Origin of the sequence: Corynebacterium sp., from assembly GCF_030152825.1 — a bacterium.
GTDB lineage: Bacteria > Actinomycetota > Actinomycetes > Mycobacteriales > Mycobacteriaceae > Corynebacterium.
This window is the reverse complement of the sequence record NZ_JASLIP010000004.1, coordinates 1-52,155: the sequence shown is the minus strand read 5'-3', so window position 1 is coordinate 52,155 and position 52,155 is coordinate 1. Positions and strand designations below refer to the sequence as shown.

General features: G+C 66.6%; 53 protein-coding genes. 42 read left to right on the top strand and 11 right to left on the bottom strand.

The genetic code is table 11. The annotated features are described in order from the left end of the window. The 12 genes from Q1V78_RS00415 to Q1V78_RS00360 all read left to right on the top strand — a co-directional run. Nucleotides 1-780 (top strand): cyanophycin synthetase (locus Q1V78_RS00415; RefSeq protein WP_300610377.1); only part of this gene is annotated, 780 nt, incomplete at its 5' end. A 5-nt stretch (nt 781-785) separates the two neighbouring features. Continuing rightward, nucleotides 786-1,550: an FtsQ-type POTRA domain-containing protein gene (locus Q1V78_RS00410; RefSeq protein WP_300610375.1), complete on the top strand. Its 765-nt coding sequence runs from the start codon at nt 786-788 to the stop codon at nt 1,548-1,550. 243 nt (nt 1,551-1,793) lie between these two features. Continuing rightward, a complete protein-coding gene (gene ftsZ / locus Q1V78_RS00405) occupies nt 1,794-3,059 on the top strand; it encodes a cell division protein FtsZ (protein WP_300610373.1) in 1,266 nt (421 codons plus the stop codon). A gap of 5 nt (nt 3,060-3,064) precedes the next feature. Then, a complete protein-coding gene (gene pgeF, locus Q1V78_RS00400) occupies nt 3,065-3,799 on the top strand; it encodes a peptidoglycan editing factor PgeF (RefSeq protein ID WP_300610371.1) in 735 nt (244 codons plus the stop codon). Then, nucleotides 3,796-4,506 carry an alanine racemase gene (locus Q1V78_RS00395; protein WP_300610369.1) on the top strand — a complete coding sequence of 237 codons (711 nt, stop codon included), beginning with the start codon at nt 3,796-3,798 and terminating at the stop codon, nt 4,504-4,506. The genes pgeF and Q1V78_RS00395 overlap by 4 nt, the downstream gene beginning before the upstream one ends. A gap of 56 nt (nt 4,507-4,562) precedes the next feature. Further along, nucleotides 4,563-5,123: a cell division protein SepF gene (locus Q1V78_RS00390; RefSeq protein WP_300610367.1), complete on the top strand. Its 561-nt coding sequence runs from the start codon at nt 4,563-4,565 to the stop codon at nt 5,121-5,123. 6 nt (nt 5,124-5,129) lie between these two features. Continuing rightward, nucleotides 5,130-5,417 (top strand): YggT family protein, encoded by a 288-nt coding sequence (locus Q1V78_RS00385; RefSeq protein ID WP_300610365.1) that lies wholly within the window; start codon nt 5,130-5,132, stop codon nt 5,415-5,417. 178 nt (nt 5,418-5,595) lie between these two features. Continuing rightward, complete coding sequence (locus Q1V78_RS00380) at nt 5,596-6,666, top strand: DivIVA domain-containing protein (protein ID WP_300610363.1); 1,071 nt, start codon at nt 5,596-5,598, stop codon at nt 6,664-6,666. 5 nt (nt 6,667-6,671) lie between these two features. Further along, nucleotides 6,672-6,836 carry a hypothetical protein gene (locus Q1V78_RS00375; protein WP_300610361.1) on the top strand — a complete coding sequence of 55 codons (165 nt, stop codon included), beginning with the start codon at nt 6,672-6,674 and terminating at the stop codon, nt 6,834-6,836. Between the two features lie 277 nt (nt 6,837-7,113). Beyond that, complete coding sequence (ileS, locus tag Q1V78_RS00370) at nt 7,114-10,308, top strand: isoleucine--tRNA ligase (protein WP_300610359.1); 3,195 nt, start codon at nt 7,114-7,116, stop codon at nt 10,306-10,308. Between the two features lie 6 nt (nt 10,309-10,314). Beyond that, the gene (locus Q1V78_RS00365; protein ID WP_300610357.1) at nt 10,315-11,748 is read left to right on the top strand and encodes a DNA polymerase IV; all 1,434 of its coding nucleotides are present in this window, start codon (nt 10,315-10,317) and stop codon (nt 11,746-11,748) included. A 98-nt stretch (nt 11,749-11,846) separates the two neighbouring features. Beyond that, nucleotides 11,847-12,362, top strand: a complete 516-nt coding sequence (locus Q1V78_RS00360; protein ID WP_148813037.1) for a hypothetical protein — start codon at nt 11,847-11,849, stop codon at nt 12,360-12,362. A gap of 46 nt (nt 12,363-12,408) precedes the next feature. On the opposite strand, the gene Q1V78_RS00355 is transcribed toward Q1V78_RS00360, so the two are convergent. Continuing rightward, a complete protein-coding gene (locus tag Q1V78_RS00355) occupies nt 12,409-13,329 on the bottom strand; it encodes a DUF6263 family protein (RefSeq protein WP_300610352.1) in 921 nt (306 codons plus the stop codon). Nucleotides 13,330-13,367: 38 nt separating this feature from the next. Here Q1V78_RS00355 and lspA point away from each other — a divergent pair, with 38 nt between their 5' ends. Genes lspA through rarD form a run of 4 tightly spaced genes read left to right on the top strand, consistent with a single transcriptional unit; the run spans nt 13,368 to nt 16,331 of the window. Then, on the top strand, nt 13,368-13,871 hold the full coding sequence (gene lspA, locus Q1V78_RS00350; protein WP_300610350.1) for a signal peptidase II: 504 nt from the start codon (nt 13,368-13,370) through the stop codon (nt 13,869-13,871). Further along, complete coding sequence (locus tag Q1V78_RS00345) at nt 13,868-14,812, top strand: RluA family pseudouridine synthase (protein ID WP_300610348.1); 945 nt, start codon at nt 13,868-13,870, stop codon at nt 14,810-14,812. Before lspA ends, Q1V78_RS00345 begins: the two co-directional genes overlap by 4 nt. Next, nucleotides 14,799-15,425 (top strand): hypothetical protein, encoded by a 627-nt coding sequence (locus Q1V78_RS00340; RefSeq protein WP_300610346.1) that lies wholly within the window; start codon nt 14,799-14,801, stop codon nt 15,423-15,425. Before Q1V78_RS00345 ends, Q1V78_RS00340 begins: the two co-directional genes overlap by 14 nt. A gap of 3 nt (nt 15,426-15,428) precedes the next feature. Further along, the gene (rarD, locus tag Q1V78_RS00335) at nt 15,429-16,331 is read left to right on the top strand and encodes an EamA family transporter RarD (RefSeq protein WP_300610344.1); all 903 of its coding nucleotides are present in this window, start codon (nt 15,429-15,431) and stop codon (nt 16,329-16,331) included. Here rarD and Q1V78_RS00330 read toward each other — a convergent pair. Next, nucleotides 16,328-17,512, bottom strand: coding sequence for an amino acid deaminase/aldolase (locus tag Q1V78_RS00330; protein WP_300610380.1), 1,185 nt, complete (start codon nt 17,510-17,512; stop codon nt 16,328-16,330). The genes rarD and Q1V78_RS00330 overlap by 4 nt on opposite strands. 68 nt (nt 17,513-17,580) lie before the next feature. Here Q1V78_RS00330 and dnaE point away from each other — a divergent pair, with 68 nt between their 5' ends. The 4 genes from dnaE to Q1V78_RS00310 all read left to right on the top strand — a co-directional run bounded on the left by dnaE (nt 17,581) and on the right by Q1V78_RS00310 (nt 22,570). Then, nucleotides 17,581-21,147 (top strand): DNA polymerase III subunit alpha, encoded by a 3,567-nt coding sequence (dnaE, locus tag Q1V78_RS00325; RefSeq protein WP_300610342.1) that lies wholly within the window; start codon nt 17,581-17,583, stop codon nt 21,145-21,147. Nucleotides 21,148-21,200: 53 nt separating this feature from the next. After that, nucleotides 21,201-21,887, top strand: a complete 687-nt coding sequence (locus tag Q1V78_RS00320; RefSeq protein ID WP_300610341.1) for a YigZ family protein — start codon at nt 21,201-21,203, stop codon at nt 21,885-21,887. A 77-nt stretch (nt 21,888-21,964) separates the two neighbouring features. Then, nucleotides 21,965-22,198: a hypothetical protein gene (locus tag Q1V78_RS00315; protein WP_300610339.1), complete on the top strand. Its 234-nt coding sequence runs from the start codon at nt 21,965-21,967 to the stop codon at nt 22,196-22,198. A 3-nt stretch (nt 22,199-22,201) separates the two neighbouring features. Next, complete coding sequence (locus tag Q1V78_RS00310; protein WP_300610337.1) at nt 22,202-22,570, top strand: RNA-binding S4 domain-containing protein; 369 nt, start codon at nt 22,202-22,204, stop codon at nt 22,568-22,570. A 97-nt stretch (nt 22,571-22,667) separates the two neighbouring features. Here the strand turns inward: Q1V78_RS00310 and Q1V78_RS00305 are convergent, their stop codons facing one another. The 3 genes from Q1V78_RS00305 to Q1V78_RS00295 form a co-directional block, all read right to left on the bottom strand. Continuing rightward, entirely contained in the window at nt 22,668-23,660 is a 993-nt protein-coding gene (locus Q1V78_RS00305; protein WP_300610336.1) for a hypothetical protein, read from the bottom strand. Nucleotides 23,661-23,706: 46 nt separating this feature from the next. Further along, nucleotides 23,707-24,261, bottom strand: a complete 555-nt coding sequence (locus Q1V78_RS00300) for a hypothetical protein (protein WP_300610334.1) — start codon at nt 24,259-24,261, stop codon at nt 23,707-23,709. Between the two features lie 105 nt (nt 24,262-24,366). After that, the gene (locus tag Q1V78_RS00295) at nt 24,367-25,152 is read right to left on the bottom strand and encodes a BRCT domain-containing protein (RefSeq protein ID WP_300610332.1); all 786 of its coding nucleotides are present in this window, start codon (nt 25,150-25,152) and stop codon (nt 24,367-24,369) included. 62 nt (nt 25,153-25,214) lie between these two features. Between Q1V78_RS00295 and Q1V78_RS00290 the strand changes: the two genes are divergently transcribed. Together Q1V78_RS00290 and Q1V78_RS00285 are read left to right on the top strand one after the other, a co-directional pair. After that, nucleotides 25,215-25,892: a hypothetical protein gene (locus tag Q1V78_RS00290; protein WP_300610330.1), complete on the top strand. Its 678-nt coding sequence runs from the start codon at nt 25,215-25,217 to the stop codon at nt 25,890-25,892. Then, nucleotides 25,883-26,407, top strand: a complete 525-nt coding sequence (locus tag Q1V78_RS00285) for a hypothetical protein (protein WP_300610328.1) — start codon at nt 25,883-25,885, stop codon at nt 26,405-26,407. The genes Q1V78_RS00290 and Q1V78_RS00285 overlap by 10 nt, the downstream gene beginning before the upstream one ends. On the opposite strand, the gene Q1V78_RS00280 is transcribed toward Q1V78_RS00285, so the two are convergent. Further along, a complete protein-coding gene (locus tag Q1V78_RS00280) occupies nt 26,404-27,951 on the bottom strand; it encodes a hypothetical protein (protein WP_300610325.1) in 1,548 nt (515 codons plus the stop codon). The genes Q1V78_RS00285 and Q1V78_RS00280 overlap by 4 nt on opposite strands. 93 nt (nt 27,952-28,044) lie before the next feature. Here Q1V78_RS00280 and hisD point away from each other — a divergent pair, with 93 nt between their 5' ends. From hisD to pyk, 16 genes are all read left to right on the top strand, one after another. After that, a complete protein-coding gene (gene hisD, locus Q1V78_RS00275) occupies nt 28,045-29,364 on the top strand; it encodes a histidinol dehydrogenase (RefSeq protein WP_300610323.1) in 1,320 nt (439 codons plus the stop codon). Beyond that, nucleotides 29,357-30,445 (top strand): histidinol-phosphate transaminase, encoded by a 1,089-nt coding sequence (locus Q1V78_RS00270; RefSeq protein WP_300610322.1) that lies wholly within the window; start codon nt 29,357-29,359, stop codon nt 30,443-30,445. The genes hisD and Q1V78_RS00270 overlap by 8 nt, the downstream gene beginning before the upstream one ends. A gap of 2 nt (nt 30,446-30,447) precedes the next feature. Beyond that, nucleotides 30,448-31,062: an imidazoleglycerol-phosphate dehydratase HisB gene (gene hisB / locus Q1V78_RS00265; protein WP_300610320.1), complete on the top strand. Its 615-nt coding sequence runs from the start codon at nt 30,448-30,450 to the stop codon at nt 31,060-31,062. Nucleotides 31,063-31,174: 112 nt separating this feature from the next. Beyond that, nucleotides 31,175-32,503 carry an MFS transporter gene (locus Q1V78_RS00260; protein ID WP_300610318.1) on the top strand — a complete coding sequence of 443 codons (1,329 nt, stop codon included), beginning with the start codon at nt 31,175-31,177 and terminating at the stop codon, nt 32,501-32,503. 23 nt (nt 32,504-32,526) lie between these two features. Beyond that, nucleotides 32,527-33,261: an imidazole glycerol phosphate synthase subunit HisH gene (hisH, locus tag Q1V78_RS00255; RefSeq protein ID WP_300610316.1), complete on the top strand. Its 735-nt coding sequence runs from the start codon at nt 32,527-32,529 to the stop codon at nt 33,259-33,261. 88 nt (nt 33,262-33,349) lie between these two features. Further along, nucleotides 33,350-34,111, top strand: coding sequence for a bifunctional 1-(5-phosphoribosyl)-5-((5-phosphoribosylamino)methylideneamino)imidazole-4-carboxamide isomerase/phosphoribosylanthranilate isomerase PriA (priA, locus tag Q1V78_RS00250; protein WP_070758067.1), 762 nt, complete (start codon nt 33,350-33,352; stop codon nt 34,109-34,111). Beyond that, nucleotides 34,111-35,061 carry an inositol monophosphatase gene (locus Q1V78_RS00245; RefSeq protein WP_300610312.1) on the top strand — a complete coding sequence of 317 codons (951 nt, stop codon included), beginning with the start codon at nt 34,111-34,113 and terminating at the stop codon, nt 35,059-35,061. The genes priA and Q1V78_RS00245 overlap by 1 nt, the downstream gene beginning before the upstream one ends. After that, nucleotides 35,058-35,819: an imidazole glycerol phosphate synthase subunit HisF gene (hisF, locus tag Q1V78_RS00240; RefSeq protein ID WP_300610310.1), complete on the top strand. Its 762-nt coding sequence runs from the start codon at nt 35,058-35,060 to the stop codon at nt 35,817-35,819. The genes Q1V78_RS00245 and hisF overlap by 4 nt, the downstream gene beginning before the upstream one ends. Further along, the gene (gene hisI / locus Q1V78_RS00235) at nt 35,816-36,160 is read left to right on the top strand and encodes a phosphoribosyl-AMP cyclohydrolase (RefSeq protein ID WP_070761913.1); all 345 of its coding nucleotides are present in this window, start codon (nt 35,816-35,818) and stop codon (nt 36,158-36,160) included. The genes hisF and hisI overlap by 4 nt, the downstream gene beginning before the upstream one ends. A gap of 3 nt (nt 36,161-36,163) precedes the next feature. Beyond that, nucleotides 36,164-37,699 (top strand): anthranilate synthase component I, encoded by a 1,536-nt coding sequence (locus Q1V78_RS00230; protein WP_300610306.1) that lies wholly within the window; start codon nt 36,164-36,166, stop codon nt 37,697-37,699. A 42-nt stretch (nt 37,700-37,741) separates the two neighbouring features. After that, entirely contained in the window at nt 37,742-38,392 is a 651-nt protein-coding gene (locus Q1V78_RS00225; protein ID WP_300610304.1) for a TIGR02234 family membrane protein, read from the top strand. A gap of 94 nt (nt 38,393-38,486) precedes the next feature. After that, a complete protein-coding gene (trpC, locus tag Q1V78_RS00220; RefSeq protein WP_300610303.1) occupies nt 38,487-39,308 on the top strand; it encodes an indole-3-glycerol phosphate synthase TrpC in 822 nt (273 codons plus the stop codon). A gap of 24 nt (nt 39,309-39,332) precedes the next feature. Further along, nucleotides 39,333-40,589 carry a tryptophan synthase subunit beta gene (gene trpB, locus Q1V78_RS00215; RefSeq protein WP_300610301.1) on the top strand — a complete coding sequence of 419 codons (1,257 nt, stop codon included), beginning with the start codon at nt 39,333-39,335 and terminating at the stop codon, nt 40,587-40,589. Continuing rightward, entirely contained in the window at nt 40,590-41,363 is a 774-nt protein-coding gene (gene trpA, locus Q1V78_RS00210; RefSeq protein WP_300610299.1) for a tryptophan synthase subunit alpha, read from the top strand. 14 nt (nt 41,364-41,377) lie between these two features. Further along, on the top strand, nt 41,378-42,280 hold the full coding sequence (gene lgt, locus Q1V78_RS00205; RefSeq protein WP_300610296.1) for a prolipoprotein diacylglyceryl transferase: 903 nt from the start codon (nt 41,378-41,380) through the stop codon (nt 42,278-42,280). A 63-nt stretch (nt 42,281-42,343) separates the two neighbouring features. Then, on the top strand, nt 42,344-43,762 hold the full coding sequence (pyk, locus tag Q1V78_RS00200) for a pyruvate kinase (RefSeq protein ID WP_300610293.1): 1,419 nt from the start codon (nt 42,344-42,346) through the stop codon (nt 43,760-43,762). Nucleotides 43,763-43,893: 131 nt separating this feature from the next. On the opposite strand, the gene Q1V78_RS00195 is transcribed toward pyk, so the two are convergent. Both Q1V78_RS00195 and Q1V78_RS00190 read right to left on the bottom strand, forming a co-directional pair. Further along, the gene (locus Q1V78_RS00195; RefSeq protein ID WP_300610290.1) at nt 43,894-45,147 is read right to left on the bottom strand and encodes an amidohydrolase; all 1,254 of its coding nucleotides are present in this window, start codon (nt 45,145-45,147) and stop codon (nt 43,894-43,896) included. Nucleotides 45,148-45,232: 85 nt separating this feature from the next. Further along, a complete protein-coding gene (locus tag Q1V78_RS00190; RefSeq protein ID WP_300610287.1) occupies nt 45,233-46,591 on the bottom strand; it encodes a DUF4921 family protein in 1,359 nt (452 codons plus the stop codon). A 49-nt stretch (nt 46,592-46,640) separates the two neighbouring features. On the opposite strand from Q1V78_RS00190, the gene Q1V78_RS00185 reads away from it, so the two are divergent. Then, the gene (locus Q1V78_RS00185) at nt 46,641-47,021 is read left to right on the top strand and encodes a hypothetical protein (RefSeq protein WP_300610285.1); all 381 of its coding nucleotides are present in this window, start codon (nt 46,641-46,643) and stop codon (nt 47,019-47,021) included. Between the two features lie 125 nt (nt 47,022-47,146). Here the strand turns inward: Q1V78_RS00185 and Q1V78_RS00180 are convergent, their stop codons facing one another. From Q1V78_RS00180 to Q1V78_RS00170, 3 genes are read right to left on the bottom strand one after another with little or no spacing between them, the layout of a single operon-like run. Next, nucleotides 47,147-47,911, bottom strand: a complete 765-nt coding sequence (locus tag Q1V78_RS00180) for an amino acid ABC transporter ATP-binding protein (RefSeq protein ID WP_300610282.1) — start codon at nt 47,909-47,911, stop codon at nt 47,147-47,149. After that, on the bottom strand, nt 47,908-48,852 hold the full coding sequence (locus Q1V78_RS00175; RefSeq protein ID WP_300610379.1) for an amino acid ABC transporter permease: 945 nt from the start codon (nt 48,850-48,852) through the stop codon (nt 47,908-47,910). The genes Q1V78_RS00180 and Q1V78_RS00175 overlap by 4 nt, the downstream gene beginning before the upstream one ends. A 19-nt stretch (nt 48,853-48,871) precedes the next feature. Next, nucleotides 48,872-49,879 carry an ABC transporter substrate-binding protein gene (locus Q1V78_RS00170; RefSeq protein WP_300610279.1) on the bottom strand — a complete coding sequence of 336 codons (1,008 nt, stop codon included), beginning with the start codon at nt 49,877-49,879 and terminating at the stop codon, nt 48,872-48,874. Between the two features lie 47 nt (nt 49,880-49,926). Here Q1V78_RS00170 and Q1V78_RS00165 point away from each other — a divergent pair, with 47 nt between their 5' ends. The 3 genes from Q1V78_RS00165 to Q1V78_RS00155 form a co-directional block, all read left to right on the top strand. Further along, complete coding sequence (locus Q1V78_RS00165) at nt 49,927-50,460, top strand: methylated-DNA--[protein]-cysteine S-methyltransferase (RefSeq protein ID WP_300610276.1); 534 nt, start codon at nt 49,927-49,929, stop codon at nt 50,458-50,460. After that, nucleotides 50,457-51,695 carry a glutaminase gene (locus Q1V78_RS00160; protein ID WP_300610274.1) on the top strand — a complete coding sequence of 413 codons (1,239 nt, stop codon included), beginning with the start codon at nt 50,457-50,459 and terminating at the stop codon, nt 51,693-51,695. The genes Q1V78_RS00165 and Q1V78_RS00160 overlap by 4 nt, the downstream gene beginning before the upstream one ends. Further along, nucleotides 51,692-52,155 (top strand): glycosyltransferase 87 family protein (locus Q1V78_RS00155; RefSeq protein WP_367279533.1); only part of this gene is annotated, 464 nt, incomplete at its 3' end. The genes Q1V78_RS00160 and Q1V78_RS00155, both read left to right, overlap by 4 nt.

Here is a 52,155-nt window from a genome sequence, read left to right as displayed (position 1 = left end):
CCGGGCGCTGCCGCGCTGGCAGCCCGGGTCCGCGCGGCGGGCGCGGAACCCGCCGTGGTCGGCTACGGCACCCGCGCTGCCGCTGATCAGCACCCGGATATCCCGGCCGCCGCGATCATCGAGGAGATGGTCCCCGATGCGCGTGGCACGGCCGCGAAGGTACGGTTCAACCTGCCCGGCCAGGAGGAACGCTGCGAGGACATCCGCGTGGCCATCCCGGGCGCTCACATGACGCTCAACGGGGTCGCCGCGATCACCGGCGGTGCACTGCTCGGCGCGGATCTGGAGAAGGTCATCGCCGGAGTCGCCGACTTCGACGGTGTGCGCCGCCGTTTTGAGTATCACGGTGAGGCCGGTGGCGTGCGGGTCTACGACGATTATGCGCACCACCCGACCGAGGTCACCGCAGTGCTCACCGCCGCTAAGGAGCTGGTCGGGGCGACCGACGCTGGGCGCATCATCGCGGTCTTCCAGCCCCACCTGTACAGCCGCACCATGAACTTCGCCGATGAATTCGCCCGTGCCCTCTCCCTGGCAGATGAGGTCGTTCTGCTGGATATTTTCGGCGCGCGTGAGCAGCCGGTGGAGGGAGTGGATTCCCGCATCATCGGGGAGAAGCTGATCTGCGACTGGCACTTCCAGCCGGACTTTTCCGCCGTCGCGGAGCAGGTCATCGGTATTGCGAAGCCCGGGGACGTGGTGCTCACCATCGGTGCTGGCACGGTCACCATGCTCGCCGATGAGATCCTGCGCTGCGGCCGGGAAGCACAGGGGGAGTAGGGGCCGTGGCGGAAGAAAAGACCACCCGCGATCGGCGCGGCCCCCGGAGCGCGGGAGCGGAGGCCCGGGAACGTCGCAGGCGGAGCAAGCACGCGCGGCGCCGGTGGGCGTTTGTGGCGGTGCTGGCCATCGTTGTCGCGTGGGCGGTGCTCTTCTTCTTCCCGGTGCTGACGGTCAAGAACGTCGACGTCCAGGGCGCCAAAAACGCTGATGTGCAGCAGGTCAGCGAGGCTAGTGGTGTGGGCGAGCGGAGCAACATGCTGCGCCTGGATACCGAGCAGGTCGCCCGGAACGTCGCCCCGACGCCGTGGGTCAAGAAGGTAACCGTCTCGCGCAGCTGGCCGAGCACCGTGATAATTCAAATCACCGAACACGAGGCCGTCGGCGTGCTTGACGAGGGTGGGGAGGCATCCCTGATCGATCGGGACGGCAAGGTCTTCCTCAAGGGGCCAGCCCCGGAGGGGGCGGTGCCGTTTACCAAGGTCAAGGACGGCGACACCCGAGCGCTTGCTGCCGGTGCTGCGGCGGTGAATGCGCTGCAGCCGGAGAACCGCAAGCAACTGGTGGAGGTCGCGGTGCCGAACGCTGAGGCGGTCGAGATGACCTTCGAGCTGCCCGCCCCGGAGGGGGAGGCCAAGCCGCGCAAGGTCGTGTACTTCGGGGCTGCCGAGCAGCTGACGGAGAAGGCCGAGGCGGTGCGCGTGGTTCTGCAGCGCGAGCAGCCCACGTGGAACGTGTCCAATCCCGTCATGCCGACAGCCCGGGATTAAGAGGGATTTTTCCGCCGCGTTGGGGTTGGCCCGGCGCTACTGAAGCGCGTGTGACTAGTGTGACTCATGTGCCGATATTCGCAGGTCGGAACCCTAAAGTAGAGCTTTAAAGATACGACACGCTTCCTAAATGTGCGCCAAATCCTTGGCACCACGGGTCAAGATGGAAGGCAACGAAAAGGCTCCACGAAATAGCGCGGACCTTTCCCCGAGGGTTCGCGCACAAGGAAGGCGGAAAACTTTATGACAACTCCTGGAAACCACCTCGCAGAAATCAAGGTGGTTGGTGTCGGCGGCGGCGGAGTCAACGCCGTCAACCGCATGATCGACGAGAAGCTGCAGGGCGTGGAGTTCATCGCGATCAACACCGACGCGCAGGCTCTCATGCTCACCGATGCCGACGTGAAGCTGGATATCGGCCGCGAGGAAACCCGTGGTCTTGGCGCCGGCGCCAACCCGGATGTCGGCCGCAAGTCCGCCGAGGACCACAAGGACCAGATCGAGGAGATCCTCGCTGGTGCGGACATGGTCTTCGTTACCGCAGGTGAGGGCGGTGGCACCGGCACCGGTGCTGCCCCGGTCGTCGCCAACATTGCGAAGAAGCAGAACGCCCTGACCGTCGGCGTCGTCACCCGCCCGTTCACCTTCGAGGGGCCGCGCCGCACCAAGCAGGCCCTGGCGGGTATCGAGGAGCTCCGCGACGTCTGTGACACCCTCATCGTCATCCCGAACGACTCGCTGCTGAAGCTCTCCGACGAGCAGCTGTCCATGATGGATGCTTTCCGCAAGGCAGACGAGGTGCTGCTCTCCGGTGTCGAGGGCATCACCAAGCTGATCACCACCCCCGGTGTGATCAACGTGGACTTCGCGGACGTCCGCTCCGTCATGACCGACGCCGGCTCCGCCCTGATGGGCATCGGCACCTCCCGCGGCGAGCAGCGCGCCGTCAAGGCCACCGAGGCTGCGATCAACTCCCCGCTGCTGGAGAACACCATGCAGGGTGCCAAGGGCGTGCTGCTCTCCTTCGCGGGTGGCTCCGACCTGGGCCTGATGGAGGTCTCCGAGGCCGCATCCCTGGTCCAGACCATGGCCGACGACGACGCCAACATCATCTTCGGAACCATCATCGACGACCAGCTCGGCGACGAGGTCCGCGTCACCGTCATCGCCACCGGCTTCGACGACTCCCCATCGGCATCCTCCAGCGCCCAGCGCGGCGGGGCTGCCCACGCTGCTGAGAACCGCAGCGCCAGCATCTTCGGCGACGCCGAGGCCCCGCGCGTCGAGGCGGAGCCGCTGCAGGAGGCCGCACCGGTCCAGCCAGCGACCCCGGCGCCCGAGCCGCGCCAGGAGCGCCAGAGCTCCTTCGCCGCTCGCGAGGGTCGCGCAGGCCAGAACCCCGCACGCGGCGGTGGCCTGTTCACCTCTGAGGAGCCGGCTCGCCCGCGCCACGAGCGCACCGACGGCCCGGACGAGGGCGACGACCTCGACCTCCCGTCCTTCCTCTAAAAGCGATGGCTACGGCACGCCCGACCGAACGTCCCGTCCGGATGGTGTTCACCACCCGCGACGGCGGCGTCTCCGAGGCCCCCTACGGCAGCTTTAACCTGGGAGATCACGTCGGGGACGACCCAGCGGCGGTCACCGCCAACCGCGGACGTCTCGCCGAGATCCTGGGGCTCGACGCGGAACGCTTCATGTTCATGGAGCAGCTGCACACCCCGACGGTCACAGAAGTCACCGCGGACATGCTGGGGGCGGGCCCCGTGCCGGCCTCCGACGCCCTCGTCACGACGCTGCGGGATGTCCCGCTGGTCGTCCTGACTGCTGACTGCGTCCCCCTCCTGCTCGCAGATCAGGACGCCCGCGTCATTGCGGCGGTCCACGCCGGGCGGATCGGGGCCCGCAACGGCATCGTTCGCCGGGCTGTGGAGCGCATGGTGGAGCTTGGCGCCAATCCCGCCGCGATCCACGCGGTGATGGGGGCCGCGGCCAGCGGCGAAAACTACGAGGTTCCGGCCGACATGGCGGCGGACGTGGAGTCCCGCCTGCCTGGGTCGAAAACCCGCACGAAGCAGGGAACCACTGGCCTCGACATCCGGGCGGGCATCGCCCGCCAGCTCGAAGGCCTCGGAGTGGGCGCGGTGGACATCGACCCACGTTGCACCATCGCCTCCGAGAACCTGTTCAGCTACCGCCGCGAGGGAACCACCGGGCGCCAAGCTGGCGTAATCTGGATGCCATCATGACAAGCCCAGATGGAGACAAGGCCCGCGCCCAGCGGGCAGAGCAGCTGGCGGAGAACCTCCGAGCCGTGCGGCAACGCATCGCCGTGGCCGGGGGAGCAGACCTCCTGCCGATCACGAAGTTTCACCCGGTGGAGGACATCGAGCTCCTGCGCGCCGGCGGTATCCACGCGGTCGGGGAAAACCGCGAACAGGAAGCCAAGCGTAAGACCGCTGACCTGGCGGGAAGCGTCGAGATACACATGGTGGGTCAGATCCAGACCAACAAGGCTAACTCCGTGGCCCGCTGGGCCGCCGCCGTCCACACCGCGGACTCGGAGCGACTCATTAACGCCCTCGAACGCGGCGCCGGTCTGGCGCTGGAGCGCGGCGACCGCGCGGAGAAGCTGCCGGTACTGGTGCAGTTCAGCGCAGACGGCGACCCCCAGCGCGGCGGTGCCCCGGAAGATCAGATCGACCAGCTCGCGGACCTGGTTGCGGGATCAGAACACCTCGAGCTGCGCGGCCTCATGACCGTTCCGCCCTTGGGCAGTGAGCCGGCCGAGGTCTTCGCCCGCGGTCGCGCGCTGCTGGACGGCATCAGCGACCGCGTTCTGGGAGCGCCAGTGTACTCCGCGGGCATGAGCCACGACCTGGAGATCGCTATCGGCGAGGGCTCCACGTTGGTGCGTGTCGGTACGGACATCATGGGCCCGCGACCAGTACGTTAACGAACAACGAATACCCCAATAAACAGTGATTGCAGTAAGCGAAAGGAAACCCAAGCATGGCTGAGGGCTTTGGCGATAAGTTCAAGGAGTTCTTCGGGCTCGGGGGCGTAGAAAGCTACGAGGACCCTTACTACCGGGATAACTTCGAAGAGCGCCCCGAGCGCACCGAGCGCCACGAGCGCGAGGATCGTTCGGCCGGACGCTACGACTCCGATCACTACGGCTCCTACCGCTCCAGCGAGCGACGCTCCGAGGCTGGCTCCTCCCATGGCTACGGCTCTGACCGGGAGCCCGCGGCCCCGGCCCGTTCCCGCTACGGCGCCGCCGAGCGCGAGACCGTCCCAGCACAGAAAAACCCGATGGTTATCCGCCTGGCGCTGAACGAGTACAACCAGGCGCGCGAGATCTCCGAGGCGCTGAAGACCGGCGACGTCGTCGTCTTCAACCTGGGCGGAATGGAGAAGTCCGCCGCAACCCGCGTGCTGGACTTTGCCGCAGGCCTGAGCCTGGGCCTGGATGCCGAGCTGAAGAAGCTGGGTGGGGTGCGTAACTTCGTGCTGATCCCGCACGGCATCGAGCTCGAGCAGTCCCAGCTGGATCAGCTGACGGAGGGCTGATCCCGAGTGGTCAACCTCATCGGAGCACTCATCCTGCTCGTCCGCCTTTTCACGCTGCTCCTCATCGTGCGGATCATCGTGGAGATGGTGCAGTCCTTCTCCCAGAATTGGCGCCCGCAGCGCTGGTTCATCATGCTTGCCGAGCCGATCTTCCAGATCACCGATCCGCCGGTTAAGGGGCTGCGTAAGCTCATCCCGCCGCTGAACATGGGCGGGGTTGCCCTCGACGTTTCCGTCTTGGTGCTGTTCTTTGGTCTGCAGATTCTGCAGATAATTCTGCACTCCCTCCTCTAACGGGGAGTTCTAGGAGCCCAGTCAGGGCGAAGGTTTTTCAGAACTGGTGAAGAAAACCAGCTCTTGATGGGAACAAAGCCTTTTCGCGCTGGTATGGTGGACTACAGTCTTTCTGAAGAATAAAACCATCCTGCAGACAGGCATTGCCGAAAATAACCGAGAGCGAAGGGAAGTATTGATGGCGCTCACACCAGCTGACGTTCACAATGTTGCGTTCAGTAAGCCCCCGATTGGTAAGCGTGGCTACAACGAGGACGAGGTCGATCAGTTCCTCGACCTCGTTGAGGACACCCTCGCCGAGCTCCAGGACGAGAACGCTGAACTTCGCAGCCAGGTGGGCGACGGCGGTCAGCCGGCCGCTGCCGCAGCGGACACCAAGGTCGACGAGGAGGCACTGCGCAAGCAGATCCGCTCCGAGGTTGAGGCCGAGGTCCGCGAGGAGGCTCGCCGCGAGGCGCAGAACACCCAGTCCAAGGGTGCTGCCGAGGTTTCTGGCCTGCAGTCCAAGCTGAAGGAGGCGGAGCAGCGCGCCGAGGCCGCTGAGCGCCGCGCCCAGGAGGCCGAGGAGAAGGCCAAGAAGGCTCAGCAGGATGCCGAGGCCGCGAAGTCCCAGGCCGGCAAGGCTGCCCCGCAGGCTTCCGGTGTCGCCGGTGGTGCAGCTGCCAAGGGCGCTGCCACCGAGGACACCCACATGCAGGCCGCCCGCGTGCTGTCCCTGGCTCAGGAGATGGCCGACCGCCTCACCAACGACGCGAAGACCGAGTCCAACGCCATGCTGGATGAGGCCCGCGCCGAGGCGAAGAAGACCCTGGATAACGCGGACTCCACCGCGAAGAACCAGCTGGCGGACTCCCAGAAGCGCTCCGAGGAGCAGCTCTCCGACGCGAAGACCCGCTCCGAGAAGATGCTGGCCGACGCGAAGCAGAAGTCCGAGACCCTGGTCTCCGACGCGAAGCAGAAGTCCGAGACCCTGGTCTCCGACGCCAACGCTCAGGCAGAGGCCACCGTGCGCCAGGCGCAGGAGAAGGCCAACGCCCTGCAGCAGGACGCCGAGCGCAAGCACACCGAGATCATGACCACGGTCAAGAAGCAGCAGACCGCTCTCGAGGCCCGCATCGAGGAGCTGCGCACCTACGAGCGCGAGTACCGCACCCGCCTGAAGACCTTCCTCGAGTCCCAGCTTGAGGACCTCAATAGCCGCGGCACCGCAGCGCCGAAGGCCGTCGAGGGCGAAGGCGAGCGCAACTAGCGATCATGCTCGTGGCCTCAGTGGGCCTCGCGGTCCTCGGATTCGCAGCGCTCCTGGTGGCGCTCTACCTAGGCTCAGTCACCTGGGCCTGGATCTGCGTGATCATCGCAGCCATCGGAGTCCTGCTCTCCATCGCGGAGGCCATCCAGCACCGTAAGAGCAAAAAATAACTACATAGCTTTACCCCTAGGGTTGGCAGCCACACCGAGCCAACCCAACGCTAGGACCCGGCCATCACCGGCGAGCGCCTCGGAAGAACAGCCCCCACCAGGGAAGCCCAGTAGAACCGAGCGGAGTCGCGTCCCGTACAATAACGCAAGATAAGAGGAAGCCTTTCCAACGGGCGGGTGGCGCCCACGGCAGGCTTCAAGCAGGGTGGTACCGCGAATCCTCGTCCCTGTGCTTCAAAGAAATTTCACTTTAAGCACCAGAGACGAGGATTTTCTTATGGCTACACCAGCTGGCGGCGTCTACCCCCGCGTCGACATGAGCTGCGGGGGCAGCAACTTCCCGGCCATGGAAGAAGAGGTACTGAAGTACTGGAAGAAGGACAATACCTTCCAGGCCAGCCTCGACAACCGCAAGGAGAACGAGGAGTACGTCTTCAACGACGGCCCGCCGTTCGCTAATGGCCTGCCGCACTACGGCCACCTGCTCACCGGCTACGTCAAGGACATCGTCCCGCGCTACCGCACCATGGCCGGCTACCACGTCCCGCGCGTCTTCGGCTGGGACTGCCACGGTCTGCCCGCCGAGCTGGAGGCGGAGAAGCAGCTGGGCATCAAGGACAAGGGCGAGATCGAGTCCATGGGGCTGGACCGCTTCAACGAGTACTGCGCCAAGTCCGTCATGCACTACGCCGATGAGTGGGAGAACTACGTCACCCGTCAGGCTCGCTGGGTGGACTTCGAAAACGGCTACAAGACCATGGACCAGGACTACATGGAGTCCGTCATGTGGGCCTTCAAGGAGCTCTACGACAAGGGCCTGATCTACCAGGGCTTCCGCGTGCTGCCGTACTCCTGGGCCGAGCACACACCGCTGTCCAACCAGGAGACCCGCCTTGACGACTCCTACCGCGACCGCCAGGACCCGACCGTCACCGTGACCATGCCGTTTACCGGCGCACGTGAGGGCTACCCGGCCACCAAGACCTGGGAAGCTCACCCCGAGCTGCACGACGCCGCGGCCATCGCCTGGACGACGACCCCGTGGACGCTGCCGTCCAACCTCGCCCTGGCCGTCGGCCCGGAGATCGAGTACTCCCTGGTGAAGGTCGGCGAGGACGGTGTGGAGGGCTTCGCCGGCGCCAAGCTGCTGCTAGCTAGTGCGCTGCTGGGCGCCTACGCCAAGGAGCTGGGCAAGGAGCCAGAGGTGCTGGCGACCTTCACCGGTGCTGAGCTCGAGGGCCTGGAGTACACCCCGGTCTTCGATCACTTCGCTGATCAGGAAAACGCCTTCATGGTGCTCGTCGCGGACTACGTCTCCACCGAGGACGGCACCGGTGTCGTCCACCAGGCCCCGGCTTTCGGTGAGGACGATATGGAGGTCTGTAAGGGCTACGGCATCGACCTGGTCATCCCGGTGGACGCCGACGGCAAGTTCACCTCCCTGGTGCCCGAGTACCAGGGAAAGCTCGTCTTCGACGCCAACCGCGACATCATCCGCGATCTGAAGGCCAAGCAGCGCGTCGTGCGCGACCAGACGATCGTCCACTCCTACCCGCACTCCTGGCGCTCCGGCGAGCCGCTGATCTACATGGCCCTGCCCGGCTGGTTCGTGAACGTGCTCGAGATCCGCGACCGCATGGTGGAGCTCAACCAGGAGATCGAGTGGATCCCGGAACACATCCGCGACGGCCAGTTCGGCAAGTGGCTGGAGGGCGCCCGCGACTGGAACATCTCCCGCACCCGTTACTGGGGCTCCCCGGTCCCAGCCTGGGTCTCTGATGACCCGCAGTACCCGCGCGTGGACGTCTACGGCTCCCTCGCTGAGCTGGAGGCCGACTTCGGTGTCCGTCCGAAGTCCCTGCACCGCCCAGACATCGACGAGCTGGTCCGCCCGAACCCGGACGACCCGACGGGCAAGTCCATGATGCGCCGCGTCCCGGACGTCCTAGACTGCTGGTTCGAGTCCGGCTCCATGCCTTTCGCCCAGTACCACTATCCGTTCGAGAACGTGGCGGCCTTCGAGGAGGAGCAGCCGGCGGACTTCATCGTCGAGTACTCCGGCCAGTCCCGCGGCTGGTTCTACGTCCAGCACGTGCTCTCCACCGCGCTGTTCGACCGCCCGGCGTTCAAGAAGGTCGTCGCCCATGGCATCGTCCTGGGCTCCGACGGGCTGAAGATGTCCAAGTCCAAGGGCAACTATCCGGACGTTAACGAGGTCTTCGACCGCGACGGCTCCGACGCGATGCGCTGGTTCCTGATGTCCAGCCCGATCCTGCGTGGCGGCAACCTAATCGTCACCGAGCAGGGCATCCGCGAGGGCGTGCGCCAGGCGCTGCTGCCGATCTGGAATGCGTACAGCTTCCTGCAGCTCTACGCCTCCGAGGAAGCACGCTGGTCCGTGGACTCCGATAACGTGCTGGACCGCTACATCCTCGCCAAGACCCACGACCTGGTGGCCAACGTGGACAAGGCCCTGGCCGATACCCGCATCGCGGACGCCTGCGACGAGGTACGCCAGTACGCCGATATCCTTACCAACTGGTACGTGCGCCGCTCCCGCGACCGCTTCTGGGCCGGCCAGGAGGCCCACCCGGAGGCCTTCGACACCCTGTACACGGTGCTCGAGGTGGCCACCCGCGTGACCGCGCCGCTGCTGCCGTACATCTCCGAGGTCATCTGGCGCGGGCTGACCGGCGAGCGTTCCGTCCACCTGGCTGACTACCCCAAGGCCGAGGACTTCCCGGCCGACGCGGAGCTCGTCGACGCGATGGACGCCACCCGTGCGGTCTGCTCCTCGGCCAGCTCGGTGCGCAAGTCCAATAAGCTGCGCAACCGTCTGCCGCTGCCGAAGCTCACGGTCGCGCTGCCGGAGTCTGCACGGCTCGCGGACTTCGCCGCCACCATCCGCGACGAGGTTAACGTCAAGGACGTGGAGTTGACGGATGATGTCGACTCCGCAGGTAGCTTCGAGGTCGTCGTCAACGCGAAGGTCGCCGGCCCGACACTCGGCCGCGACGTCCAGCGCGCGATCAAGAACGTCAAGGCCGGTAACTACGTCCGCGAAGGCGAGAACGTCGTCGTCGACGGCGACATCGTCCTGACCCCGGAGCTGTACACCGAGCGCCTGGTCGCGGAGAACCCGGACTCCACCGCGCGCGTCGCGGGCCCGGGTGGGGTCGACGGCCTGGTGGTCCTCGACACGACCGTTACCCCGGAGCTGGAGGCCGAAGGCTGGGCGGCGGACGTCATCCGCGGCCTGCAGGACGCCCGCAAGAACGAGGGCTTCGAGGTCTCCGATCGTATCCGCCTGCGCCTGTCGGTGCCGGCGGAGAAGAAGGACTGGGCAGACCAGCACATCGGCCACATCGCCGAAGAGGTCCTCGCGGTGGAGCACGAGGTGCTCACCGGCGAGAAGCTGGGCCACGAGATCGTGGACGGCGTGACCGCCGAGGTGGCAAAGGTGGCTCGCTAAACCGCCATGCGCTGGGTGGCCCACATCGACATGGACGCGTTCTATGCGTCCGTGGAGCAGCTCACCCGGCCGACCCTGCGCGACCGGCCCGTCCTCGTGGGCGGGATGTTCGGGCGCGGGGTCGTGGCCGGGGCGAGCTACGAGGCGCGCGTGTACGGCGCGCGCTCGGCCATGCCGATGCACCAGGCGATCCGGCTGTGCCGCAACCGGGCGATCGTGGTCCAGCCCCGGTCGGTGCTGTATAAAACCATTTCCCGGCGGATCTTCCAGGTCATCGCCGAGCGCGCGGGCGTGGTCGAGCAGCTCTCGGTGGACGAGGGCTTCGCCGAGCCCCAGGGATTAGCAGATGCCGCGGCCGCCCGGCGGTGGGCCGAGGACCTCCAGCGCGCGGTGGAGGAGGCCACGGAGCTTCCCTGCTCCATCGGCATGGCGAGCACCAAGCTGGACGCGAAGATGGCCAGTGACCTCGCCAAGCCCCACGGGATCTTCGTGGTGGAGGACCGGATGGCCACCTTCGGCCCACGCCCCGTGGGCGACCTGTGGGGGATTGGCCGGGTCGCCCAGGCCAAGCTCGCCGACGTTGGCGTTTACACGATCCAGCAGTTCGTGGACATGGACCCCACCGACGTGAAGTCGCTGCTCGGCAAGGTCGGCCTGGAGGTTCAGGTCATGGCCGGCGGCGACGACCCCCGGCCCGTGGCCCCACGCGCGGAGGCGAAGCAGATCAGCGCCGAACAGACCCTGCCGGTGGACGCGCGGACCTACCGGGACGTGCTGAACATCATGGAGCTCTCCGCCCGGCAGGCCTACCGGCGGCTGCGCAAGGACGGCCGAGCGGCGCGCACCATCACCGTGAAGATCCGCACCAGCGACTTCGCGCTGCACACCCGGTCGACCACGCTGCCCGCACCCACCGATGACTTCGAGCAGTTGCTGCGCGCCGCCCGCGCGGTGCTGCCCCGGCCGGAGGATTCCGGCGCAGTGCGGTTGGTGGGCGTGGGATTCTCCGGGCTCAGCCACGACCGGCAGGAGATGCTCTTCCCGGAGCTCAGCCACCCCGCGGTGCCGCACCAGAGCGTCACCCAGAGCGCCACGACCGTGGCCGGCCCGGGTGCGATCCCCGCGGGGGCCGAGGCTGCTGGCGAGTCACATCCCGGGGGAGCAGCGGAGCGGAAAGAAAGCCGCTGGCAACAGACCCAGGACGTCTGGCACCCGGATTATGGCCACGGCTGGGTGCAGGGAAGTGGGGTGGGCGTGGTGACCGTGCGCTTCGAGACCCGCGAAACCGGCCCGGGGCGCATCGCGACCTTCGACACCGACGACCCGCAGCTCCAGCCCGCGGACCCGCTGGACAGCTTGGCCTGGGACGAGGCCACGGAGGACGACGGCGAGCAGCTGGAGCTTGGTGGGGAAGAGCCGACTGACTCCACCGGGGAGTGAGATCCGGCGCACACCACTGTCCGCGGAGGCGGGCTTTGGGCGCCCGGGCGAGTAGGATCAGGGCTTTGACACCCCCGCGTCGAAGGAGAATGTTGACCGTGAAGATCTGGAAGTCCGTGGCCGTGGCAACCGCTGCCGTCGCCGGCCTCACGCTGACCGCCTGCGGTTCGGAGGATGCGGATAACGCCGCCACCACCGAGCAGACCACCGCCAGCAGCGCACCGTCCTCCACCGCTCCGGAGGAGAAGCTGCCGACCCCGCAGGAACTGCAAGAGGTCCTCCTCAAGGCCGTCGACCCGCGCGTTCCAGCCGAGGAGAAGGTCAACTCCGTCGTCGACGGCGACCAGGCACCGGAGATCTTCGAGGCACTCACCCGCAGCCAGAGCGAGGCCCAGGCCAAGCTCGAGGTCGTGGACCCGGTGCTGCCGGGCGTGCTGCCGGACATGGCCGAGGCCACCATCAAGCTGCAGGCTCCGGAGCGGGACCCGCAGGTCATCAGCGGTGTGGAGTTCGTCCACGAGGATGGCAAGTGGAAGCTGGATACCCGCTGGGCCTGCACCCTCGTCGAGACGGTCCTGCCGGAGCAGGTCCCGCCGATGTGTAAGGAGCTCTAAAGGGGACTCAAAGCCCCCGGGGCTTGCGCGCTAGGGCGCAAGCCGCCTACTTCCATTCGCTGCGCGACGTGATGGTCTGCAACACGCGCAGCGGGGCGTCGTCCTTGCCGTAGGTGACGGTCGTTTCCACGCTGACCTTGCCCTCAGCGGGCAGCGGGCGAGACAGATCAACGGTGATCCGCCCCTCGGAGGTTGAATCCGCCTCCAGCACCTTCAGGTCCGTATCCGCCAGGCTCGCGACCGCCGGTCGGCGCTTGGCCGCGACGTCGAGGATGACCTTGTCGCCGTCCCGCTCCACGAGCGTGTACGTCAGCTCCTGGCGCAGCGAGACCCCCTCGTCCACGCGCCCGCTGACCGTCCACTTCGCGCCCGGGCCCACTTCCTCCTCGGGGAAAACGATCGGCAGGTCCGTCATCTGCGTCAGCGCCTGCTCCACGCTGGCCCGGGCCCCGTCCGTGGCGCCCTCGGGAGCGCCGAAGGAGCGGGACTTCACCCGGCCGCTGGGCTCCATCGTCTGGTGCATCTCGAAACCCTCGGCGGAAGCCATGTCCTCGTTCAGCTCCGCGTTCGTCCCATCCGGGCGCCCCACCACGACGGTCGTGGCGATCTCCTCTCCCTTGGCGCTCGCCGTGGCGTTCAGCGGCAGGTCCATCGTGACATCGCCGTAGGGGACGTCCTCGCCCTCACCGTGGACGGTTTTCTGCTCCAACCCCTGGGTCGCCGAGTAGGTGAGCCCCTGGGAGGCCTCCTCCTCGCCGATGCGGTAGGCGAGGGTCGCGCGGGGGCTGTTGCCGGGCTCAAGTAGCTGCACCCGCACGCCCTCGACCGGCGCCTCGACGGCCTCTGGGCTCGACGAATCAGCAGAGCACGCGGCCGTGCCGAGGAGTCCGAGGGAGCACATCAGCGCGGCGATCGCGCGCCGGCCGGTGCGGTGGGAACGGGTGCGTGAGGGAGTAAACACGGTCATAACCGTAGCAGTTTGCAGCTCAAGCTAGACTTGCTGGAGTGAAGCAGCAGAGTAACCGAGGAACCGTGACCGCCGTGGCCCTGGCGACCCTGGCGGTCGTGGTGATCATCGACCAGCTGAGCAAATGGCTGGCCGTGGCCACCCTGCCGCCGCGCGAAGCCGTGCCGGTGCTGGGGGATTGGTTCCGTTTCTTGTTGGTCCGCAACCCGGGGGCGGCATTTTCGATGGGTACGGACGCCACCAGCGTGCTGGCATTCGTCCAGCTCATCGCGGTGGGTGTGGCGGTATTCCTCGCCTTCCGAGCCCGCACCGGGCTGAGTGCCCTGACCATCGGGCTGATCGGGGGAGGGGCGGCCGGCAACCTGATCGACCGCATTTTCCGGGAGCCGGGCGGCATGCACGGCCACGTCGTGGACTTCTTCAGCTTCTGGAACTTCGCGATCTTCAACGTGGCGGATATCGCCATCACCGTCGGGGTAGTCCTCTACCTCGCCATCGTTTTCATCGTCGAGCCCCGAGCAGAAAGGAAGGCGCAGGAATGACCGAACGTGAGCAGCGGATGATGCCCGTGCCGGACGGCCTGGCGGGGATGCGTGTCGACGCAGGTCTGTCTAAGCTGCTGGGCTTGTCCCGGACGGTGGTGGCCGACCTCGCGGTCGCGGGGGACATCACCTCCGAGGGCAAGGCGTTGAGCAAGTCCGACCGGCTTGTTGCCGGCCAGTGGCTGGACGTCACCCTTCCCGCCCCGGAACGCGACCTGGCCGCCGAGCCACCCCAGCTCGTCGAGGGCATGGACATTCTCTATTCCGACGACGACGTCATCGCCGTGAATAAGCCCGTCGGTGTCGCCGCACACCCGACCTTGGGCTGGGAGGGCCCCACCGTGACTGCGGGCCTGGCAGCCGCCGGTTTCCGTATCTCTACCTCCGGGCCCCCGGAGCGCAAGGGCATTGTCCAGCGGCTCGATGTGGGCACCTCCGGGGTGATGATCGTCGCCGCCAGCGAGCGGGCCTATACCCACTTGAAGCGCGCCTTCCGCAACCGCGAGGTGGAGAAGATCTACCACGCGCTGGTGCAGGGCCACCCCGATCCGACCTCCGGGACCATCGATGCCCCGATCGGGCGCCACCCCTCGGCGGGTTGGCGCTTCGCCGTGCGCGACGATGGCAAGCACGCGGTGACGCACTACGACACCCTGGAGGCCCACCGCCAGGCCAGCCTGCTGCGGGTGAACCTGGAGACCGGCCGGACCCACCAGATCCGCGTGCACTTCTCCTCCCTGCACCACCCGCTGTGCGGCGACCCGATGTATGGCTCCGACCCGGAGCTGGCCGAGAAGCTGGGGCTGATCCGCCAGTGGCTGCACGCAGTCTCCCTACGCTTCGAACACCCCACGGGCCGGATGATGCAGATCGATAGCCCGTACCCAGCGGACCTCCAGCAGGCCCTGGATAGGCTGCGGGAGGCCAATGATGGAATCTAGGTCTCCGCAGGTGGTCAAGCCCAACCGCGCCCGCCAGCGGGAGCTGGACTGGGAGGATACCCGCCGACCCGCGTGGGTGGCGTGGCTCGGCGGGATCTGCGCCGTTGCCCTGCTCGTGGGGATCATGGTCATGGCCCAGTCGGACCGCACCAGCAAGCCGATGCACATCAACGGCGACCAGCTGGGGCCGTTCTACATGTCCGACCAGGCGTACGAGGGGCACTCCCGCCAGCTCCTTGACGAGGCCGAGGGGAGCGAGCCCCGTTGGGCGCTGGTCTCGCCCACCACAGCGATGGCTCCAAAGGACTTCGCCAAGGTCTTCGACATCCCGCACGCGGACCGGGTGCGTGTGTCCACGCTGCTGATCGGCCCCATGGTGCAGCGCCCGATCCCGGAACCGGCCGCCGGGTTGCGCCGCGAGGACGTCTTCACCATCGCCACCGAAGGACTGGAGGGGGAGGACGTCGCGATCAACGGCGCCCTTGTCCACGCCGCCCCCGCCGAGCTCAAGGCGATCGCGGAGAACCCCAAAGTCATGGCCGTTGAGCCGGCCCCGGTGGACGCAGCCTATGGTCGTATAGGTATCCGCGCCGTGACGCACGAGGAGGAATAGCCCATGCTGTGGGGTTTTGCCGCATACATCATGTGGGGATTCTTCCCCGCGTTCTTCCCACTGCTGGAACCGGCCGCTCCGGTGGAGATCCTGGCGCACCGCTTCATCTGGACCCTGGTCTTCGTGCTGCTGCTCCTGCTGGCGCTGCGCCGCATCAAGCTGCTGCGCGAGATCACGCCCCGCGAATGGATCCGGGTCGCGGTGGCTTCGCTGCTGATTTCCGTGAACTGGGGACTCTACATCTACGCGGTCAACAGCGGACACGTGGCGGACGCCGCGCTGGGCTACTTCATCAACCCGCTGGTCTCCGTGGTGCTTGGCGTGCTCCTGCTGCGCGAAAGCCTGCGCCCGATGCAGAAGCTCTCGGTCGCGATCGCCGCCGTGGCGGTCGTGATTCTCACCATCGCGCTGGGCCAGCCGCCGATCATTTCCCTGGGCCTGGCCCTGAGCTTCGGTTTCTACGGTCTGGCGAAGAAGCGCATGCGGCTGGAGCCGCTGCAGTCGCTGGCCGCCGAGACGATGGTGCTCGCCCCCATCGCCGTGATCTATCTGCTGTGGCTGGGGCCGGAATCGACCTTCACCACCGAGGGTGGCGGGCACACGGCCCTGCTGATGGTCGCGGGCGTGGTCACCGCCCTGCCGCTGCTGGCCTTCGCCCGCGCCGCCCAGGAAATGTCCCTGACCTCGCTGGGCATGATCCAGTACCTCACCCCGGTCATGCAGATGCTCTGGGCGGTGTTCGTCACCAAGGAGCACATCGAGCCGATGCGATGGGTGGGTTTCTCCATCATCTGGGTGGCCGTGGTGATCTTCATCATCGACATGCTCATCCAGACCCGCGCTACCCGACGCAGCGCCTCCCTGGAGAAGATCGGCACGGACACCACGGCCACGGAGGAAGGCTAAACGAAGGCCTGGCCCTCGCCCCGGTAGGTCGGCCACCGGTCCACTATTTCTCCTCCTGATACGACGATGACCTCGTCGAACCACTCCGCCTGCTCGCCGGCCTTCGCGTGGCGGAACCATACGTGATCGCCCAGCTGCAGGCTCTTGGCCGCAGGCCCCTTCAGCGGGGTCTGCACCTCGCCCGGGCCCTCCAGCGGCGCCATGCGCAGGCCCGCGGGGTAGTCCACGGTCGGCAGCCGGTCCGCCCCCGGCGGCCCAGAGGCCACCCGGCCACCACCGGCCACCGTCACCACATCCGGGGCGGGGCGGCGCACCACCGGCACCACGAACCACTGCGCGGGCTCCGGCTGGAAGCTCTTATAGCGGTCGAACAGACCCGGGGCCAGCACTCCCGAGCCCGCGCCGATCTCCGTGATCACCGTTTCCGCCGAGGTGGTCTCGATCGACCCGGTGCCCCCGCCGTTGACGAGCTCCAGCGGCGGCTGCCCCGCGCTCGCCAACAGCTGCTCCACCGCCCGCACGATCTTCCCGCGCCGGGTGGCCAGCTCGCGGGTGGAGATGCCCTTCATCACCGAGACCGCCGGAGAGCTATCCGTGGTTCCAGCGATCTGCCCCTCGTAGGCCATGAGACCCACCAGGCGGAATCCCGGCCGGGCAACAATGGACTCCGCGAGCCGCCGGACCTGCTCCACGGAGTGGACCGGGGAGCGCAATGCTCCTAGGTGAACCGGACCCATGGCCAGGCTGGCGTCCACGTCGATGCACACCCGAATCTCCCCGCGCTGGGCGTCGGAAGCCTCCTGCTCAGCAACCGCGTCGTCGATGAAATCCAGGTGGGCAGGGGAGTCCACCATCACGGTGATGGCCTCCCGGAGCATCGGGGACGCGGCGAGCGTGCGCAGCGCCTCGCGGTGGGTGGTTGGGTAGGCCACCAGGACGTCGTCGGTGACCCCGGTCTCGACCAACCAGATGGCCTCGGAAAGGTGGAAACCCAACACCCCGGCGTAGCCCGGCAGCTCCAGCACGCGGCGCAGCATCTCGCGGATACGCACCGACTTGCTGGCGAGCCGGATCGGGGTGCCGTTCGCACGCCGAACCATATCGCGGGCGTTGGCAAGCGCGGCGTCGAGATCCATGACGGCAAACGGGGCATCCAAATGGGCAACGGCGGACCTCGTCAAATACTTCACGGAGCAAAAGCTTAGTGCCCGAGTTTCGCAGTGTCCGGAAAACGATAGGATAGCCAGTTATGAGCCGCTCGTCTTTCGTCCACCTGCATAATCACACGGAATACTCCATGCTCGACGGCATGGCGAAGGTAGACATGCTCGCCGAGGAGGTCGCCCGGCAGGGAATGCCCGCGGTGGGCATGACCGACCACGGCAACATGTTTGGCGCGGATGCCTTCTACCGCACCATGACGGCGGCCGGGATCAAGCCGATCATCGGCATCGAGGCCTACATGGCCCCCGACTCCCGCTTCAACATGAACCGCGTGCGCTGGGGTAACCCGGAGCAGAAGAAGGACGACGTCTCCGCCTCCGGCGCGTACCTGCACCAGACCATGCTCGCCGAGAACGCCACCGGCCTGCGCAACCTCTTCTATCTTTCCTCGATGGCCTCCTACGAGGGCCAGCTGGGCAAGTGGCCGCGCATGGACGCCGAGCTCATCGCCGAGCACGCCGAGGGCGTCATCGCGACCACCGGCTGCCCCTCCGGCGACGTGCAGACCCGCCTCCGCCTCGGCCAGTTCAACGAGGCCCTCGAGGCAGCGGCCATGTGGCAGGACATCTACGGCAAGGACAACTTCTTCCTCGAGCTCATGGACCACGGGCTGGAGATCGAGAAGCGCGTCCGCGACGAGCTCATGGAGATCGGCCGCAAGCTCGACCTGCCGCCGCTGGTGACCAACGACTGCCACTACGTGCTGGAGAACCAGGCCGCCGCCCACGAGGTCATGCTGTGCGTGCAGACCGGCTCCACCATGGACGAGCCCACCATCGACGAGGGCGGTAAGCGCTTCGCCTTCAGCGGTTCCTCCTACTACATCCGTACCGCGGAGGACATCCGCAACCAGTGGGACCATGTCGTCCCGGATGGCTGCGATAACACCCTGTGGATCGCCGAGCGCGTTCAGGACTACGGCGAGATCTGGGAAGAGCACCCCTACGACCGCATGCCGGTCGCCGAGGTGCCAGAGGGGCACACGCCGACGTCCTGGCTGACCCACGAGGTCATGCGCGGCCTGGAGGAGCGATTCAACGGCGGCCCGGTGCCACAGGAGTACATTGACCGCGCTGAGTACGAGATCAGCGTCATCGACATGAAGGGCTACCCCTCCTACTTCCTCATCGTCGCCGAGCTGATCAAGTACGCCCGCTCTGTGGGCATCCGCGTCGGCCCCGGCCGTGGCTCCGCCGCCGGCGCTCTGGTGGCCTACGCGCTGACGATCACGAACATCGACCCCATCGAGCACGGCCTGCTCTTCGAGCGTTTCCTCAACCCGGAGCGTCCGTCCGCCCCCGATATCGATATCGACTTCGACGACCGCCGCCGCGGCGAGATGATCCGCTACGCCTCCGACCGCTGGGGCGAGGACAAGATCGCCCAGGTCATCACCTTCGGAACGGTGAAGACCAAGCAGGCGATTAAGGACTCCGCCCGCGCCTGGTACGGCCAGGCCGGTTTCCAGATGGCCGACCGGATCACCAAGGCCCTGCCGCCGGCAATCATGGCCAAGGACATCGAGCTCAAGGGCATCAAGGATCCGGAGCACCCGCGCTACGCAGAGGCCGCCGAGGTCCGCCAGCTCATCGACACCGACCCGCAGGTCAACAAGATCTACGAGGACGCCCTCGGCCTGGAGGGAGTGGTGCGCCAGGCGGGCGTGCACGCCTGTGCCGTGATTATGTCCAGCGTGCCGCTGCTGGACTGCATCCCGATGTGGAAGCGCAAGCAGGACGGCGCGCTGATCACCGGCTGGCCGTACCCGGCCTGTGAGGCCATCGGCCTGCTGAAGATGGACTTCCTGGGGCTGCGCAACCTCACCGTCATCGGCGATGCGATCGACAACATCAAGAAGAACCGGGGCGAGGACTTCGACCTCGAAGGCCTGGCCACTGAGGACAAGTCCACCTACGAGCTGCTCGCCCGCGGCGACACCCTGGGTGTGTTCCAGCTGGACTCCGGCGGCATGCAGGAGCTGCTGAAGCGCATGCAGCCCACCGGCTTCAACGACATCGTCGCCGCACTCGCGCTCTACCGCCCGGGCCCGATGGGCGTGAAGGCGCACTGGGAGTACGCGGACCGCAAGAACGGGCGCAAGCCGATCACCCCGATCCACCCGGAGCTGGAGGAACCACTCCAGGAGATCCTGGAGGAGACCTACGGCCTCATCGTGTACCAGGAGCAGATCATGAGGATCTCGCAGAAGGTCGCGAACTACACTGCTGGCCAGGCAGATGGTTTCCGCAAGGCCATGGGTAAGAAGAAGCGTGAGGTGCTGGACCAGGAGTACGAGACCTTCTCCGGCGGCATGATCGACAATGGCTACTCCAAGGACGCCATCGACACGCTGTGGAACACGATCCTGCCGTTCGCGGACTACGCGTTCAATAAGTCCCACGCCGCGGGCTACGGGCTAGTCTCCTTCTGGACGGCCTACCTCAAGGCCAACTACACCGCCGAGTACATGGCCGCCCTGCTGACCTCGGTGTCCAACCAGAAGGACAAGTCCGCGATCTACCTCGCCGACTGCCGCCACCTGGGCATCAAGGTGCTCTCCCCGGACGTCAACGAATCCGCCTTCACCTTCCAGTCCGTGGGTGAGGACATCCGCTTCGGCCTGGGCGCGGTCCGTAACGTCGGTGAGGACGTCGTGGAGTCCATCATCGCCAGCCGCGAGGAGAAGGGCGACTTCAAGGACTTCTCCGACTACCTGGACAAAATCGACGCCGTCGCCGCTTCCAAGCGTGTGACCGAGTCGTTGATCAAGGCGGGCGCCTTCGACTCCCTCGGACACCCGCGCAAGGGCCTCGTCCTCGTCCATGAGGACGCCGTCGACGCCGTCGTGGCGACGAAGAAGGCCGCCGCCAAGGGGCAGTTCGACCTCTTCGCCGGCCTGGGCGCCGAGGAGGCCGGGGATGTCTTCAAGGTCGAGGTCCCGGACCAGGAGTGGGAGCGCAAGCACGAGCTCGCCCTGGAGCGCGACATGCTGGGCCTGTACGTGTCCGGCCACCCCCTGGACGGCTTCGAGGACGCCCTCGACGCCCAGATCGACACCCCGCTGCCCACCGTGCTCTCCGGCGAGCTGCCGAATAACAAGGACGTCAAGATCGGCGGCATCATCTCCAGCGTTGAGCGGCGTGTGGACCGCAACGGTGCGCCCTGGGTCATCGCCACCCTCGAGGACCAGCACGGCGCGCAGGTGGAACTGCTCGTCTTCGCGAAGACTTACCAGATGGTCGCCCCGCAGATTGTGGAGGACAACATCGTCCTTGCGAAGGCGAAGATCCGCTACCGCGACGACCGCATGAGCATCTTCTGCGAGGACCTGAAGTCCGCCGAGCTCTCCATCGGTGCTGGCACCGGCGTTCCGCTGCGGCTGAACATCCGCGTCGACCAGGCCACCCCGGAGAACATGCAGCGACTCAAGCAGGTGCTGAGCAACAACAAGGGAGACTCGGACGTCTACCTCACCCTCATCGACGGCGAGCAGGAGGTGCAGTTCCTCCTCGGCCCAGAGATGCGGGTGACCAAGTCCCCGGCGCTGATGGGCGACCTGAAGGCCAGCACCTGGGAGGGCATCTTCGCCTAACAGCCCAGGTAGGCCCGGCCCAGAAAACACCACGAGCAGGAAAACAACACCCAGTGAGCAAGAAGAAGCAGGCCCCCGAGGCGGAGGGCGCAGAAGATTTCACCCGCCTCGAGCCCTACCGCCGCCCGACGGAAAACGAGTGGCAGGCGGAGCTCGAGATCAAGCGCTCCACCTTCATCGGACTGGTGCGGCAAACCTCCACGGAGGCTTCAGCCCGCGCCTTCATCGACGAGGTCCGGGACCGCTACCCGGACGCCCGCCACCATTGCAGCGCATACCTCGTCCATCAGGACGGCGCGCAGCCCATCGAGCGTTCCAGCGACGACGGCGAGCCCGCCGGCACCGCCGGACAGCCCATGCTCGAGGTGCTGCGCGGCAGCGGGGCACTGGACATCACCGCCGTGGTCGTCCGTTACTTCGGCGGCGTGCTGCTCGGCACCGGTGGTCTGGTCCGCGCCTACCACGACGCCACCAAGGCCGCGCTCGATGAGGTCACCTGGGTCACGCGCACCCAACTGGAGCTCTACCGCGTGGAGCTCAACCACGACGAGGCCGGGCGCGTGGAGTCCGAGATCCGCAACGCGGGCTACCAGATCCTGAAGACCGACTACGCCGCCAAGGTGGGCTTCCTCATCGCCGGGGACGATGCGCTAGCCACGCACCTGGCCAGCTGGACCCAAGGCCGCGTGGAACCCACCCGCGCGGGCCAACGTTGGGTAGATTTACCCACCGGAAGCTAAAACTTTTCCCAGGCACCCCGGCGACCCGATGAGGACCCGGGCCACAACACCAAGAACGCGATAGAGGAAGAAGCACCATGCCCCTCAGCCCCTACGGAGACAACCCGATCACCCAGCGCAAGGCCGCCGTGCGCAAGCACTCCAAGGCCATCCAGATCACCGGTGGTGTCGGCGGCGGACTCATCCTCCTGGGCGCCCTCACCGGCGCCGGCATGGGCTTCATCATCACCGTCCTGGTGATCTCCCTGATCCTCGCCGGCTACAACGGCTGGCAGATCAACAAGATCATCAACCAGAAGGACAACTGGTAAACCATGGTCCGAGTCGACGCCTGGGTCTGGGCCGTCCGGCTCACCAAGACCCGCGCGCAGGCCGCGGCCGCATGCCGCGCCGGGCATGTGAAAATCAACGGCGAATCGGTCAAACCCGCCCAGCACGTGGCCGTGGGAGACCAGGTGCGGGTGTGGGTCAACCACCGAGAACGCATCGTCGAGGTCACGGAGCTGCTGCACAAGCGGGTGGGGGCGCCGGTGGCGCAGAAGGCCTATATCGACCACTCGCCGCCACCGCCGCCCAAGGAGATCATCGCTTCCATGCCGCGGCGTGACCCCGGGGCCGGGCGCCCAACTAAGAAGGAGCGCCGCGAGCTGGATAAGTTCATGCGCAACCAGCGGCGCCGCTGAATGTAGCTGCGCTGAGGCGAGCCGCGGCGCTCAAGCTAGCGGGGATCACCGCTGGGCGTAGACGCCCAGTGGCAACAACTGGGCGGAATCAGCGCGCTCAGTCGCGCGCAGCGGGGGAGTAGACCTGCTGGCCGAGCTGCTGCCAACGGTTGCCGAGGCGCCCCGGCCGGGTCTCGATATTCTCCCCGATGTGCACGGTCCGGCGGATATGGTCACGGCCGTAGGTGAACAACAGCAGGTCGTCGATGAGGCGCACCTGCCCGGGCTCGAAGGGATAAGCCATCGCCTCGTTGAGCGCGGCGATGCGATCCGAGTCCAGCAGCTCCTTGAGCTCCGCGACGGTGGTGATGCCGTGGGCGGCCAGCATCGCGATCGCCCAGCCGTAATAATCCGCCCGCGAGGTGGGGTAAGAGCTACCCAGCAGGCGGGTGAGCAGGCCCGGCAGCGAGCGGGTATCGAGCTCGGTGGCGTCCTGCTCCTGCGTGCGGGCGTCGACGATGCGGGCGATCTTGTCGAACTGCTCGTCGGCGAGCTCGATGAGCCCGGCGGCGAGCGTGAAAGCCCGGTCCACCTCCGGGTTGCCGGACATCTCCGGGTTCTTATAGCGCATATCGTGCTCGAACTCGGCCCACGCGTGCTGCAGCACGGTGCGCAGCTGCACCTCCACGCGCCGGCCGAGTTGCTCTGAGTAGCCGATTACGTGGTGGGAGGCGTAACCGAAGCGCCCGCTCTTAGCGGTTTCGGCGGCCTTATCGACCACGGTGTCGATGGCGAAGATGGTGCTCACCGCCGCGAGCAGCTGCTCGATCTCGCCGGAGTGGAAGGTGGTCACCCGGATGCCGACGATGTCGTGGGCGCTCGCGAAGTCCTGATATTCCGGGTAGTTGGGGTTCTTCAGCTTCGCGACGAAGCTGGAGCGGTCCTTCAACCTCACCGAGACCTGGTCGAAGCTGATGCCCGCGTCGTCGAGCGCGGCGGCGACGAGCTCTTTCGTTTCGCGCTCGGCGGCTGGGTGCTGGTCGAGCCAGGCGTCGTAGTCCTTCAGCGCCTGGGTGATGGTGCTGGCGGTTGGCGAGGTGGAGCTTCCCATGACCCAGAGTCTAAGCCACCGCGTGCAGGTCCCGGGAGAGCGGTTTCTAGAGGAAGTCGAAAGTCACGCAGAAGCCAGTGCGCAGGTCGAAAGGGCCGTGCCAGTCTTGGCGCTCGATAGCCAACGGCAGCGGGCAGACCTGCACCCGCTCGCCGGAAACGTAGAACGCCGCCACCCCGTCCAAGACCCTTTCCATCCGCTCCGCAAGCCCCTGAGCCAGCCTCGGGTGGGTCAGCATCGCGGTAGGCGGCGGGGCGCCCGCGGAACCGGTGAGCTCCACCCAGCCATAATCCCGGGAATCGAGGCGGTGGACACGGTAGGCCTCGCCGGCTTCGCCCACCACCTCGCTGATGCTGTCTGCGGTCTCACCCCACAGCTGCAGGAGCGTGTGATAATCCTTCTCCGAGAACTCCGGGAGCTCCGCGGTGAAGCCGGACCCCACGGGCACCCGCACCGGGCGGCTATAGCAGGCCTCCGGCAGGCGGGTTAGCCGAGCCACCCCGGGCAGGCTGTTGCTCGCAGGGCCCGTCGACCCCGCCGTGCACTGCGTGGCCACCTCCGTGGCAGCCGCGATCGTGGTCCTGGTTCCGTGCGTTGTCACTGTGCTCGTCATGACAGTGTTAGACAACGCGGGAGCCCATTTGGTTCCCGGAAACGGCGGAAAACCCAAAAAATTCTTTCGGGAGCCACCCACCGCGCCGGGGAGCTAGCCCTCCACACCCAGCTTCTGAAGCAGCTCCTCGAAGGTCCAGATCGCCAGCTCCTGGCCCTGTTCCTGCAGCTCCCGCGCGCGCTTCTCCTTGCTGGTCACCGTCGCCCACTCGCCGACGATCAGCAGCGTGGTCTTCTTCGTCACGTTCTTCGCGACGATGGCGCCGGCATCGGCCAGCATGTCCCAGACCTCACCCTTGGAGTAGGGCTCCACGTCCCCGGTGATAACGACCGTCTCGCCGAACACGGGGCCGTCCACGTCCGCCTCCGTGTTCTGCTCCGGCACCTTGTCTGGCGTGGCCACCCGGTCCCAGGGTGCTCGCCGGTTGCCGCCCTTCCCACCGCTCTTCTTCTCTGTCTTCTTTGTCGACGACGACGCCGGCGCGGCCGCTGGTGCTGCGGAGTTCTCCGCCGCTGGGGCGTCCGACTCGAAAGAGGCCGTCCAGTCTGTTGCCTCGATGGTCGCGACGTCGACGTCGCGACCGGCCTGCAGGCGGGAAAGTTGCTCGTCGATCTCGGTCAGCATCTCTGCCTCGCCGGGGAAGAATTGCACGGTGGCGGGGTTCAGGCGTGCCTCGTCGAAGCTCCGGATGAAGCCGTTGGTGCTGGCCTCAGCAAGCAAAAAGTGCAACCACCCCGGCGAGCTGGCCGTCGGCGCCGAGATGCGCCAACCCAGCAGTTGCTCCGGTGCGATGGCGAGATCGGGGGAGAGGGAGCGGGCGAGCAGCGAACGGTGGACCTGAATGCCGTCGCTGGTGATGGTGATCGAGGAGTCCGTCATGGCTTCGACGCTACCCGATGGAGCTAGGCACAGGACACGCGAGCGACTAGGCTTCTAAAGCTATGAAGATCTCAGCAGTTTCCAGCTCTGGACGGCGCGCCCTCGCGGTGTGCCTGGCCGCAGGGCTCGTCCTGTCCGCTTGCTCGAAGGAAGAGGAAGCGTCGAAGGATGAGAAGTCCACCTCGACCACCACCTCGCAGGCCGACGCGAAGAAGTCCGAGGACAAGGACAAGGACAAGAAGAAGGCCGAAGAAAAGAAGGCTGAGGAAAAGAAGGCCGCCGAAAAGAAGAAGGCGGAGGAAGAGAAGAAGGCGGAAGCCGAGAAGAAGCAGGCAGAGGCCAAGAAGGCAGAGGCCGCCAAGCAGGCCCAGCAGGAGCAGCCCAAGGAGCAGGGCGGCGCCCCGGCCCAGGGCAACGCGGGGAACGACGAGAAGGAGATCCGCGACCTCGTCATGGGCATGAACGCCCACGTCAATAACCCGCACGCCTATATGAACTACCGCCGTGACAACGCCTGCCAGCGCGTCCGCAACGAGGTCGGCGACGGCGCCTTCGACGAGGCAGCGAACAACCTCGCCGGGACCGGCCTGAACCTGATCCCGCGCATCGACAGCATCAACAGCGTGCAGGTCAACGGCAACACCGCGCGCGTCGAGACCACCGCAAGCGCACAGGGCCAGGCCCAGCCGGCGCCGATTGACTTGGTTAAGGAAGGCGGGCGCTGGAAGTTTTGCGGCTAGCTAGCATCGCACGCAAGGCGCAGCCGGTCTCGGCGGTATTCCTCTTCGCGATGCTGGCCTACGGCGTTGTCGGTGTGCTGTGGGGGCTGTGGCACCCGACTGTCGACGTCGAGGTGACCGCCAACGGTGCGCTCGACCCTGTGCCCGGCACCGAGGACGCCAGCTTCGTGGGCTTTGCGTGCTTCGTCATCGTCACCGGCCTGCTGGCCTTCGCCGTTGCCGGCTGGTCTTTCCTCACCAAACCACGCGGACCGGCCATGATGATCTGGACCACGCTCGTGGTGTTCTCCGGCACCTGGTGGGCCTTTGCGATCGGGGCGCGGATCACCAGCTGGATGAATAGCCCGCCCGAGGAGCACCCCGCCCCGGGGGATGTGATCCACTTGGCCAGCGCCGACATCTCGCTGACCGCGCTGCTGCTGCCGATGACCATCGCGCTGGTCTTCTACTGGTGCGCGTCTGTGATGAGCGACAGCGAGACCTTCAGCGATAGTGCGGCTTCGGCCGAGAACTAGCCGCCGAGCTCCTCTTTGACCTGCGCAAATACCGCATCGAGCTCTGCGGGGCGCGCGAATTCCGCGGGCATGGCCACGTTCGCCTGGGCGTAGGCCTGCCGCGCCAGGTCAGTTTCCCCCATCGCCAGCTGGGCGCGAGCCTCCGCCAGCAGCGCGAAGGCCTCTTTGACCGGGTGCCCCAACTGCTCGAAGGCGCTGGTCGCCCGGCACGCGAAGTCCACGGCCGCCCCGCCCTCGGCGAACTGGGCCATCGTGAGCAGCCACTCGGCGACGTGCCACTCCTTGCCCTCCTCCTGGCTGGCCTCGATCAGCTCCCAGGAGCGGCGGAGGTAAGCGGTCGCGGCGTCCTCGTCGAGGTAGGCCAGGGTCTGGAAGACCTCGGCGGCATCCAGCAGCCGTCCGGATGCCTTCAACAACTCCGCCCGGCGGTGCTGGAGATCGAAGACCTCTTCGGCCAGCCCCAGGCGCAGGCCAGCGAAGGTGGCGATCGCGTAGCAGGAGGCGGTGCGCTGGTCATTGGGGGTCATCTCCGACCAGTGGATCACCGACCGCGCGGTGTCCCAGGCCTCCTCGAAGAGGTTGTTTTCGAAGGCGGACTGGGCGATGACCTCCTGCAAATCCAGCAGGATGGGGCCGACGGGGACGCCGTCGACCCAGGTGACCATGTCGTGGGAGAGCTGCCAGGCCTCTCCCGCGCGGTCCTGGGAGAAGTACACTCGGGCGGTGAGCTCCGCGTGACGCATCGCGATAACCGGGGCGTCCATGATGCGGGCCAGCTCCACGCAGCGTGCCCAGTGCTCAGCCACGCCCGCCTCATCGCTTTCCAGCAGGGCGAAGTGCCCCAGCATGTCGTGGGCGTCGAAGCGGGAAACCGAGGTGGTGCCTGGGCTGCTCAGCACCTCGCTGGCCAGGGCATAGGCCTGCTGCTTGCGGCCGGAGAACCAGTGCCGCTGGGCGTACCAGAGCAAGCGGTCAGCCTCGGTGGGGTAGGCGGTGCCGAAGCGGCGCACCAGCCCAGCGAAAACCTCTGCCAGCTGCTCGCTGACATTCACGGCGACCGAGTATGCCGTCGTGGCGGCGGTGGCGAGCTTCACCGCATCGGGGCGGTCAATGCTTTCACCACGAATGGTTGGCTCCTCGCCAACGGTGGGGGAATCCGGGGTGGGGCGCCAGGCATGAAAATCCTCGAGTAAAGCGCGCAGGCGGTCCTCGGGCTCACCGAGCGGGTACACGGAGGGTTCGTCCTGGTTGAGCGCATGGAATGCCAGGTGAGCCTTGCCGACGAGCTTCAAGGCATGGTCCCCGCGGCTATCCGCCCAGGCGTTGAGTTCACTGAGCGCGGCGATGGCCTCGTCGGTCATGCCCATCACATCCGCGGCGCCGGCGCGCAGGAAGTAGAACTCACCGACGAGCTCGGGGCTGACGTCCTCGGCGGTGGCGAGCCAGTGGAAGCGGGCGAATTCACTCATCTGCCGCCAGGCGGTGCGCCCCTGAGCAACATCGTGGGCGCTATCGGCCAACAATGCGTTCAAAGTCAGTGGCATGCCCCATGAACCTCCGTCAAACCTGGCTTGATTAGAATAAGGATCACCCTAGCAACCCACCATTTTTAGCCCCTTTAAGGGAGAGGATCTGGCATGCTCCAGCGCATTGATCTTCGAGGCACCACACCCACCACCGCGCAACTTCGGCGGGCGCTGCCCCGCGGCGGCACGGATATTGATGCGGTGCTGCCGACCGTTTCGCCCGTCGTTGAGGACGTCAAGGCCCACGGCGTGGCGGCGGCGAATAAGTACTCCCAGAAGTTCGACGGCTGCGTCCCGGCGAGCCTCCGGGTGCCGGCCGAGGTCATCGAGCAGAGCCTGGAAACCCTGGAGCCGAGGGTGCTGGACGCGCTCAAGGAGGCGATCCGCCGCGTGCGGGCCTTCCACGAGGCGCAGCGGCCGGAGGACCAGGACGTCGAGATCGCCGAAGGTGGTGTGGTCTCCGAGCGATGGATCCCCGTCGAGCGCGTGGGTCTGTATGTACCGGGTGGCAAGGCCGTGTACCCGTCCAGCGTGATCATGAACGCCGTTCCCGCCCAGGCCGCGGGCGTGGGCAGCCTCGTGGTGGCCTCTCCGCCGCAGGCGGATAATGGCGGCTGGCCGCACCCGACGATCCTCGCGGCCTGCAAGCTGCTGGGCGTGGACGAGGTCTGGGCCGTGGGTGGCGCGCAGGCCATCGCGCTGCTGGCCTACGGCGACGAGGACCTGGAGCCGGTGGACATGGTCACCGGCCCGGGCAATATCTTCGTCACCGCCGCCAAGCGCCTGTGCCGCTCCGTCGTCGGCATCGACGCGGAGGCCGGCCCCACCGAGATCGCTGTCCTGGCCGACGAGTCCGCCGACCCAGTGCAGGTGGCTTATGACCTGATCAGCCAGGCCGAACACGACCCGATGGCGGCCTCCGTGCTGATCACGAACTCCGAGCAGCTCGCCGACGCGGTCGACCGCGAGATCGCCGAGCGCTACCAGGTGACCCACAACTCCGAGCGCGTCGCCGAGGCCCTGCAGGGCCAGCAGAGCGGCATCGTGCTCGTCGGCGACGAGGAGGAGGCCATCCGCGTGGCCAACGCCTACGCCGCCGAGCACCTGGAGATCCACACGAAGGACGACACCGGCACCGCGAAGAAAATCATCAACGCCGGCGCGATCTTCATCGGGCCCTACAGCCCGGTGCCGCTGGGCGACTACGCCGCGGGCAGCAACCACGTCCTGCCGACCAGTGGCAGCGCCCGGCACTCCTCGGGCCTGTCCACCCACACTTTCCTCAAGTCCGTGCACGTCGTGAACTACAACGAGCAGGCCCTGCAGGAGGTCTCCGAGACTGTGATCGCCCTCGCAGATGCCGAGCGACTCCCCGCCCACGGGGAAGCGATCAAGGCCCGCACCAACCCAGATTGGACCAACCGTGGTTAATCTCCCGATCCGTGAAGAATTCCAGGGCAAGTCCGCCTATGGCGCGCCCCAGCTGACCGTCAAGAACCAGCTGAACACGAACGAAAACCCTTACCCGCCGAGCGAGGCCATCGTCGAGGACCTCGTCGCCGAGGTCCGCGCGCTCGGTGCTGGGTTGAACCGCTACCCGGAACGCGACGCCGTCGAGCTGCGCGAGGACCTCGCCGAATACATCACCGCCCAGACGGGCGTGGCGGTCACCAAGGACAATCTGTGGGCGGCCAACGGCTCCAACGAGATCCTGCAGCAGCTCCTCCAGGTCTTCGGCGGGCCGGGCCGCAGCGTTCTGGGCTTCGTCCCCAGCTACTCCATGCACCCCATCCTCGCGGCGGGCACCCAGACCGAGTTCATCGCCATCGACCGCGACCCCGCCCAGGGCTTTGCGATCGACGTCGACAAGGCTGTGGCAGCCATCGAGCAGCACCAGCCGAACATCGTCTTCGTCACGACCCCGAATAACCCGACCGGCGGAATCACCCCGCTGGCGGACATCCGCCGCATCCTCGACGCCGCGCCGGGGATCGTCATCATCGACGAGGCCTACGCCGAGTTCTCCGACGAGCCGAGCGCCTGCACCCTGCTGGCGGATTATCCGGCCAAGCTCGTGGTCTCCCGCACGATGAGCAAGGCCTTCGACTTCGCGGGTGGCCGCCTGGGGTACTTCGTGGCCGACCCGGCGTTCATCGAGGCTGTCATGCTGGTGCGCCTGCCGTACCACCTCTCGACGCTGAGCCAGGCCGCCGCCCGCGTTGCGCTGCACCACCGGGAGGACACGCTGGCCACCGTCGCTACCCTCAGCGAGCAGCGCGACCGGGTGGCCGCCGAGTTGAAGGAGCTCGGCTACGAGGTCGTCGACTCCCACTCCAACTTCATCTTCTTCGGCGGACTGCAGGACAGTCATCGCACGTGGGAGGCATTCTTGGACCAGGACGTCCTCATCCGCGACGTCGGCATCCCAGGCTGGCTGCGCGTGACGATCGGCCTGCCGGAAGAAAACGACGCCTTCCTGGCCGCAGCGGCCGCAGTGAAAGGAAAGAACTAGCTATGAGCAACACCTTCGAGGACCGGATTGGACGCGCCCAGCGTAAGACCAGCGAGTCCGACATCGAGGTGAGCATCAACCTGGACGGCAGTGGCAAGACCGATATCTCCACCGGACTGCCCTTCTTCGACCACATGCTCACCGCTCTCGGGGCGCACGGCTCCTTCGATCTCGAGGTCAAGGCGGTCGGCGACGTCGAGATCGACGCCCACCACACTGTCGAGGACACCGGGATCGTTCTGGGCCAGGCCCTGGGCGAGGCGCTCGGGAACAAGGCCGGCATCCGACGCTTCGGCGACGCATTCATCCCGATGGACGAGTGCCTGGCTCATGCGGCCGTCGACGTTTCGGGCCGCCCGTACTACGTCGGCACCGGCGAGCCAGATGCCATGGTGCACACGGTCATCGGCGGCCACTACGCCACCGTGATCAACCAGCACTTCTTCGAAACCCTGGCCCTCAATGCCCGGATCGCCCTGCACGTGCGTTGCCTGTATGGCCGCGATCCGCACCACATCACCGAGGCGGAGTACAAGGCCGTGGCCCGCGCGCTGCGCGCTGCCGTGGAGCGCGACGAGCGCGTGACGGGCATCCCGTCCACAAAGGGCGCCTTGTAGGATTGAGGCCGCACGCGCCCAAGCCGTGTGGCCTGGGCGGGTGAGATGCCCGTCGCCGATATAGACCAGCAGATTTTCAACCCCGTGCGCACCACGTACGGAGGAAGGAAGGATGACCTTGCCTATTCGCCCGAAGGCACTCCCGGCGGCAGAGCTCGCCAAGATCGAATCCGTGTGGCAGGCCCCGGGGCTTACAGCCACGTTGATTTCAGTGTTCTGTGCCTTCGGCGGGTGGGCGATCCTCCTGCCGGTGATCCCGCTGGCCATCATCGAGGCCGGGGGATCCGAGACGATGGCCGGTGCCAGTACCGGCATCTTCATGGGGGCCACCGTGGCCACCCAGTACTTCACCCCACGCATCCTGCGGAAAGTCGGTTATTTCCCCGTCATGGCCACGGCCGGCTTATTGCTTGGCCTTCCCGCGCTGCTGCACATCGGTTCGATGTCCAATGAAGCAGTAATCGCCGTGGCCATCATCCGCGGCATCGGCTTCGGTGCCGTCACGGTGACGGAGGCCGCGCTGATCGCGGACCTTGTTCCGTTGCACCTGCTTGGCCGCTCCAGCGGCATCTTTGGAGTCTTCGTGGGTAGCGGTCAGCTCATCGGATTCCCGCTGGGCATGTGGGTTTATGACAACTACGGCTCCGCGGTCTACGTACTTGCCGCCGTCTACGCCGTGATCGGGGCGGCCGCCGCGCTGGGGCTGCCGGTGGAATCCAAGGAGGTCACCGAGGCGACCCACGAAACCACCGAGGTTGAAAAACCCGCCGCTCCACGGGTCGCCACGTGGAAGCTGGCGACCGTCCCCGGTCTGCTCATCGGTGTTGCCGCCGTGGGCTTTGCGGCGTTCAGTAACTTCTTGGCACCCGCCGCCGCCACGATCGACCCCGCTATCGCCGCCACGGTCGCTGGTCTCACCCTGGCGGTATTGGGAGCGGCACAGACGCTCGCGCGCGCGTTCTCTGGCTGGTGGTCCGACCGCATGGGACAGCCGGGCAGCCTGGCCGTGGCCTCTCTCATCTTCGCCTTCGCCGGCGTGCTGGGCGCGGCTGTGACCATCAACATGGAGCCCACCGGCCGCCTGCTGGTGGCGTGCGCCCTGCTGACCGCCGCGATCTTCGGCACCGGTTTCGGCCTGGCGCAGTCCGAGGCTCTGCTGCTGCTCTTCTACCGCCTGCCGCGCGACCGCTCCGCCGAGGCCTCCGCCCTGTGGAACATGTCCTTCGACTCCGGCACCGGAGTCGGTTCGATCTTGCTGGGCATCGTGGCCTCCAGCTTCGCCTTCCAGGGCGCCTTCATTGGCGCCGGTATCGTCATTCTCGTCGGCCTGTTCCTTGTCATCCTGGACCGCTTCATGGGTCAGCACCGCGTCGTGGACACCGGAAACGTCCGTACCCGTCTGCGCCGCGTGACCAACCGGGTGCGCGTTCGTCGCCGGTAGGCACCCGGGTACAATACGGGGCTATGGAAACACAGTCCACAGATGCGAATTCCAGCACAGCCACCCCTGCTGAAAAGGGAACCCCTACGGCCACCGGAGGGCGGCGGCCCAGCGTCGCACTGTTGGACTACGGCAGCGGCAATATCCGCTCCGCACAGCGAGCCATCGAGCGGGCTGGAGCGGAGGTCACCGTCACCAACCACCCGAAGACCGTGCTGAACGCCGATGGCCTCCTCGTACCCGGTGTGGGGGCGTTCGCCAGCTGTATGACCGGGCTGCGCAAGGTGCAGGGGGCCCGGCTCATCGGGGAGCGGCTCGCCGGCGGCCGCCCGGTGCTCGGCATCTGCGTGGGTATGCAGATCCTCTTCGAGCACGGCGTGGAGTTCGCCGACGGCGCCCACGGCAGCTCGGAGATCGAGGGCGCGGGGGAGTGGCCCGGCACCGTCCGCCGCCTCGACGCTAAGATCCTGCCGCACATGGGCTGGAACACCGTGGACGTCGACCCCGCGGGCAGCCAGATGTTCGACGGCCTCCCGGCCGACGAGCGCTTTTACTTCGTCCACTCCTACGGGGTCCAGGAGTGGGAGCTGCACACCGACGGCAGGACCCGCGCGCCCCTTGTCCACTGGGCCCAGCACGAGGACTGCCGCTTCGTCGCAGCCGTGGAAAACGGCCCGCTGTGGGCCACCCAGTTCCACCCGGAGAAGTCCGGTGACGCGGGTGCGCACCTGCTGCGCAACTGGGTCAAGACCCTTTAGTTGCACGGTCCCGGCACTGCGTCGGCAGGCCGGGGCTACACTGATCCTTTAATAGCTAAATCGACCCCGTGGCGAGAAAGTGAAAAACATGTCCCACAACAACACCACCGCTTTGACTCTCCTTCCCGCCGTCGACGTCTCCGAGGGCCAGGCCGTCCGCCTCGTCCAGGGCGAGGCCGGCACGGAGACCAGCTACGGCGCGCCGATCGAGGCCGCCATGGCCTGGCAGAACGCCGGGGCCGAGTGGATTCACCTCGTCGACCTCGATGCCGCCTTCGGCCGGGGCAGCAACTTCGAGATCATCCGCGAGGTCACCCAGGCGATGGACCTGAAGGTCGAGCTCTCCGGCGGCATCCGCGACGACGCCTCCCTCGAGCGCGCCCTGTCCACCGGCTGCGAGCGGGTGAACATCGGCACTGCCGCGTTGGAAAACCCGGAGTGGTGCAAGAAGATCATCCAGGAGCACGGGGATAAGGTCGCCATCGGCCTGGATACCCGTGAGGTCGACGGCGAGTGGCGCCTGCGCGGCCGTGGCTGGACCAGCGATGGCGGCAACCTGTGGGAGGTCCTCGAGCGCCTCGACGCCGAGGGCGTGTCCCGCCTTGTCGTCACCGACGTCTCCCGCGACGGCATGCTCAACGGCCCGAACGTCGAGCTGCTGCGCGAGGTTTCCGCAGCGACGTCCGCGCCGGTCGTCGCGTCGGGTGGCATCTCCAGCCTGGACGACATTCGAGCACTCGCCGCCGTCGTCGACGAGGGCGTGGACTCCGCGATCGTCGGTAAGGCCCTGTATGCAGGCAAGTTCACGCTCGAGGAGGCGCTGCGGGTCGCCCGCGGTCAGGAGGACTGATGACAGAATCTCTCGACACCCGCGCGCTGCTGGCCATCGCCGAAGCCGCGGTCGACGAAGCGGAGGCCACCTTCACGGCCGCCGTCGGTGCGGATCCCGAGGTCATCAAGAGCCCCGGCGACTTCGCCACCGAGGCTGACCTCAAGGTGGAGCGGCAGCTGCGCAACCTGCTGAGCCAGTACACCGGCTTCCCGGTTCACGGCGAGGAGTATGGCACCGTCATGCCGGGCGAGCTGCCGGGCGAAGCGCCGGAATACAATCCCGGTGACAAGAGCGCGGACGCCCTCGACGGCCCGCGTCGGCGTCGTCGGGAACTCATCGACGAGGAGCCGGAGACCTTCTGGGTCGTCGATCCGATCGACGGCACCGCGAACTACGCGGTGGGAAACCCGTTCTGCTGCATCCTGGTGTCCCTGATCCACCAGGGCGAGACGCTGCTGTCGGTGACCGAGATGCCGCTGCTGGGCCGGCGCATCACCGCGCACAAGGGCCACGGGCTGTTCGTGGACGGCAACCCCGCCCGGCCGATGCCGCCCTCGGACGCGGGCGTGACACAGATCAGCTTCGGGTCGATCCTGTCCCAGCGCCGCGGCAACTTGCCGATTTCCTACCGCCAGGACATGCTCAACGAGATCGGCAAGTCCTATCCGCGCATGCGCGTCACCGGCTCGGTGGGTATCGACCTTGCCTTCACAGCCGCTGGTGTTTTCGGGGGCACGGTGACCTTCAGCCCGAACTTGTGGGACAACGCCGCGGGCATCCTGGCCGTGGAGGCCAACGGTGGTGTGGCGACCGACTTCGCGGGCAACCCGTGGCGGCCAGGTGTCTCCGGCCTGGTGGCCGGGGAACCGGACGTGCACGCCACCCTGCTGGAACACATTCAAAACGTGCCGATCGGCACCGCTGCGCGCACCGCGCAGGAGATCATGGACCGAGGTGGAATTCAATGAGCGTCAGTGTGCGCGTCATTCCGTGCCTGGACGTGGCGAACGGCCGCGTCGTCAAGGGCGTGAACTTTAAGAACCTGCGCGACGCCGGCGACCCGGTGGAGCTCGCGAAGCGCTACGACGAAGAGGGCGCCGACGAGCTCACCTTCCTGGACGTCTCCGCGTCCAAGGAGGGCCGCGGCACGATGCTGGACGTCGTCCGCCGCACCGCGGACCAGATCTTCATCCCGCTCACCGTCGGCGGCGGGGTTCGTTCCGTCGAGGACGCCGATGCCCTGCTGCGTGCGGGCGCCGATAAGGTCTCCGTGAATTCCTCTGCGGTGGCGAACCCGGAGCTGCTGCGCGAGCTGTCCACCCGCTTCGGCGCCCAGTGCGTCGTGCTCTCCGTGGATGCCCGCCGCTGCGATGATCAGCCCTCCAGCTACGAGGTCACCACGCACGGCGGTACCAAGTCCGCCGGCCTGGATGCCGTGGCCTGGGCCAAGAAGGGCGAGGAGCTGGGCGTGGGGGAGATCCTGCTCAACTCCATGGACGCCGACGGCACCAAGGATGGCTTCGACACCGAGATGCTCGCCGCGGTACGCGAGGTCGTGTCCATCCCGGTCATCGCCTCCGGTGGCGCGGGTGCAGCCAGCCACTTCCCGCCGGCCGTTGCGTCTGGTGCGAACGCGGTTCTGGCAGCCAGCATCTTCCACTTCGGCGAGGTCAGCATCCGCGAAGTCAAGGACGCTCTCGCGGAGGACTACGAGGTGCGCCGTTGAGTTCTGCAGCCCTCGACCCCGCCATCGCCGGGCGCCTGAAGCGCAACGCTGACGGGCTCGTCGCCGCCGTCGTCCAGGACGCGACCACCGGGGACGTCCTGATGCAGGCGTGGATGAACGACGAGGCCCTCGCGCTGACCCTGGCTACCCGCAAGGGCACCTACTGGTCCCGGTCCCGGCAGCAGCTGTGGGTCAAGGGGGAGACCAGTGGGCACACGCAGGAGGTCGTGGAGGCACGGCTCGACTGCGATGGCGACACGGTGCTGCTGAAGGTTAATCAGACCGGTGCGGCGTGCCACACCGGAACCACCACCTGCTTCGATTCGGATAGGTTGCTCTAGAACATGGCTCCAGCGCAGAGGAATTTCCAGCAGATTACGACCCGTGAGGAATTCCGTGCCTTGGCGGCGGAACACCGCGTGGTTCCGGTGGTGTACAAGGTGCTGGCCGATGGGCTGTCCACCCTGAACACCTATCGCGTCCTCGCGGAAGACCGGCCGGGCACGTTCCTCTTCGAGTCGGCTCCGAGCGGCAAGTCCTGGAGCCGCTGGTCCATCATCGGAACCGGGGCGCGTGCTGCCTTGGTAGCCAAGGGCAAGGACGCCCGCTGGATCGGCCAGGCCCCGGAGGATCTGCCGGCTGCTGAGGACCCGCTCGCGGCGATCAGCGCCACTCTCGAGGCCCTGCACACTGCCCCCATGCCAGGCCTGCCGCCGCTGACCAGTGGCCTGGTCGGCTACCTGGGCTACGACATGGTGCGTTATATCGAGCAGCTACCGGATACGTGCGAGGACGACCTGGACGTCCCTGACCTGGTTCAGATGCTCGTCGACACCCTGGCGGTCGTGGACCACCACGAGGGCAGCATCTGGCTCATCGCCAACGCCGTGAATTGGAATAACTCACCCGAGCGCGTGGATGCGGCCTACGACGACGCCGTGGCCCGCATCGAGGACATGCTCGGCAAGCTCTCCGGCGCGACCGCGGGTGGAGTGCATACTTACGACGCCACCGCCGAGCCACAGGTCCGCCGCCAGCAGGCCTCCGAGGTGTACCAGGAACGCGTGCTGCAGTGCCAGGAGCACATCCGGGCAGGGGATGCGTTCCAGATCGTGCTGAGCCAGCGTTTCGAGATCGACACCGATGTGCCTGCCTTGGACATCTACCGGATGCTGCGGCGCACCAACCCGAGCCCGTACATGTTCCTGATGAACATCCCGAACGAGGACTTCACGAAGATCGCGTTTCGGATCGTCGGTTCCTCGCCGGAATCTCTCGTCCGCGTGCAAGGCGGACACATCAGCACCCACCCGATCGCTGGCTCCCGGCCCCGCGGGGCCACCCCGGAGGAGGATCTGGCCAACGAGCGCGAGCTGCTGGCTGATGAGAAGGAGAACTCCGAGCACTTGATGCTCGTGGACCTGGGGCGCAACGACGTGGGCAAGATCTCGAAGCCCGGCTCGGTGGCGGTGAATGACTTCCGGCATATCGAGCGCTACAGCGCCATCATGCACCTGGTGTCCGGTGTGACGGGCGAGCTCGCGGAGGGTAAGACCGCCGTGGATGCTGCGGCCGCGACCTTCCCGGCTGGCACGCTGTCTGGCTCCCCGAAGCCATCCGCGATGAGCATCATCGACCGGCTCGAGGACACCCGCCGCGGTATCTACGGCGGCACGGTCGGCTACTTCGATTTTTCGGGTAACACCGACCAAGCGATCGCGATCCGATCGGGGCTCTACAAGGACGGCACCGTGTACGTGCAGGCCGGTGCGGGTATCGTTGCGGATTCCGACCCGGTGGCGGAAGACCGCGAGTGCCAGCACAAGGCCGCAGCCGTGCTGCGCGCCGTGGCAGCAGCGGAGACGCTGCGCACGCTCTAGGTTGCGACCGTCCAACGACGTTGACGAGAAGGTATGAAGGGCATGACGAAGACTGAGAAGCGCATTCGTGGGCTGGCCCAACTGCTGGTGATCCTGGCAGCGGCCGGCGTGTGGGGATTCGGCCGCATGAACTGGCTGACCGCGGAGGTCTTCGACGACAAGTCCGGCGAGTCCACTCACGAGCTCGTGGGTGCAGTGTGGGATCCGGCCGGCACGCCGCTGGCGCTGGCGATGATGGCCGCGCTGATCGCGACGATGGCGGTCCCACCGGTGGTCCGCCGCATCATCGGCGTGCTCATCGCACTGCTGTCCGCTGGCGCGAGCTTCCGAGCCGTGCAGCTCGTTGGGGCGGAGCCGGATCTCTATCGCGCCCAGCAGCTGCTGCGCTCTGGCGTGGCCACGCAGAATTCCAGCAACCCCGAGCAGATCTCCGCCTGGGCTCAGGTGCTGTCCGCGGAAGTGCACAATCTGCCGGTACTGCTCACCGTCATCGTCGCGATTCTCGGCGTGTGTGGCGGGGTGATCCTCGCGATGAAGCCTGGGGGCTCGGACACCGGTTATAGCCGCTATGAGACCCCAGAGCGTCGCCGCGAGGGAGCCAAGCAGGACCTGACGGAGAACCCGGATTCCGGCCGCGTGCTGTGGGATGCCCTCGACGCAGGAGTGGACCCGACAGACGAGGAACGGACGTAGCCTGCGTTGACCGTGGTGGCAGGATTTCGTGCCAGCGTGGCGCGTAGATAATGTTGTGACCATCGACACAGCGATCGTGGAAGGGTAGGCCGACATGGCAACAGTGTTGGATGAGATCATCGCCGGAGTTCTTGAGGACCAGGCTCGCCGCGAAGCGGAGGTGCCGCTGGCGGAGATCAAGGCTCGTGCACTGGACGCCCCGCCCGCGCTCGACGCCCTGGCAGCTCTCTCTGGCCCGGATGTCAGCGTTATCGCCGAGGTCAAGCGCTCCAGCCCCTCCAAGGGCACCTTGGCCGCGATCCCAGAGCCGGAGGTGCTGGCCAAGGCCTATGCCAAGAATGGTGCTGCAGTCATCAGCTGCCTGACCGAGGAGCGCCGCTTCAACGGCTCCCTGGCCGACTTCGACGCCGTGCGCGCAAACGTGGACATCCCGCTGCTGCGCAAGGACTTCATCGTCAACCCGTACCAGATCTACGAGGCCCGGGCCCACGGCGCGGACGTCATCCTCCTCATCGTCGCAGCCCTCGAGCAGGAGCGGCTGACCGGACTCCTGGAGTGCACCGAGTCCCTGGGGATGACCGCCCTCGTCGAGGTTCACACGGAGGACGAGGTCGAGCGCGCGGTCGCCGCCGGAGCCAAGGTCATCGGCGTCAACGCCCGTAACCTCAAGACCCTCGAAGTCGATATGTCCGTCTTCGGGCGGATCGCCCCGCTGATCCCGGATCACATCGTGAAGATCGCGGAATCCGGTGTGCGCGATAAGCACGACCTGATCGAGTACGCCCGCCACGGTGCGAACGCCGTCCTCGTGGGCGAGGGGCTCGTGACCGCCGACGACCCGGGCGCGGCCGCCAAGTCCCTCGTGGTGGCAGGCCAGCACCCGGCGTGCCCGACCGGCTCCAAGCAAGACGCATAACCCCAGCCAGGTAAGTTGGAACTCGTGAGTAATAACCAGAAAAGCCCAGCACAAGCACTTCCCACCGCCGGTGAAGTGATCGGCACCGCGACCCACCATGAGCCCGATAACCTCGGGCAATGGGGCGACTTCGGTGGCCGTTATATCCCGGAGGCCCTCATGGCCGTGATTGATGAGATCACCGACGCCTGGGGTAAGGCGAAGACCGACCCGGAGTACCTGGACACTCTCGACGACCTGCACCGCAACTACTCGGGCCGCCCGTCCCCGCTGTACTACGCGGAGCGTTTCTCCGAGCACGTGGGCGCGGAGGTGTGGCTCAAGCGCGAGGACCTGAACCACACGGGCTCCCACAAGATCAACAACGTGCTCGGCCAGGCCCTGCTGGCCAAGCGCATGGGCAAGACGCGCGTGATCGCTGAGACGGGCGCCGGGCAGCACGGCGTGGCCACCGCCACCGCCTGTGCCCTGCTCGGCCTGGAGTGCCGCATCTACATGGGCGCGGTGGATGCCCAGCGCCAGGCGATGAACGTCGCCCGCATGAAGCTGCTGGGCGCAGAAGTTGAGGAGATCGAACTCGGCTCCGCGACCCTGAAGGACGCGATCAACGAGGCCATGCGCTACTGGGTGGCCAACGCGGACGACACTTATTACTGCTTCGGCACCGCCGCAGGTCCGCACCCATTCCCGCAGATGGTGCGCGACCTGCAGCGCATCATCGGAACCGAGGCCCGCCAGCAGATTCTGGAGGGCGCTGGTCGCCTCCCGGACGCCGTCGTGGCCTGCGTGGGCGGTGGCTCGAACGCGATCGGCCTGTTCCACCCGTTCATCGAGGACGAGTCCGTCGCACTGGTCGGCGCCGAGGCCGCGGGCGACGGCATGGACACTGGCCGCCACGCCGCGCCCGTTAACCTGGGCCGCCAGGGCGTGTTCCAGGGCTCCTACTCCGACCTGATGGAGGACGAGGACGGCCAGATCATCCCCTCCCACTCCATTTCCGCCGGGCTCGATTACCCGGGCGTGGGGCCCGAGCACTCCGCATTGCACGCCGAGGGGCGCGCGGAGTACTTCGCCATCACCGATGCCGAGGCCATGGAGGCTTTCCGTCTGCTGACCCGCTTGGAGGGCATCCTGCCTGCCATCGAGTCTGCCCACGGTGTGGCCGCCGCCATCAAGTACGCCGAGCGCGAGGATAACCCGTTGATCATCGTCAACGTCTCCGGCCGCGGCGATAAGGACGTCGCGACCGCCGCGAAGTGGTTCGCGAAGGAGGGAAACTAAATGAGCCGCCTGGAGCAGATCTTTAAGGACGCCAAGTCCGAAGGGCGGGCGGCATTCGTCGCCTACTACCCGGCAGGTTTCCCGACGGTGGAGGAGTCCGTCGAGAACATCATCGAGCTGTCCAAGCACGCGGATCTCATCGAGGTAGGCATCCCGTTCACGGATCCGATGATGGACGGCCCGACTATCCAGCACGCCGCGGATATCGCGCTGGAGAATGGCTTCAAGGTCAAGGACACCATCGAGGTCGTCCGCCGGGCCACCGAGGCCGGCGCGAACTGCGTGGTTATGACCTACTGGAATCCGGTGCTGCAGTACGGCCCGGAGCGCTTCGCCGCCGAGTTCGCCGAGGCCGGTGGCCTGGGCAGCATCATCCCGGACCTGCTTCCGGAGATGGCCGGCCGCTGGAAGGCCGCCTGCGATGAGTACGACCTGGACCCGGTCTATCTCGCGGCCCAGTCCACTACCATGGAGCGGTTGGAGATGACCGCGAACGCCGGTGGCGGCTTCATCTACGCGGCTTCCCACATGGGTGTCACCGGCGCTCAGGACGAGGTCGATAAGGGCGCCCAGGAGCTCGTGGAGCGCTGCCGGAAGGTCACTGATCTGCCGGTGGCCGTGGGCCTGGGTGTTCGAGACGGCAAGCAGGCCGCGCAGATCGCGGCCTTCGCCGACGGCGTGATCGTGGGCTCCGCCCTGATCAACGCCACGGAGCAGGGCACCCTGGTGGAGGTCGCTGCAGACCTGGCCGCCGGCGTGCGCGCCAAGGCGTAGGGGAGCAGCCACGCATGATGGGTGCGACGGACACCATGCTGCTCGCCACGATTCCTTCGCCCCCGCAGGGCGTGTGGTACCTGGGCGGATTCCCGCTTCGTGCCTACGCCCTGTGCATCCTCACGGGCATCGTCGTGGCCTACTTTTGGTCGCGGAAGCGCTACGCCGATCGTGGCGGTGACCCGGAAGTCGTGGTTGACGCGCTGCTCGTCGCCGTGCCCGCGGGCATCATCGGCGGGCGCATCTACCACGTCATCACCGACCACGATAAGTACTTCGGGCCAGGGAAGAACCCCGTCGATGCGCTGAAGATCACAAACGGTGGTCTCGGCATCTGGGGCGCGGTGATCCTGGGTGGGGTGGCCGTGGCGCTGTTGTTTAAGTTCAAGCGCCTCCCACTGATGCCTTTCGCGGATGCCATCGCTCCCACCATCCTGCTGGCACAAGCCATCGGCCGGCTGGGCAACTGGTTCAACCAGGAGCTCTACGGCGGCCCCGCTGACGGCCCGCTGGCCCTGGAGATCTACCGCCGCGTCGACGAGTCCGGCTACCTCGCGCCCGTCACGGGGCGCTCCACCGGGGAGGTCATCGCCACCGTCCAGCCCACCTTCCTCTACGAGATGGTGTGGAACATCCTCATCGTCTGCCTGCTGGTCTACATCGACCGCACCCGCCGGCTGGGTGGCGGTAGGGTGTTCATGCTCTACGTGGCTGGCTACACCCTGGGTCGCTTCTTCATCGAGATGCTGCGCACTGATCCGGCCACGACGGTCTTCGGGGACGTCCGCATCAACGTGGTGGTGTCTGCCGTGGCTTTTGTGTCGGCCGCCATCCTGTTCTGGGCGACCCGGAACCGACGTCGGGAAACTCCCGAGTACGTCCGCGGTGGAGCGGATCTGACCACCGAGTCGGAGTAAAAACTCGCCCCAACTACCCCTTATGTAGCGGGGGTCGGCTGCTCCTGGCTATTCTGGGGAGCTGTGAGCAGAAGAACAAAAATCGTGTGTACGCTCGGCCCGGCTGTGGCCGATAAGGATTCGATTCGCGGGCTGATCGACGCGGGCATGAATGTCGCGCGCCTGAATTTCTCCCACGGGGAACATGCTGATCATCAGCAGAATTACCAGTGGGTCCGCGACGCCTCGGCGGAGACCGGCAAGCCGGTCGGCATCCTGGCCGACCTGCAGGGACCGAAGATCCGCCTGGGCCGTTTCGCCGAGGACAAGACCTATTGGGCGACCGGCGAGACCGTCCGCATCACCGTGGAGGACATCGACGGCACCCACGACCGCGTTTCCACCACCTACAAGGGCCTGGCTCGGGACGCGCAGCCGGGCGACCGCCTGCTCGTCGACGACGGCAAGGTCGCGCTGATCTGCAAGGCCGTCGAGGACGACGACGTGGTCTGCGAGGTCGTCGAGGGCGGCCCGGTGTCCAATAACAAGGGCGTGTCCCTGCCGGGGATGAACATCTCCGTCCCGGCGCTCAGCGAGAAGGACCGCGAGGACCTGCGCTTCGCACTGAAGATGGGCGTCGACTTCATTGCCCTGTCCTTCGTGCGCTCCCCGGCGGACGTTGAGCTTGTCCACGAGATCATGGACGAGGTCGGCCGCCGCGTGCCGGTTATCGCGAAGCTGGAGAAGCCGGAGGCCGTCGACGCGCTGGAGCCGATTATCCTGGCCTTCGACGCGATCATGGTTGCCCGCGGTGACCTGGGCGTGGAGGTGCCGCTGGAGGACGTCCCGCTGGTGCAGAAGCGCGCCATCCAGATCGCTCGCGAGAACGCCAAGCCGGTGATCGTGGCGACCCAGATGCTGGACTCCATGATCGAGAACTCCCGCCCGACCCGCGCGGAGGCCTCCGACGTGGCCAACGCCGTGTTGGACGGTGCGGATGCGGTCATGCTTTCCGGCGAGACCTCCGTGGGTAAGCACCCGATCGCGACGGTGGAGACGATGTCCCGCATCGTCGTTGCCGCCGAGGACGACGGCGAGGCCCCACCGCTGACGCACCGCCCACGTACCCGCCGCGGCGTGATCTCCTACGCGGCGAAGGACATCGGCGAGCGCCTCAACGCACGCGCCCTGGTGGCCTTCACCTCCTCGGGGGATACCGCCAAGCGCGTGGCACGCCTGCGCAGCTACCTGCCGCTGCTGGTGTTCACGCCTTCGCAGGATGTGCGCAACCAGCTTTCGCTGACCTGGGGCACCGAGACGCTGCTCACCAATGATGTCGACTCCACCGATGACATGATGCGGGTGGTGGACGAGTCCCTGCTCAGCAAGAAGAACTACAACTACGACGACCTCGTTGTGGTTACCGCGGGCTCCCCACCGGGGATCCCGGGCAACACCAACATGATCCAGGTGCACATGCTGGGTCAGGAGCGCCGCCGCTAGGCAAAGCGCGCGGGCGTGAAAGCGGCCGGGTTCCTCGCTGGTGAAGCGAGACCCGGCCCCTTTCGCTGTGCTGAGCGCGGGTGGCGCACAAAGTACGCTGCGGGCGCTGCAGCGGGTTTATCCCAGGCGGACTAGACCCCCAGGTAACCCAGCACTGCTGCTGCGGCGGCCTTGATGCCGGTGTGCACGGAGCCCTTCGCCGGGGCGAAATCGCTGGCGTGGTTCCCCGGCGCCGGCGTGGCGGCGTCCCACTGCTCGGTGGGGGTAACCCCGACCGTCCAGAACAGGTACGGGCAGCCGAAGTGGCGGGGGATCTCGGAGAAGTCCTCGGAGGCGGTCCACCGCTCGGAGTCCTGCGACTGGTCGCCGAAGACCTCGTCGAAATAGGGGCGGACCGTGCGGAAGAGCTCCGGGTCGTTATCGGTCAGCTCGCCGCGGGCGGAGTACTCGATGGTCGGCTCGCCGGTGACCCCGGAGGCCAGGCACTCGCCGCGGATGACCCGCTCGATGGCCTCGTAGGTGCGGTCGCGCACCTCGGTGCTGTAGAAACGGCAGTTTAGTACCAGCTTCGCCTCGCTGGGGATGGTGTTATTCGTATGCCCGGCGATCAGAGAACCCACGGAGATCACCGCGAAGTCTTTCGGGTCCACCTCGCGGCCCACGATGCCCTGCAGGCGCACCACGATCATCGCCGCGACGTAGCTGGGGTCCAGGCCCAGGTGCGGGGAGGAGGCGTGCGCGGACAGGCCGGGGATCGTCACGGTGATGGTGTCGCAGGCCGCGAGCACGGGCCCGGCGGCGGTGTAGACCGTGCCCTGCGGGCCCGCGACCACGTGCTGGCCGAAGCAGACATCCGGGCGGGGGATCACATCCGCAAGCCCGTCCTTGATCATGTTGTTCGCGCCCTGGGTGACCTCCTCGGCGGGCTGGAACAGGGCAATGAAGGTGCCCGACCACGCCTCGTGGTGGGCGTCCATGACCGCGCAGAGCCCCAGCAGGGAGGAGGTGTGGACGTCGTGCCCGCAGGCGTGCATCACGCCGTCCACGATGGAGGCATAGGGCAGCCCGGTGGTCTCGCGCACGGGCAGGGCGTCGAAGTCGGCCCGCATCAGCGCGGTCGGCCCGTCACCGTTGCGGAAGATGGCAACGATACCGTGGCCGCCGATGCCGGTGGTCACCTCGCAGTCGAAGTCGGCAAGTTTCTCCGCGATCGCGAGTGCCGTGTGCTCCTCCTGGAGGGAAAGCTCGGGGTGGGCGTGCATCCACTCGTAGAACTCCTGGGTCCACCCCAGGTCACTCCCGGGCCCGGAGCCCAGGGAGTTGATGAGCTCCGCGACCGCCTCTGGTGCGGCCTGGGCGGGGGAGGTGGACTCGGATGCAGACATGCGAAAACTTCCTTTCTTCAGCGTTCAGCCTTCAGCCGTGCGTGACTGCGGTGCGGCACCAGCGAGGTAGCGGTGCTGCCCGGTGCTAGCGGATCGCCGGGTTGTACTTCAGCTTGTTGGGGGCGTGCTCGATGTCCTCGCCGAGCTTGATGCCCGGCGCCAGGCGCCCCGCGGCCTGTGCGGCCTCCAAGCGGTGCAGCACCAGCTCGCAAAGCTCCTGCGGGGTGATGGTGTTGATGTAGATCTTCGTGCCGCCCTCGAAGCCGGCGAGGGTGGAGACGCGCCACTTGATGACGATGCGCCACGGCATCGGCACGTCCACGTCCATCGGCCGGTGCAGCCATTCCTCGTTGCAGGGGATGGAGGGGCCGCTGGCGATGTGGCAGGCGTGCACCAGGTCCGCGACGCCGGCGCGCTCCTCGGGCGTCATCAGCCACGGCTCGGTGGTGGCGGACTTGCAGAAGACTTCCAGGGTCGGCCAACGGTGCCCGAAGCCGGCGAAGGCGATGGCGTGCTCGTTCTCGGCGAAGACGAGGTTGTGGCGGGCGGCGTAGTCCACGGCCCACTCGTTGTACATATTCGGGTTGTTGCGGACCAGGGAGATCTCCCAGTCGTTCTGCAGACCGTGCTCGTCAATGGCCACGAGCTGCTTGTGCAGGTGCTCCATCGTCGCACCAGAGGGCTCCAGCCAGTTCTGGAAGGCCGCGACGTAGCGGACGTAGCGGTTCGCGCGGTAGAGCTGGTCCATCCCGTCGACCGTGAACTCGATGAACAGGCGGTGGTCCTCCCAGCTCATCTCGCCGGAGGACGCCAGCTGGTCCGTCGTTGTCGCCCCGGGGACGTAGTGGTCGCGCGCGATGACGACGTCGTGGCCGCCGGCGAAGAGTGCTGCGCCCATCTCGTGGAGTGTCTGGTGGCGACGCTCCTCGGTGAACAGTTCGTCGATCTCCGCCTTCGGGGTGCCTGCGGCGGAGAGCTTGACGCGCAGGATGTTCTCGACGTGCTCGCAGCCGGCTTCCTCGCTGAGGTAGTCGGTCATGTGCTTCGCCGCGGCAGGGTTCATGCGGTAGCCGTAGTTCAACGCCCAGTAGTCGTAGGTGAGGATCTCGTAGAGGTTCGCCACGCGGCGGAAGAGCGGCTCGCTGTCCTCCAGCTTGCTGGCGACGACGCCGCGGTCGATGCGGACCTCGCCGTTGATGTCCCGGACCATGCGGGCTTTTTCCGGGGGAGTGTCGAGCTTGCGGGCGATGCCGAAGTCGCTGGCCCGGTCGCGGTCAGCGATGGGATCCTTGGCCAGCTGGTAGCGCTCCATGGGGCGGTGCCCGCGCCCGGGGACAGTCCACACCTCGGTGCCGGAGAAAGGATTAACCTGCTTGATCGTCCCGTCGGGGAGCGTCGTCAGCGGGGGAACCGGGGCCGGGATGCGTCCTGAATTAGCAATCACACCTGCCGATCCTAGCTAATCAACCAGCAAAGCTGCCATACTTGGGCGCATGCCAAAGATTAGTTTTAGGATCTTGTCCACCGCTGCCCAGCGCGACGAGATCGAGCAGGATTTCCGCACCCTCATCGACTCTTTCGGACCCCGCCTCGACGCGGAACTGGCGGTGAAGACCGGCCTGACTCCCGACCCCGAGCTGGAGACCACCTGGGTGGAGCTCTTCGGGGAGACCTCGGAGGACGACCCGACCTCCGGGACCACCCTGGACGTCGCCGTCGCGAACTACGAGGGTGGGTCGATCTCGGGCCTGGCGATGCAGTTCGCCCACCTGCTCACCGCGATTGAGGACGAGCCCGCCGAGCCGCTACTGCGCGAGGTGAAGGACGACCCGGGCACCCCGCGGGTGCCGTGGCACCTCGAGGTCTCCCCGTAACAGCCAGGCTGTAGAAACACCTGATTGGAGCGCTCACCCCCGTAGCCCAATAAGGCTAGAGCGCTCACCCCCGGGAGAAAAACCCTGAAGCGAATGACCGCTCCTGGAAGAGGAGGCTCTAGCGCCTAGAGAAGGCTGGAGAGGAACTCCTGGGTGCGGGGGTGTTGGGGATTGGTGATGAGGTCCTCGGCGGGGCCCTTCTCCACGATCACGCCGCCGTCCATGAATGCCACCTCGTCGGCGACCTCGCGGGCAAAGCCCATCTCGTGGGTGACGACCAGCATCGTCATCCCGTCGTCAGCCAGGGAGCGCATGACGCCCAGCACCTCGCCGACCAGCTCCGGGTCCAGAGCGGAGGTCGGCTCGTCGAAGAGCATCAGCTTCGGGCGCATCGCCAGGGCGCGGGCGATAGCCACGCGCTGCTGCTGACCACCGGAGAGCTGCACCGGGTACGCGTCGCGCTTATTGGCCAGCCCGACCTGTTCCAGCAGGTTCATCGCGTAGCCGGTGGCGGTCTCCTTGTCTTCGCCGTTGACCAGCACCGGGGCCTCGATGATGTTCTCGAGCACCGTGCGGTGGGGGAAGAGGTTGAAGTGCTGGAAGACCATCCCGATGCCGCGGCGCTGCTTGGCTGCCGCGGCTTCCGAGATCTCGTATAGGGTGCCGTTGTTTTCCCGGTAGCCGATGAGCTCGCCATCGACCTCGATCCGGCCGGCGGTGACCTTCTCCAGGTGGTTGACACAACGCAACAGGGTGGACTTGCCGGAACCGGACGGGCCGATCAGGCAGGTCACCGAGCCCTTCGGGATCTCAAGGTCAATGCCCTTGAGCACGTCGAGGCGGCCGTAGTTCTTCCACACATCGCGGAAAGCAATCATGGGGACGTTCATCGATTATTCTCCGTAACGCTGTCATCGTCCTTGATGGAAATATTGCGCGGCGGCACGCCTTCCGCATCGGTGAAGGCGGCGAGCTGGCGGGAGGTCAGCTGGCGGGAGGAGCCACGCGAGAAGTAGCGCTCCAGGTAGTGCTGGCCCACCATCAGCACGCTGGTGATCACCAGGTACCAGCTGGCAGCCACCAGCAGCAGCGGGACCGGCTGGAAGATGCTGTTGGAAATGTCCGTCGCCTTACCGAAGAGCTCTCCGGAGTACGGCACCACGATGACCAGGGATGTCGTCTTCAGCATGCTGATCAGCTCGTTGCCGGTCGGCGGGATGATGATGCGCATCGCCTGCGGCAGCACGGTGCGGCGCATGTTCTGCCACCAGGTCATGCCGAGCGCCTTGGAGGCCTCGGACTGGCCCTCCGGGACGGCCTGGATGCCCGCGCGGACGATCTCGGCCATATATGCGGCCTCGTTGAGCCCCAGGCCGATGACGGCGAGCCAGAACATGTTGGATAGGAAGTCCTGCATATCGATCTCCGCGATGCCGATGTTGACGACCTGGTAGATCGAGCCCAGCAGGCCCCAGAACATCAGCTGCACGTAGACCGGGGTGCCACGGAAGACCCACAGGAAGAGCCAGGACACGCCGCGCAGCACGCCGTTGGGGGACATGCGCAGCACGGCGATGATGGAGCCCAGTACCACGCCGAGGATCATGGCCAGCACCGTCAGCAGGATGGTGTGGCCTGCGGCGACGGCGATGCGGGTATCGAAGATGTACTGCCGGTAGGTGTCCCAGCCGTAGGCCTCGTTGCCCGCAGCGCTGATGACGAACCACGCCAGCAGGATCACGAGTACGGCAGCGGTGATCCAGCGGCCGGGGTGGCGCAGCGGGACTGCCTTATTGGACGACGGCCGGCGGCGTGGCTCGTCGGAAATCACGGTTGTCCGGGAGCTGTTGTTAGCGGTGCTCACGGCGCCTCCTGTTCATCGTGCGGTTGGTGCCCCGGCGCTTGAGACGGCCGGTGGCGGCGGGCAGCTGGTTGTGTCGCTGGCGGGCCTGGGGCAGTGGCTTCAGGTTGAAGGTCACCTCATCCAGGGCGCCTTCCTCCAGGCCCCAGGGCTCGAGGATCTTCTCATAGGTGCCATCGTCCATCATGTCCTGCAGGGCCGCGGCGAAGGCGCGGCCCAGCTCGGAGCCCTTCGGGAAGGCCCAGCCGAATGGGGCGGTATCGAAGGCCTCGCCGACCTGGACGAGTTTGTCCTCGGAGCGCTGAATGGCGTAGGCGATGACGGAGGAATCCGAGCTATAGGCGTCAGCGCGTTTGAGGATCGTGGCGGTCGCCGCGGCGTCGGCGGTGGGGTAGACCAGCTTCTCGATCGCTGGCTTTCCATCCTCGACACAGGCCTGGCTCTTCTCCTCGACCTCGTCCGTATCCGAGTAGGTGCCCTTCTGTACCGCGACGGTCAAGCCACAGGCATTGTCCGGGTCAATGCTGTTCTCTTTGCCCGGCTGGGTTGCCCAGGCGATACCGGCGCTGAAGAAGTCTACGAAGTCGTAGGTCTTCTGCCGCTCTTCGGTGTCGGTGAAGGCGGAGGCGCCGACGTCGATGGTGCCGGCGGAGACTGCGGGCAGGATGAGGTTGAAGTCCATCTGGCGCGGAACCACGTCGAGGCCCAGCTTCGAACCCGCCGCACGCACCAGATCCATCTCGAATCCGATGATCTTGCCCTGCGAGTCCTTGAACTCATTGGGGGCGTACGGGGTGTTCGCGGCTGCCGACAGGGTGCCCTTGTCCTGGAACGTCTGGGGCACCATGTCGACTAGTTCCGGTTTGGCCGGGGGCAGGATCTCCTCCCAGCCATCGGGGTTGCCGAGCTCTTCATTCGTCACGCACCCGGTGAGGAGGAGGGCCGCCGTGGCGAGGATCGCCGCCACAGCAGACCGGTGTTTCGGGTGATTGTTCATGCGGGCAATATTAACGGATGACCAGCTGGGCCTTAATATCGGATGCTATGGATGCGAGCTTTTCTTCCCGCGGGACCGCTGCGGGCCGGCGTTACGCGGTTCTGGACTCCCCGGTGGGCAGGCTCTGGCTCATCGCGGAGGGGGAGAATGTGATCGGTTGCTGGTTCGATCAGCCCGACAGGATTCCAGACCTCGCCGGGGTCGGGGAGGTCTCTGCTGCCTCCGACGCGGTTCTCGGGAGTGCTGCGAGCATTCTCTCCCGCTTTTTCGACGGCGACGTCGCGGCCCTGGACGAGGCCCGGGACCTGCCGCTGGCTCCGTCTGGTACCGCGATGCAGCAGGCCGTGTGGCAGGAGCTGCGGCGGATTCCGGTGGGGCAGACGCGCAGCTATCAGGAGGTAGCGCGTAGCATTGGGCGGCCGAAGGCGGCACGGCCGGTGGGCCAGGCCGTGGGCCGCAACCCCATCAGCATTCTCGTGCCGTGCCACCGCGTGGTGGGGGCCGACGGATCCCTCACGGGCTTCGGCGGTGGCTTGGAGCGCAAGATCGAATTATTGACCCGCGAAGGAGTAAGTCTATGAAACGTCACATGGTGCATGGGTACCTGCAGGAGATCCTGGAGGACCTGAAGGACTCCGACGGCGGCGAGGTCGCGGACTACATCCCGGAGCTGGCGAACGCCGACCCAGGGCCGTTCGCGGTTGCGTTGGCCACCACTGACGGCGCCGTCTATAGCGCGGGCCTCAACGAGGGGGACGACGAGATGGAGTTCACGATCCAGTCCGCGTCCAAGCCCTTCGTCTATGCTGCGGCGATCCAGGAGCGGGGGCTGAAGAAGGTGCGCGCCACGGTGGGCATGGAGCCCTCCGGGGAGGCGTTCAACGAGCTCAGCCTCGACCCGGGTAGCAACCGGCCGATGAACCCGATGATTAACGCGGGTGCGATCGCGGTCAACCAGCTCATCAACGGCGAGGACTCCACCGTGGCGGAACGCACCGAGGTTATCCGGCAGTTTCTGAGCGAACTGGCGGGCCGGGACCTGGAGATCGACTACGCCGTCTGCGATTCCGAGCTGGAGGTCGCGGACCGCAACCTCTCGATCGCCCACATGCTCCGCAGCCACGGAATCATTGAGGACATGGCCCACGACGCAGTGGAAAGTTATACCCAGCAGTGCTCCGTGAAGGTCACAGTCCGGGACCTGGCGGTCATGGCCGCGACCTTGGCGAGCGGGGGCATCCAGCCGCTAACGGGCAAGCGCGTGGTCTCCCCGCTGGTCTCCCGGCAGGTGCAGGCGGTGATGTCTTCTGCCGGGATGTACAACCTCGCGGGCCGGTGGATGTCCGTGGTCGGAATCCCCGCGAAGTCCGGTGTGTCCGGGGGCATCATGGGCACGCTGCCCGGCGTGATGGGGCTGGCGACGTTCTCGCCACGTTTGGATAGCACAGGCAATTCGGTGCGCGGTGTGAAGACCTTCCACCGCCTCTCGGAGGACATGGGCCTGCACCTGATGGGCCTGCGCCAGCGTGGTGACACGGCGGTGCGCGACATCATCACCCGCGAGGACGGGCCTGAGGGGCGCACCACCACTATCGAACTCCAAGGAATCATTGATTTTGCGGCTGCGGAGAACGCGTGGCGTACTATCCTTCAGGAAGAGAAACTCGCCGACCGGGTGGTGTTCGGCCTCTCCGAGGTCGCTTCGGTCAACGACATTGGTCGGCGCATGGTCGTCCAGGGATTCCAGGGCCTGCGCAACGCGGGCCGTAACGTGATCCTCAAGGATCCCAGAAATCTTTTTCCTGAATTGGCATGACCCCGCAGCCCACGGCCCAGCCCGTGCAACACCAGTCCAAGCGCTTGCCCGGCAAGCCGTGGGCCTTCCTCGCCATCATCGCCACGATTTTCTTCGTGGTTCGTACCGAGCTCAGCCAGCAGATGCTCAGCTCGAGAGCTTCTCTGTTCCGCGTTCCCATTGACTTCATCGTCTACCGTCGCGGTGGTGCGCTGGTGCAACACGGTCAGGACGTCTACGCCGGCGGGCTGGTGGGCAAGCTGCCCTTCACCTATCCGCCGTTCTCGGCGTGGCTGTTTAGCGCATTCTCACAGGTCCCTGCTGTGGTGGGGGCAGTGTTGTGGCAGTTCGGTGCCTTCCTGCTACTGCTCATCATTCTAGTGGCGATCATCGCGGAGCGGGGCTATCGCGTTAGTGGGGTAACAGTCGCTTTCGCCACCCTGCTCGGCATTGCGAGTTTCGCACTCGTCCCTATCCGGGA

What these genes read in the sequence shown, in the direction of transcription:
- ftsZ (WP_300610373.1), top strand. Translation starts at nt 1,794, where the DNA reads ATGACAACTCCTGGAAACCACCTCGCAGAAATCAAGGTGGTTGGTGTC.
- pgeF (WP_300610371.1), top strand. Translation starts at nt 3,065, where the DNA reads ATGGCTACGGCACGCCCGACCGAACGTCCCGTCCGGATGGTGTTCACC.
- Q1V78_RS00395 (WP_300610369.1), top strand. Translation starts at nt 3,796, where the DNA reads ATGACAAGCCCAGATGGAGACAAGGCCCGCGCCCAGCGGGCAGAGCAG.
- Q1V78_RS00390 (WP_300610367.1), top strand. Translation starts at nt 4,563, where the DNA reads ATGGCTGAGGGCTTTGGCGATAAGTTCAAGGAGTTCTTCGGGCTCGGG.
- Q1V78_RS00380 (WP_300610363.1), top strand. Translation starts at nt 5,596, where the DNA reads ATGGCGCTCACACCAGCTGACGTTCACAATGTTGCGTTCAGTAAGCCC.
- Q1V78_RS00375 (WP_300610361.1), top strand. Translation starts at nt 6,672, where the DNA reads ATGCTCGTGGCCTCAGTGGGCCTCGCGGTCCTCGGATTCGCAGCGCTC.
- ileS (WP_300610359.1), top strand. Translation starts at nt 7,114, where the DNA reads ATGGCTACACCAGCTGGCGGCGTCTACCCCCGCGTCGACATGAGCTGC.
- Q1V78_RS00365 (WP_300610357.1), top strand. Translation starts at nt 10,315, where the DNA reads ATGCGCTGGGTGGCCCACATCGACATGGACGCGTTCTATGCGTCCGTG.
- Q1V78_RS00355 (WP_300610352.1), bottom strand. Translation starts at nt 13,329, where the DNA reads ATGACCGTGTTTACTCCCTCACGCACCCGTTCCCACCGCACCGGCCGG.
- Q1V78_RS00345 (WP_300610348.1), top strand. Translation starts at nt 13,868, where the DNA reads ATGACCGAACGTGAGCAGCGGATGATGCCCGTGCCGGACGGCCTGGCG.
- Q1V78_RS00340 (WP_300610346.1), top strand. Translation starts at nt 14,799, where the DNA reads ATGATGGAATCTAGGTCTCCGCAGGTGGTCAAGCCCAACCGCGCCCGC.
- rarD (WP_300610344.1), top strand. Translation starts at nt 15,429, where the DNA reads ATGCTGTGGGGTTTTGCCGCATACATCATGTGGGGATTCTTCCCCGCG.
- dnaE (WP_300610342.1), top strand. Translation starts at nt 17,581, where the DNA reads ATGAGCCGCTCGTCTTTCGTCCACCTGCATAATCACACGGAATACTCC.
- Q1V78_RS00315 (WP_300610339.1), top strand. Translation starts at nt 21,965, where the DNA reads ATGCCCCTCAGCCCCTACGGAGACAACCCGATCACCCAGCGCAAGGCC.
- Q1V78_RS00310 (WP_300610337.1), top strand. Translation starts at nt 22,202, where the DNA reads ATGGTCCGAGTCGACGCCTGGGTCTGGGCCGTCCGGCTCACCAAGACC.
- Q1V78_RS00305 (WP_300610336.1), bottom strand. Translation starts at nt 23,660, where the DNA reads ATGGGAAGCTCCACCTCGCCAACCGCCAGCACCATCACCCAGGCGCTG.
- Q1V78_RS00295 (WP_300610332.1), bottom strand. Translation starts at nt 25,152, where the DNA reads ATGACGGACTCCTCGATCACCATCACCAGCGACGGCATTCAGGTCCAC.
- Q1V78_RS00290 (WP_300610330.1), top strand. Translation starts at nt 25,215, where the DNA reads ATGAAGATCTCAGCAGTTTCCAGCTCTGGACGGCGCGCCCTCGCGGTG.
- Q1V78_RS00280 (WP_300610325.1), bottom strand. Translation starts at nt 27,951, where the DNA reads ATGCCACTGACTTTGAACGCATTGTTGGCCGATAGCGCCCACGATGTT.
- hisD (WP_300610323.1), top strand. Translation starts at nt 28,045, where the DNA reads ATGCTCCAGCGCATTGATCTTCGAGGCACCACACCCACCACCGCGCAA.
- hisB (WP_300610320.1), top strand. Translation starts at nt 30,448, where the DNA reads ATGAGCAACACCTTCGAGGACCGGATTGGACGCGCCCAGCGTAAGACC.
- Q1V78_RS00260 (WP_300610318.1), top strand. Translation starts at nt 31,175, where the DNA reads ATGACCTTGCCTATTCGCCCGAAGGCACTCCCGGCGGCAGAGCTCGCC.
- hisH (WP_300610316.1), top strand. Translation starts at nt 32,527, where the DNA reads ATGGAAACACAGTCCACAGATGCGAATTCCAGCACAGCCACCCCTGCT.
- priA (WP_070758067.1), top strand. Translation starts at nt 33,350, where the DNA reads ATGTCCCACAACAACACCACCGCTTTGACTCTCCTTCCCGCCGTCGAC.
- Q1V78_RS00245 (WP_300610312.1), top strand. Translation starts at nt 34,111, where the DNA reads ATGACAGAATCTCTCGACACCCGCGCGCTGCTGGCCATCGCCGAAGCC.
- hisF (WP_300610310.1), top strand. Translation starts at nt 35,058, where the DNA reads ATGAGCGTCAGTGTGCGCGTCATTCCGTGCCTGGACGTGGCGAACGGC.
- Q1V78_RS00230 (WP_300610306.1), top strand. Translation starts at nt 36,164, where the DNA reads ATGGCTCCAGCGCAGAGGAATTTCCAGCAGATTACGACCCGTGAGGAA.
- Q1V78_RS00225 (WP_300610304.1), top strand. Translation starts at nt 37,742, where the DNA reads ATGACGAAGACTGAGAAGCGCATTCGTGGGCTGGCCCAACTGCTGGTG.
- trpC (WP_300610303.1), top strand. Translation starts at nt 38,487, where the DNA reads ATGGCAACAGTGTTGGATGAGATCATCGCCGGAGTTCTTGAGGACCAG.
- trpA (WP_300610299.1), top strand. Translation starts at nt 40,590, where the DNA reads ATGAGCCGCCTGGAGCAGATCTTTAAGGACGCCAAGTCCGAAGGGCGG.
- lgt (WP_300610296.1), top strand. Translation starts at nt 41,378, where the DNA reads ATGATGGGTGCGACGGACACCATGCTGCTCGCCACGATTCCTTCGCCC.
- Q1V78_RS00195 (WP_300610290.1), bottom strand. Translation starts at nt 45,147, where the DNA reads ATGTCTGCATCCGAGTCCACCTCCCCCGCCCAGGCCGCACCAGAGGCG.
- Q1V78_RS00185 (WP_300610285.1), top strand. Translation starts at nt 46,641, where the DNA reads ATGCCAAAGATTAGTTTTAGGATCTTGTCCACCGCTGCCCAGCGCGAC.
- Q1V78_RS00180 (WP_300610282.1), bottom strand. Translation starts at nt 47,911, where the DNA reads ATGAACGTCCCCATGATTGCTTTCCGCGATGTGTGGAAGAACTACGGC.
- Q1V78_RS00170 (WP_300610279.1), bottom strand. Translation starts at nt 49,879, where the DNA reads ATGAACAATCACCCGAAACACCGGTCTGCTGTGGCGGCGATCCTCGCC.
- Q1V78_RS00165 (WP_300610276.1), top strand. Translation starts at nt 49,927, where the DNA reads ATGGATGCGAGCTTTTCTTCCCGCGGGACCGCTGCGGGCCGGCGTTAC.
- Q1V78_RS00160 (WP_300610274.1), top strand. Translation starts at nt 50,457, where the DNA reads ATGAAACGTCACATGGTGCATGGGTACCTGCAGGAGATCCTGGAGGAC.